The sequence below is a fragment of the Rhizobium aethiopicum genome, assembly GCF_900094625.1.
GTDB lineage: Bacteria > Pseudomonadota > Alphaproteobacteria > Rhizobiales > Rhizobiaceae > Rhizobium > Rhizobium aethiopicum.
The window spans coordinates 342,209-391,165 of sequence record NZ_FMAJ01000006.1 but is presented as its reverse complement, the minus strand read 5'-3'; the positions used below and the strand labels follow the sequence as shown (position 1 = coordinate 391,165).

The 48,957-nt window shown below is 61.3% G+C and carries 50 protein-coding genes and 2 pseudogenes (1 of these 52 running past the window's edge); 26 read left to right on the top strand and 26 right to left on the bottom strand.

Features of this window, described 5'->3' with window-relative positions:
* The 4 genes and pseudogenes from purU to minE all read left to right on the top strand — a co-directional run.
* Positions 1-201 (top strand): annotated as a pseudogene (gene purU / locus GA0061105_RS16070) (formyltetrahydrofolate deformylase); the annotation flags it as partial.
* Positions 202-456: 255 nt separating this feature from the next.
* Positions 457-1,179, top strand: coding sequence for a septum site-determining protein MinC (gene minC / locus GA0061105_RS16065; RefSeq protein ID WP_064695750.1), 723 nt, complete (start codon positions 457-459; stop codon positions 1,177-1,179).
* A 79-nt stretch (positions 1,180-1,258) separates the two neighbouring features.
* Positions 1,259-2,074, top strand: coding sequence for a septum site-determining protein MinD (gene minD, locus GA0061105_RS16060; RefSeq protein ID WP_064695674.1), 816 nt, complete (start codon positions 1,259-1,261; stop codon positions 2,072-2,074).
* Positions 2,071-2,331, top strand: coding sequence for a cell division topological specificity factor MinE (gene minE, locus GA0061105_RS16055; RefSeq protein WP_011428260.1), 261 nt, complete (start codon positions 2,071-2,073; stop codon positions 2,329-2,331). The genes minD and minE overlap by 4 nt, the downstream gene beginning before the upstream one ends.
* A gap of 98 nt (positions 2,332-2,429) precedes the next feature.
* On the opposite strand, the gene GA0061105_RS16050 is transcribed toward minE, so the two are convergent.
* Both GA0061105_RS16050 and GA0061105_RS16045 read right to left on the bottom strand, forming a co-directional pair.
* Entirely contained in the window at positions 2,430-3,461 is a 1,032-nt protein-coding gene (locus GA0061105_RS16050; RefSeq protein ID WP_092751416.1) for an aldo/keto reductase, read from the bottom strand.
* 228 nt (positions 3,462-3,689) lie between these two features.
* Positions 3,690-4,952, bottom strand: coding sequence for a flavin monoamine oxidase family protein (locus GA0061105_RS16045; protein ID WP_092751414.1), 1,263 nt, complete (start codon positions 4,950-4,952; stop codon positions 3,690-3,692).
* 153 nt (positions 4,953-5,105) lie between these two features.
* On the opposite strand from GA0061105_RS16045, the gene GA0061105_RS16040 reads away from it, so the two are divergent.
* From GA0061105_RS16040 to GA0061105_RS16005, 8 genes are all read left to right on the top strand, one after another.
* Positions 5,106-5,708 carry a class I SAM-dependent methyltransferase gene (locus GA0061105_RS16040; protein WP_092751464.1) on the top strand — a complete coding sequence of 201 codons (603 nt, stop codon included), beginning with the start codon at positions 5,106-5,108 and terminating at the stop codon, positions 5,706-5,708.
* 106 nt (positions 5,709-5,814) lie between these two features.
* Positions 5,815-6,489 (top strand): response regulator transcription factor, encoded by a 675-nt coding sequence (locus tag GA0061105_RS16035; RefSeq protein WP_064695677.1) that lies wholly within the window; start codon positions 5,815-5,817, stop codon positions 6,487-6,489.
* Positions 6,486-7,823, top strand: coding sequence for a sensor histidine kinase (locus GA0061105_RS16030; protein ID WP_064695678.1), 1,338 nt, complete (start codon positions 6,486-6,488; stop codon positions 7,821-7,823). The genes GA0061105_RS16035 and GA0061105_RS16030 overlap by 4 nt, the downstream gene beginning before the upstream one ends.
* A gap of 48 nt (positions 7,824-7,871) precedes the next feature.
* A complete protein-coding gene (locus GA0061105_RS16025) occupies positions 7,872-8,852 on the top strand; it encodes a 3'-5' exonuclease (RefSeq protein ID WP_092751463.1) in 981 nt (326 codons plus the stop codon).
* A 161-nt stretch (positions 8,853-9,013) separates the two neighbouring features.
* Positions 9,014-9,160 carry a DUF1127 domain-containing protein gene (locus GA0061105_RS16020; RefSeq protein ID WP_064695679.1) on the top strand — a complete coding sequence of 49 codons (147 nt, stop codon included), beginning with the start codon at positions 9,014-9,016 and terminating at the stop codon, positions 9,158-9,160.
* A 579-nt stretch (positions 9,161-9,739) separates the two neighbouring features.
* Entirely contained in the window at positions 9,740-10,576 is an 837-nt protein-coding gene (gene kduI / locus GA0061105_RS16015) for a 5-dehydro-4-deoxy-D-glucuronate isomerase (RefSeq protein WP_092751412.1), read from the top strand.
* Positions 10,573-11,337: a 2-dehydro-3-deoxy-D-gluconate 5-dehydrogenase KduD gene (gene kduD, locus GA0061105_RS16010; protein WP_280949926.1), complete on the top strand. Its 765-nt coding sequence runs from the start codon at positions 10,573-10,575 to the stop codon at positions 11,335-11,337. The genes kduI and kduD overlap by 4 nt, the downstream gene beginning before the upstream one ends.
* A gap of 124 nt (positions 11,338-11,461) precedes the next feature.
* Positions 11,462-12,205: a FadR/GntR family transcriptional regulator gene (locus tag GA0061105_RS16005; RefSeq protein WP_092751408.1), complete on the top strand. Its 744-nt coding sequence runs from the start codon at positions 11,462-11,464 to the stop codon at positions 12,203-12,205.
* 4 nt (positions 12,206-12,209) lie between these two features.
* Here GA0061105_RS16005 and GA0061105_RS16000 read toward each other — a convergent pair whose 3' ends face one another.
* Positions 12,210-15,497: a GH36-type glycosyl hydrolase domain-containing protein gene (locus tag GA0061105_RS16000; protein ID WP_092751406.1), complete on the bottom strand. Its 3,288-nt coding sequence runs from the start codon at positions 15,495-15,497 to the stop codon at positions 12,210-12,212.
* 326 nt (positions 15,498-15,823) lie between these two features.
* Between GA0061105_RS16000 and GA0061105_RS15995 the strand changes: the two genes are divergently transcribed.
* Entirely contained in the window at positions 15,824-17,845 is a 2,022-nt protein-coding gene (locus tag GA0061105_RS15995; RefSeq protein ID WP_092751405.1) for a beta-N-acetylhexosaminidase, read from the top strand.
* A gap of 85 nt (positions 17,846-17,930) precedes the next feature.
* On the opposite strand, the gene GA0061105_RS15990 is transcribed toward GA0061105_RS15995, so the two are convergent.
* Positions 17,931-18,407 carry a winged helix-turn-helix transcriptional regulator gene (locus tag GA0061105_RS15990; protein ID WP_064695684.1) on the bottom strand — a complete coding sequence of 159 codons (477 nt, stop codon included), beginning with the start codon at positions 18,405-18,407 and terminating at the stop codon, positions 17,931-17,933.
* 188 nt (positions 18,408-18,595) lie between these two features.
* Between GA0061105_RS15990 and GA0061105_RS15985 the strand changes: the two genes are divergently transcribed.
* Entirely contained in the window at positions 18,596-19,597 is a 1,002-nt protein-coding gene (locus tag GA0061105_RS15985; protein ID WP_064695685.1) for an NADP-dependent oxidoreductase, read from the top strand.
* Between the two features lie 12 nt (positions 19,598-19,609).
* Here the strand turns inward: GA0061105_RS15985 and GA0061105_RS15980 are convergent, their stop codons facing one another.
* Positions 19,610-20,473 (bottom strand): helix-turn-helix domain-containing protein, encoded by an 864-nt coding sequence (locus GA0061105_RS15980; RefSeq protein WP_483434103.1) that lies wholly within the window; start codon positions 20,471-20,473, stop codon positions 19,610-19,612.
* Positions 20,474-20,626: 153 nt separating this feature from the next.
* Between GA0061105_RS15980 and GA0061105_RS15975 the strand changes: the two genes are divergently transcribed.
* Complete coding sequence (locus tag GA0061105_RS15975; protein ID WP_092751401.1) at positions 20,627-21,541, top strand: DMT family transporter; 915 nt, start codon at positions 20,627-20,629, stop codon at positions 21,539-21,541.
* Positions 21,542-21,545: 4 nt separating this feature from the next.
* On the opposite strand, the gene GA0061105_RS15970 is transcribed toward GA0061105_RS15975, so the two are convergent.
* The 5 genes from GA0061105_RS15970 to GA0061105_RS15950 form a co-directional block, all read right to left on the bottom strand.
* Entirely contained in the window at positions 21,546-22,748 is a 1,203-nt protein-coding gene (locus GA0061105_RS15970) for an ROK family transcriptional regulator (protein ID WP_092751399.1), read from the bottom strand.
* A gap of 73 nt (positions 22,749-22,821) precedes the next feature.
* The gene (locus tag GA0061105_RS15965) at positions 22,822-24,045 is read right to left on the bottom strand and encodes an MFS transporter (protein WP_092751461.1); all 1,224 of its coding nucleotides are present in this window, start codon (positions 24,043-24,045) and stop codon (positions 22,822-22,824) included.
* 63 nt (positions 24,046-24,108) lie between these two features.
* On the bottom strand, positions 24,109-24,885 hold the full coding sequence (locus tag GA0061105_RS15960; RefSeq protein WP_092751397.1) for an SDR family oxidoreductase: 777 nt from the start codon (positions 24,883-24,885) through the stop codon (positions 24,109-24,111).
* A 25-nt stretch (positions 24,886-24,910) separates the two neighbouring features.
* Positions 24,911-25,774 carry a MurR/RpiR family transcriptional regulator gene (locus GA0061105_RS15955; RefSeq protein ID WP_064695690.1) on the bottom strand — a complete coding sequence of 288 codons (864 nt, stop codon included), beginning with the start codon at positions 25,772-25,774 and terminating at the stop codon, positions 24,911-24,913.
* 22 nt (positions 25,775-25,796) lie between these two features.
* Positions 25,797-26,183, bottom strand: coding sequence for a RidA family protein (locus GA0061105_RS15950; RefSeq protein ID WP_064695691.1), 387 nt, complete (start codon positions 26,181-26,183; stop codon positions 25,797-25,799).
* A 110-nt stretch (positions 26,184-26,293) separates the two neighbouring features.
* On the opposite strand from GA0061105_RS15950, the gene GA0061105_RS15945 reads away from it, so the two are divergent.
* From GA0061105_RS15945 to GA0061105_RS15935, 3 genes are read left to right on the top strand one after another with little or no spacing between them, the layout of a single operon-like run.
* The gene (locus tag GA0061105_RS15945; protein ID WP_092751395.1) at positions 26,294-26,776 is read left to right on the top strand and encodes a hypothetical protein; all 483 of its coding nucleotides are present in this window, start codon (positions 26,294-26,296) and stop codon (positions 26,774-26,776) included.
* A gap of 30 nt (positions 26,777-26,806) precedes the next feature.
* Positions 26,807-28,282: a M81 family metallopeptidase gene (locus GA0061105_RS15940; RefSeq protein ID WP_092751393.1), complete on the top strand. Its 1,476-nt coding sequence runs from the start codon at positions 26,807-26,809 to the stop codon at positions 28,280-28,282.
* On the top strand, positions 28,283-29,383 hold the full coding sequence (locus tag GA0061105_RS15935; RefSeq protein ID WP_092751391.1) for a D-TA family PLP-dependent enzyme: 1,101 nt from the start codon (positions 28,283-28,285) through the stop codon (positions 29,381-29,383).
* Between the two features lie 141 nt (positions 29,384-29,524).
* Here GA0061105_RS15935 and GA0061105_RS15930 read toward each other — a convergent pair whose 3' ends face one another.
* Positions 29,525-30,601 carry a class I SAM-dependent methyltransferase gene (locus GA0061105_RS15930; protein WP_092751389.1) on the bottom strand — a complete coding sequence of 359 codons (1,077 nt, stop codon included), beginning with the start codon at positions 30,599-30,601 and terminating at the stop codon, positions 29,525-29,527.
* A 182-nt stretch (positions 30,602-30,783) separates the two neighbouring features.
* Here GA0061105_RS15930 and GA0061105_RS15925 point away from each other — a divergent pair, with 182 nt between their 5' ends.
* Positions 30,784-31,848: a GlxA family transcriptional regulator gene (locus GA0061105_RS15925; protein ID WP_092751459.1), complete on the top strand. Its 1,065-nt coding sequence runs from the start codon at positions 30,784-30,786 to the stop codon at positions 31,846-31,848.
* A 221-nt stretch (positions 31,849-32,069) separates the two neighbouring features.
* Here the strand turns inward: GA0061105_RS15925 and GA0061105_RS32420 are convergent.
* The 5 genes and pseudogenes from GA0061105_RS32420 to GA0061105_RS15905 form a co-directional block, all read right to left on the bottom strand.
* Positions 32,070-32,199 (bottom strand): annotated as a pseudogene (locus GA0061105_RS32420) (ABC transporter ATP-binding protein); the annotation flags it as partial.
* 13 nt (positions 32,200-32,212) lie between these two features.
* Positions 32,213-32,722 (bottom strand): hypothetical protein, encoded by a 510-nt coding sequence (locus GA0061105_RS15920; protein WP_092751387.1) that lies wholly within the window; start codon positions 32,720-32,722, stop codon positions 32,213-32,215.
* Positions 32,719-33,207, bottom strand: coding sequence for a TspO/MBR family protein (locus GA0061105_RS15915; RefSeq protein ID WP_092751458.1), 489 nt, complete (start codon positions 33,205-33,207; stop codon positions 32,719-32,721). The genes GA0061105_RS15920 and GA0061105_RS15915 overlap by 4 nt, the downstream gene beginning before the upstream one ends.
* Positions 33,208-33,268: 61 nt before the next feature.
* The gene (locus GA0061105_RS15910; RefSeq protein WP_092751385.1) at positions 33,269-33,493 is read right to left on the bottom strand and encodes a DUF378 domain-containing protein; all 225 of its coding nucleotides are present in this window, start codon (positions 33,491-33,493) and stop codon (positions 33,269-33,271) included.
* A 26-nt stretch (positions 33,494-33,519) separates the two neighbouring features.
* Positions 33,520-34,005: a fasciclin domain-containing protein gene (locus GA0061105_RS15905; protein WP_092751383.1), complete on the bottom strand. Its 486-nt coding sequence runs from the start codon at positions 34,003-34,005 to the stop codon at positions 33,520-33,522.
* A gap of 160 nt (positions 34,006-34,165) precedes the next feature.
* Here GA0061105_RS15905 and GA0061105_RS15900 point away from each other — a divergent pair, with 160 nt between their 5' ends.
* The 3 genes from GA0061105_RS15900 (at position 34,166) to GA0061105_RS15890 (ending at position 35,667) form a co-directional block, all read left to right on the top strand.
* On the top strand, positions 34,166-34,750 hold the full coding sequence (locus GA0061105_RS15900; protein WP_092751381.1) for a helix-turn-helix domain-containing protein: 585 nt from the start codon (positions 34,166-34,168) through the stop codon (positions 34,748-34,750).
* 73 nt (positions 34,751-34,823) lie between these two features.
* Entirely contained in the window at positions 34,824-35,171 is a 348-nt protein-coding gene (locus GA0061105_RS15895; RefSeq protein ID WP_092751379.1) for an ArsR/SmtB family transcription factor, read from the top strand.
* Positions 35,164-35,667, top strand: a complete 504-nt coding sequence (locus GA0061105_RS15890) for an SRPBCC family protein (protein WP_092751377.1) — start codon at positions 35,164-35,166, stop codon at positions 35,665-35,667. Before GA0061105_RS15895 ends, GA0061105_RS15890 begins: the two co-directional genes overlap by 8 nt.
* A 43-nt stretch (positions 35,668-35,710) precedes the next feature.
* On the opposite strand, the gene GA0061105_RS15885 is transcribed toward GA0061105_RS15890, so the two are convergent.
* From GA0061105_RS15885 to GA0061105_RS15865, 5 genes are all read right to left on the bottom strand, one after another.
* Positions 35,711-36,844 (bottom strand): ABC transporter ATP-binding protein, encoded by a 1,134-nt coding sequence (locus GA0061105_RS15885; RefSeq protein WP_092751375.1) that lies wholly within the window; start codon positions 36,842-36,844, stop codon positions 35,711-35,713.
* Positions 36,845-36,938: 94 nt separating this feature from the next.
* Positions 36,939-38,144: an ABC transporter substrate-binding protein gene (locus GA0061105_RS15880; protein ID WP_092751373.1), complete on the bottom strand. Its 1,206-nt coding sequence runs from the start codon at positions 38,142-38,144 to the stop codon at positions 36,939-36,941.
* A gap of 72 nt (positions 38,145-38,216) precedes the next feature.
* Positions 38,217-39,074: a carbohydrate ABC transporter permease gene (locus tag GA0061105_RS15875; protein ID WP_064695703.1), complete on the bottom strand. Its 858-nt coding sequence runs from the start codon at positions 39,072-39,074 to the stop codon at positions 38,217-38,219.
* The gene (locus GA0061105_RS15870; RefSeq protein ID WP_092751371.1) at positions 39,071-39,955 is read right to left on the bottom strand and encodes a carbohydrate ABC transporter permease; all 885 of its coding nucleotides are present in this window, start codon (positions 39,953-39,955) and stop codon (positions 39,071-39,073) included. The genes GA0061105_RS15875 and GA0061105_RS15870 overlap by 4 nt, the downstream gene beginning before the upstream one ends.
* 13 nt (positions 39,956-39,968) lie before the next feature.
* Positions 39,969-41,126, bottom strand: coding sequence for a Gfo/Idh/MocA family protein (locus GA0061105_RS15865; RefSeq protein WP_092751456.1), 1,158 nt, complete (start codon positions 41,124-41,126; stop codon positions 39,969-39,971).
* Positions 41,127-41,445: 319 nt separating this feature from the next.
* On the opposite strand from GA0061105_RS15865, the gene yghX reads away from it, so the two are divergent.
* The gene (yghX, locus tag GA0061105_RS15860; protein WP_092751369.1) at positions 41,446-42,333 is read left to right on the top strand and encodes a YghX family hydrolase; all 888 of its coding nucleotides are present in this window, start codon (positions 41,446-41,448) and stop codon (positions 42,331-42,333) included.
* Positions 42,334-42,394: 61 nt separating this feature from the next.
* Here the strand turns inward: yghX and GA0061105_RS15855 are convergent, their stop codons facing one another.
* Both GA0061105_RS15855 and GA0061105_RS15850 read right to left on the bottom strand, forming a co-directional pair.
* Positions 42,395-42,835: a DMT family transporter gene (locus tag GA0061105_RS15855; protein ID WP_064695706.1), complete on the bottom strand. Its 441-nt coding sequence runs from the start codon at positions 42,833-42,835 to the stop codon at positions 42,395-42,397.
* Positions 42,832-43,317, bottom strand: a complete 486-nt coding sequence (locus GA0061105_RS15850) for a DMT family transporter (RefSeq protein ID WP_064695758.1) — start codon at positions 43,315-43,317, stop codon at positions 42,832-42,834. The genes GA0061105_RS15855 and GA0061105_RS15850 overlap by 4 nt, the downstream gene beginning before the upstream one ends.
* Before the next feature lie 118 nt (positions 43,318-43,435).
* On the opposite strand from GA0061105_RS15850, the gene GA0061105_RS15845 reads away from it, so the two are divergent.
* Both GA0061105_RS15845 and GA0061105_RS15835 read left to right on the top strand, forming a co-directional pair.
* Complete coding sequence (locus GA0061105_RS15845) at positions 43,436-44,248, top strand: pirin family protein (RefSeq protein WP_092751454.1); 813 nt, start codon at positions 43,436-43,438, stop codon at positions 44,246-44,248.
* Positions 44,249-44,850: 602 nt separating this feature from the next.
* Positions 44,851-45,075 (top strand): hypothetical protein, encoded by a 225-nt coding sequence (locus tag GA0061105_RS15835; protein ID WP_064695708.1) that lies wholly within the window; start codon positions 44,851-44,853, stop codon positions 45,073-45,075.
* A 472-nt stretch (positions 45,076-45,547) separates the two neighbouring features.
* On the opposite strand, the gene GA0061105_RS33910 is transcribed toward GA0061105_RS15835, so the two are convergent.
* Positions 45,548-45,748: a hypothetical protein gene (locus GA0061105_RS33910; protein WP_064695709.1), complete on the bottom strand. Its 201-nt coding sequence runs from the start codon at positions 45,746-45,748 to the stop codon at positions 45,548-45,550.
* Positions 45,749-46,356: 608 nt separating this feature from the next.
* Between GA0061105_RS33910 and GA0061105_RS15825 the strand changes: the two genes are divergently transcribed.
* A complete protein-coding gene (locus GA0061105_RS15825) occupies positions 46,357-47,499 on the top strand; it encodes a helix-turn-helix domain-containing protein (RefSeq protein WP_092751367.1) in 1,143 nt (380 codons plus the stop codon).
* A 311-nt stretch (positions 47,500-47,810) separates the two neighbouring features.
* Here GA0061105_RS15825 and GA0061105_RS15820 read toward each other — a convergent pair whose 3' ends face one another.
* Complete coding sequence (locus GA0061105_RS15820; RefSeq protein ID WP_064695711.1) at positions 47,811-48,143, bottom strand: GYD domain-containing protein; 333 nt, start codon at positions 48,141-48,143, stop codon at positions 47,811-47,813.
* Positions 48,144-48,864: 721 nt separating this feature from the next.
* Positions 48,865-48,957 carry the 3' end of a LacI family DNA-binding transcriptional regulator gene (locus tag GA0061105_RS15810; protein WP_092751364.1) on the bottom strand. The gene runs 933 nt beyond the window's last position, so the window shows 93 of its 1,026 coding nt (coding positions 934-1,026); the start codon falls outside the window, past its right edge; the stop codon is at positions 48,865-48,867.

The window sequence follows — 48,957 nt, the reverse complement described above, 5'->3', positions numbered from 1 at the left end:
CCGATCATCGAGCAGGATACGGCGCGCATCACCCATGCCCAGTCGCCCGACGACTATGTCTCGATCGGCCGCGACGTCGAAAGCCAGGTGCTGGCGCGGGCCATCCACGCCCATATCCATCACCGCACCTTCATCAACGGCAACAGAACCGTCGTCTTCCCGGCAAGCCCAGGAAGCTACGCCTCCGAACGCATGGGGTGAGTCGGCCGAGGGTCGGTCACGGGCGCCGGAAATCAATCGAATCTTAACCGATTCCGCCGCCACGATCGTGGCGACAGATCTTCGCTCCGATCTTATATGATGAATATTCACATTTCTGAAATCATGTTTATTTTCCGATATTTGGGTATAACCATCGGCTGAATTGATCGGCGTCTCGTTAGGGAATTTCCCGTCTGCGTTAACCATTTGTTAACCATGTCAGCGGTAGATATGGTCAACGATTTCTTCACACAGATGACCAAAGTGCTAACAGACGCTCGCTCTATCCGAATCAAGGGCCGCTCCTTCCTTGCGGTCATGCTGTCCCCGGACCTTCCTTTCGATGATTGGTTGGCGAGGCTCGACGATCTGGCCTCCCGTTCGGCCGGTTTCTTCCTGGGACGCCCCGTCGTCCTCGATCTGACGGATCTGCAGATCGACAAGCCGCAACTGAAAGAGCTCATCGCCGAACTTGCCAAGCGCAATGTCAGCATCATGGGCATCGAAGGGGCGCGGCCTTCCATTCTGGGTTCCGGCATGCCGCCGGCGCTGAAAGGCGGCCGCTCGGCCTCCGACATCGAGGTCCAAGCGAACGAGCCTGCCGATTCACCGAGCAAACCGGCAGCGACCGAGATCCGGCCGGCAACGACGCAATCCATCGTCATCCGGGAACCGGTGCGCTCGGGGCAATCGGTGATCTTCCCGGAAGGCGACGTCACCATCGTCGGCTCGGTCGCTTCGGGCGCCGAAGTCATCGCCGGCGGATCAGTCCACATCTACGGCGCGTTGCGCGGCCGCGCCATGGCCGGATCCATCGGAAACGCATCGGCGCGGATTTTCTGCCGCAAGCTCGAAGCCGAGCTGGTGGCAATCGACGGCATCTACAAAATGGCGGAAGACATGGCTCCCAATCTTCGCGGACAAGCTGTTCAGCTCTGGCTCGAAGAGGATGCGATCATGGCGGAAAAGCTGATCTGACGACAGCGTCGCGTCTTTAAGAGACGCGTGAAAGACGCTTAGCACTTTGAATTACTGCGGCACGGCAAAGGAGAGAGAAATGGGGAAAGTGATCGTCGTCACGTCAGGCAAGGGCGGGGTCGGAAAGACGACCTCGACCGCCGCATTGGGAGCGGCGCTGGCGCAACGCAATGAAAAAGTCGTGGTCGTCGATTTCGACGTCGGCCTGCGCAATCTCGACCTCGTCATGGGTGCCGAGCGCCGCGTCGTCTACGACCTGATCAACGTCATCCAGGGCGACGCCAAGCTCACCCAGGCGCTGATCCGCGACAAGCGCCTGGAAACGCTGTTCCTGCTGCCGGCCTCTCAGACGCGCGACAAGGACAATCTGACCGCCGAAGGGGTCGAGCGCGTCATCAACGACCTGAAGCGTTATTTCGACTGGATCATCTGCGACAGCCCTGCCGGCATCGAACGCGGCGCAACACTTGCCATGCGCCACGCCGACGTCGCCGTCGTCGTCACCAACCCGGAAGTCTCGTCGGTGCGCGATTCCGATCGCATCATCGGCCTGCTCGATGCCAAGACCGCCAAGGCCGAACGCGGCGAGCGGATGGAAAAGCACCTGCTGCTCACCCGATACGACGCCAACCGCGCCGAACGCGGCGACATGCTCAAGGTCGACGACGTGCTGGAAATCCTCTCCATCCCGCTGCTCGGCATCGTGCCCGAAAGCATGGACGTGCTGCGCGCCTCCAACGTCGGCGCGCCGGTCACCCTGGCCGAGAGCCGCAGCCCGGCCGCCATGGCCTATTTCGATGCCGCCCGCAGGCTCGCCGGCGAAACCCTGCCGATCACGATCCCGGAGGAAAAGCGGAATATTTTCGGCAAAATCTTCGGAAGGAGAGCGGCATGAACATTTTCCGTCTCTTCAACAAACAGCGCACAGCGCCGGCTGCCCGCGAACGCCTCCAGGTCCTCCTCGCGCATGAGCGTTCCTCGGCAGGATCGGACCTCGTCTCCCTGCTGCGCGAGGAAATCCTCGCGGTCATCGCCAAACATGTCGAGCTCGACCACGACAAGGTGCAAGTGACGATCGACCGCAACGAATTTGTCTCGACCCTGGAGATCGATGTCGAAATTCCGCTGAACGCCGCCGTGCAGGCCGCCTGACGAGCAGGACGAGTTTCCCGCCTTGTGGAAGTCGCCATCGAAACATGGCGACTTTTTCTATTGATGCAGACTGTTCTCGTCATACAGAAGCGGAAGCCTCAGCGGCCGCCCTCGATTTTGCGGTGGCGCTGGTTGGTGCCGCCCTTGCCATAGGGATAGTCCATGGGCTGAGGCGCACTGACTTCGTTCAGTCGCGCCATCTCCTCCTGAGAAAGCGCGAGCTTCATCGCACCTAGATTGTCGGCGAGCTGTTCGGACGTGCGAGCGCCGAGAATGACCGAAGTTACCGCCGGCTGGGCCGCCGTCCAGGCGAGCGCCACCTGCGCCATGCTCGCGCCGCGGGCTTTGGCGATTTCCTCGACAGCCGCGATGATCGCCCACGTGCGTTCCTGCGCGTTGCGCGGCGCATAGGATTCGCTGCCGCGATTGGGGTTCTCGCCGAGGCGGGTGGAGCCGGTCGGCATCTCGTCGCGCTTGTACTTGCCGGTCAGCCAGCCGCCGCCGAGCGGCGACCAGGGTAAGAGGCCCATGCCGGCGTCCTGGCAGGCCGCGACGATTTCGAGCTCGATGTCGCGCGCGAGCAGGCTGTATTGCGGCTGCAGCGTCACGGGACGCGTATAACCGCGCGCCTTGGCAATCTCCGACGCCTTGGCGATGTGCCAGCCGACATAGTTGGAGAAGCCGTAATAGCCGATCTTGCCGGATGAAACCGCATCGTCCAGGAAACGAAGCGTCTCTTCGATCGGCGTCAGCGCGTCCCAGGCATGCATCTGGTAGAGGTCGATCTGTTCGAGACCGAGGCGACGCAGCGAATCGTCAAGCGCCTGGCCGAGATGCCGGCGCGATAGGCCGATATCATTGGGGCCGTTGCCCATCGGAAACCGCCCCTTGGTGGCAACGATCGCTTGGCGGGCCTCGGTCGGCCGCGCCTTCAGCCAGCGTCCGATGATCTCTTCCGACTTGCCGGCGCTGTAGACGTCGGCGGTGTCGATGAAATTGCCGCCCCAGGCGAAATAGTCGTCGAGCAGCTTGTGGGAAGCCGCTTCGTCGGCCTCTGCGCCAAAGGTCATGGTGCCCAAGCAGTAGGCGGTAACGACGGTCCCGCTCGGACCGAGCTTGCGATAGTCCATGTCTTCCTCCTCATGCGGATACCCGCGGCCGACGCGCAAAATCGTCGGGGTAGAAGCCGGGGCTCCTGCAATCAATGACAATATCGTGCTTGAAGCGGCCTCTGCCGCTGGATGAGGTACGGCGCCCCAGGCTGGGGTAGCGCGGGGCGAGGGCAGAATAACCAATCCCGTCCGTGCGACAAGTGGGAAAAAATATTCCCGCCTGCCCCTCGCGACGGGCGGCCGTTATCAATTTTTCGGCCACGAGCCGGCGATCCGATCGGCTGCGGCCACACCGGTTTCGTAGGCGCCGTGCGCCGTCGAATAACGCGAGCGCGAACAGGCTTCGCCGGCAAAGAAAATCCGCCCGTCATGCGGTTCGGCGAGGACGCCGCGCAGATCGGAGGCGCCGGGTTCCGCATAGGAATAGGAACCGCCGATATGAGGCGTCGCGGCCCAGGCCGAGATCGCCGCCACCGACAGCTGCTTGCGGATGTCAGCGCCGAATTGTGCCGTCAGTTCATCGGCCGCGAAGGAAAAGACAGCCTTTGCTCCCGCTCGCTCCAGATCATGCGCGAGGTCGCCGGCAAAGTAGGCTTCGACCACCGGGGCACCGAGCGGCCGAAGCTGATAGGTGCCGGTCGCACCGCGACTGGTCGAGCCGAGCATATGGGTATCGGCCGGCAGGGCCTCCGGATCGGCGAGGCTGAGAAATAGCTTGTCGGCAAGCCCGAGCGGCAAACGGGCGGCCGCCTCCGTCTTTTGGGACAGAGGAGGGTCGAAGGCGATGTTGCCGGCGGCCAGCACGTTGGTCGAAACGGTCACAAGCACGGCGCGCGCACGGAGAACGCCGTGATCCGTCTCGACGCCAATATGCCCGGCATAACGGTGATCGATGCGTCTGACTTCAACGCCGAGCCTTGCCGGAACCGGACGGCCATAGAGGGATAACACGGTTCCGTAGCCTTCGCGCACCCGCCAGTCCGGGCCGGGTCCCGGGTCGTATCTATTGTAATCGACGACCGAAGACCGTTCCAATTCGGCGCCGGTGATGTAACTCCCAATCGCCCGGATCTGGCCGTTCCAGCGATTGCCGGGCTCGAGCTTTGCGGCCAAGTCGGTGTCGTTGCCTTCATGGCTTTCGAGGCGTTCGAAGTAAGCGCCGATCGCTTCCTGCGCCGCGTGAACGTCCGCGGCATCCCGCTGAAGCTGCCGCCCACCGTTCCAGGGAGCCGGGCTCCGGTCGAGCGTCAAACCGAGTTCACCGGCTATTTCAGTCCAGGCATTAGTCCGCGCGCCATGCAGCCAACCGCAGCCGAGGTCGAGTCCGAATTCGCCGCCTGGCAACCCGACGGTCCAGGCTCTGCCGCCGAGACGATCTGCGGCTTCGAGCAGGAGGATGGAAAGATCCGGACGGACTGCCTGCAGGCGATGGGCTGCGGCAATGCCCGCGGCACCGGCGCCGATGATGACGACATCTTCCTCGGCGTTCTTGCTGGTGTCACCGGGCATGCATTCTCCTTCGGCCGCTCATCGTGCATGGGGCTTTGATCGACAAAGAGCCTGGGAGGAAAGCTGGAGGTCTCGCCTCATTCAGCAGCGTGACAGACTGTTGCAATGTTGGACCGCTTCATAGGCGAGATCAACAATCAATGTGAAGGTTCCATGTCACGTTTCGACCGACGCCGCTTTCTTCTCGCCTGGCTTCGCGCGCCTCTGCGCATCGCCTCGATCACGCCGTCAGGCTCCCGTCTTGCGGGCCTGATGACTAAGGAAATCTCCGCCACCACCGGACCAGTTCTCGAACTCGGCCCCGGCACCGGCGTTTTCACCGGAGCGCTTCTCAAACGAGGAATTGCCGAAAGCGATCTGACGCTCGTCGAATATGAACCGGATTTCGCTGCCCTGCTCGAGGGTCGCTTCCCCGGCGCCAAGGTCCTGCAGCTCGATGTCCGGGAGATGTGGAGGGGAGGGTTGTCAGGAAGCTTTTTCGGTGGCGTTGTCAGCGGGCTTCCGCTTTTAGCTATGCGGCCGGACGAGGTGCATGCGCTGCTTGAAGGCTGTTTTTCCAAACTCCGGCCATACGGTGCCTTTTATCAGTTCACCTATGGGCCGAAGTGCCCGGTCCCCGCGGAAATCCTCGAGGCCCTCGGGCTCGTCGCCACGAGAATCGGCCGGACATTGCGCAACATTCCACCCGCCGCGGTCTATCGTATCAGCCGCAGGTATCAGCCTCTGCTCCAGATCGAGCAGCAGCGCGCATCATGACGGGCGGGATCTTGCTTCGAGGCAGCGAACCGGCATTCGATGCGTCACAGACTCGCCTGAAGTGCTATGCTTCCGCTTAGGGATCGACGGCCAATAGGAATGTGAAATGCGCATATTGCTGATCGAGGATGAACCTCGCATGGCCGCGGCGCTCAGGGGTGCCCTGACGAGACACGACATGATAATCGACCACGTCTCGACGTTATCCGACGCCGAGCTGGTGATCGGCGACGGTGCTTATGACGCCATTCTTCTGGATCGGCAACTGCCTGATGGCGATGGCCTGGATCTCGTCCCGAAGATCCGCAGGAAGGGGCTGATCCTTCCGATCATCGTCATCACCGCGAAGGGTGAGGTGCCGGACAGGATCAGCGGGCTTGAAATCGGCGCGGACGACTATCTCGCCAAGCCCTTTGTCTTCGACGAGCTCCTGGCGCGGCTGCGCGCCGTCATGCGCCGATCGGAGACCCTGCGTCCGGCACTGATTTCGATCGGCCGGCTCTCCTTCGATCCGACCTATTGCGACGTCAGCGTTTCCGGCAAGCGGCTGAATATTCCGCGCCGGGAGGCACTGGTGCTCGAATGCCTCGTGCGCCGGGCCGGCCGGATGGTGCCGCGGCCGGCCTTGATGGAAGCAGTTTTCGGCTTCGACGACGAGATCCAGTCCAACGCGCTCGATTCCCACATTTCGCGGCTGCGGCGCAAACTGGCTGCGTCGGAAGCAGGCGTGGTCATCAACGTCATCAGGGGCGTAGGTTACCTGCTGCGGGAAGCGTCATGAACAAGCGATGTTCCTATTCGCTGCACAAACGTCTGTTCTGGCGACTTCTTGCGGTGCAATCTATCGTGCTGATCCTGGTCGTGATCGTCCTGATCTCGGTGGGGAAGATATTCTATTTCCGATCGACGGAGGGCACGATCGAAATCCTGCGCCGCGCCGTCTTCCGCCAGCCATCGGGAGAATTGAGCCTAAGAGAGACACCGGAGCTGCGGCAGCTTCGAAAGGACGCGCCCGATCTCTGGTTCACCATTCGCGATCGGCAGGGACATGGTTTGAATGAGGGCCGAATCCCGGGAGAATATGCCGGCATCGGCAATAGGCTCGATCATATCGGTGAGGCCGAGTTTGGCTGGGATCTCAGCGACCACGACCCTCCAGCCGCGCGGATGAAATGGGTCGCCATGGAATGGGGCGAGGTGCAGTTCCTGACCGGCACCAACGGTCCTATTCCCCTTGCGTTCATCCTGTTCCGCGCTTCGCTCATTCTTGCAAAAGTCGTCATTCCCATCGTTGCCGTGATGGCGTTGGGCGCGCTGATCGCATCGCCGATCGTGGTACGAAGGTCTCTGGTCGGCATCAACCGTGCCGCGCTCGAGGCCGATATGATCGATGTCGGCCAGCGCGGCGGGCGGCTTTCGGCAGACGAAATTCCGGACGAGATCGCGCCGCTGGTGCGCGCCGTCAACCGCGCGCTTGGCCGCCTCGACGAAGGTTATGAGCGGCAGGAACGGTTTCTGGCCGACGCCGCCCACGAATTGCGCACACCGATCGCCATTCTCAATACGAGACTTGGATCCCTGCCGCACGGTCCGGTCAAGACCGACCTGCTGGAAGATGCCGCCAGGCTTGCCGTACTCACCGAACAGATGCTCGATCTTCAGCGGCTGAAACAGGGCAAGACTCCATTCACCAAAGTCGATCTCGGTCAACTGGCGCGGAAGGTGATCATCGAAATGGCGCCGCTCGCCTTTGCCGCCGGATATACGGTGCAATTCGATGTCGACCAAGCCGGGGAGATCGAAGGCGACCCGCTGGCGCTGCAGCGCGCCCTGATGAATATCCTGCAGAACGCGATCAACCACGGCGGCAGGAAAGGCGTCATCTCGCTGACTGCCGGCCGCAACTGGATCGAGGTGAGCGACGAGGGACCGGGCATTCCCGCCGATCTGCAGGAGCGCATATTCGAGCCGTTCTTCAAGCGCCATCACGACGGACGCGGGGCCGGCCTCGGCCTCAACCTGGTTCGCGATATCATGTATATGCACCAAGGCGAGGTGACGATCGGCAATCGCAATCCCGGTGCGGTCTGTCGCCTGAGTTTCCCCTCGGGATAAGCTGCACGCCCGATGGATTAAGCTGCCTCTCCGTGACATATGAATCCCATGAGCGTGCACAGAGATTCGCAACTCGACATGTTTGCCAAGGCATCGCCCGCAATGGCCGAAGCACGCGACCCATCGCGGCGGCGGCCGTCACAGCCGGTGGGCCGCTCCCCAGAAGACATGGCCCGGGCGCTTGAGGAGAGCGGCAACTATCGCATCCTGAGGAAACTCGTCGCCAGGCCGGTCGCGGCAGTGAGACGGCAGGGGTTTCCGCGGCTCGCGGTCATCCTCGATACTGAGACGACAGGCCTCAACCACCGCAGCGACGAGATCATCGAAATCGGCGCCGTCGCCTTCACCTTCAATGATGACGGCGCGGTCGGCGACGTTGTCGGCATCTATGGCGGCCTGCAGCAGCCGTCCCGACCGATCCCGCCCGAGATCACCAGGCTGACCGGAATTACCGACGTCATGGTCGAAGGACAGGTCATCGACATCCGCTCCCTGAGCGCTCTGATCGAACCGGCGGACCTCATCATTGCCCACAATGCCGGTTTCGACCGGCCGTTCTGCGAGTCCTTCTCGCCGATTTTCGCCGGCAAGGCCTGGGCGTGCTCGGTCTCGGAGATCGACTGGAGCGCCCGCGGTTTCGAGGGCACGAAGCTCGGTTATCTCGTCGGCCAGGCCGGCTATTTCCACGAAGGCCACCGCGCGGTGGACGACTGCCACGCGCTGCTGGAGATCCTAGACCGACAGCAGGGCGACGGTGAAAGCCCTTTCGCCGAGCTTTTCCACGCCAGCCAGCGCTGCCGCATCCGCATCTTTGCCGAACACAGCCCATTCGAGATGAAGGACCACCTGAAGGCGAGGGGCTACCGCTGGTCGGACGGAAGCGACGGCCGTCTGAAATCCTGGTGGATCGAAGTCGGCGAAGGCGATCTCGGGGACGAGCTTTTCTATCTGCGCTCGGAAATCTACCGGTGGCCCGAGGCCGATCCGCCGATCGTACGGCTGACGGCCTTTGATCGCTTCAAAGCCTGAGGAACGCGCTCTCATCGCGACCCATGCAAACATCGCATAGGTGCAGTGATGCATTGGCGCTGCAACAATCGGAGGTCCCGTATTATATACGGCTCATCGAAGCAAACGAAGCGCCAAGGACTGGCAGCTAGGCTTCGAAAGCCCACGGAAAGGGGATCATCATGAACGTAGCACGCTCTTTCAACAATTGGCGCAAGTACCGTCAGACGGTCGCTGAACTGGGCCGTATGTCCACGCGCGAACTGGACGACCTCGGCATCGGCCGCGGCGAAATCCGGACCATCGCCCGTGCGGCCATCGCCCGCTAACGGCCAGACAGACCATCATTTTTCGACAGTTGCCCAGCGCCTGCTTTCCCGAGCGGGCGCTTTGCTTTTGATGCTGCTGCGAGCCATGAGCCTTTCGCATAGCGCATAGCTGCCCTGCAAAGAAATGCCTATGATCTGAGCAGGAAATAAGTATGATTATTTCTATCGAAGCGATGCACCTCCTCCCGCATCCCTTCGATATGCAGGCGCCCCATCCTCCTCCCAGGGACGTCTGCGGGAACGACGGCACTCCTCCTCCCAGCTGTCGTTCGGTTTTTTCGAGAGCCTGCCGCCTCCCGCGGCAGGCTTTTTTCGTTTTGGCCGCGTGAAACCGGGCGACCGCCGGCCACGACGATCTCGTCATCATCCCGGGCAATTTCTCCCGATTATAACTTGAATTTGGTTCGTGCTCTTGCGGCCATGGGTCTCACAACATGGAATGGACAAACCTGTTGACACCGAACTTGTCGTACAACTATGTAACCGGACAGATACCACCGCAGCGGACGACGCCGGACCTGACCAGCTTTCCGCGATAGCGACAAAGCGTGACGACAATGAAGCTGAAGGGAAATTGACATGCAGATCGACGTGAGGCACGCCTCCCATCCTGAAGCCGTACGCGCATACGACACCGAAACGCTGCGGCGTCACTTTCTGGTGGAGACGGTTTTTGCGGGCGGCGAGATCCGGCTGACCTATTCCCATTACGACCGGATGGTCATCGGCGGCGCCACGCCGCTCGGCTCCGCGCTGACGCTGACGGCACCGACGGCGATCGGACAGGAAACCTTCCTCGCCGAGCGTGAACTCGGCGCGCTGAACATCGGCGGCGCCGGCCGCATCATCGTCGACGGCACGAGCTACGACCTTGCCAAATATGATTGCCTCTATGTCGGCAAGGGCGCCAAGGACGTCAGCTTCGAGAGTGCTGATGCCGCCCATCCGGCAAAATTCTATCTGGTCTCGACGCCGGCGCACCAAACGCACCCGACCGTGCTGCTCACCCGCGAAAAGGCGCGTCACCTGACGCCCGGCGAAGCCGCGACGGCCAACAAGCGATCGATCTACCAGTTCATCCACCCGGAAGTCTGCCAGTCCTGCCAGCTCACCCTGGGCTTTACGATGATCGAGCCGGGCAGCGTCTGGAACACCATGCCGGCCCATACGCATGACCGGCGCATGGAAGCCTATCTCTATTTCGATCTCGAAGCCGACCAGCGTGTCTTCCACTTCATGGGCGAGCCGCAGCAGACCCGGCATATGCTCGTCGCCAACGAGCAGGCAGTCATCTCGCCGCCCTGGTCGATCCATTCGGGCGCCGGCACCAAGAATTACAGCTTCATCTGGGCGATGGCCGGCGACAACAAGAGCTTCACCGACATGGATCATATCGCCATCGCGGATCTGAGGTGAGCACCGTGGCAAATCCCTTCGACCTCGCCGGCCGGACCGCCGTCGTCACTGGCGCCAATACCGGAATCGGCCAGGCGATCGCGGCCGCTCTGGCCGAGGCCGGTGCGGCGATCGTCGCCGTCGGGCGCTCCTCGATGGACGAAACCGAGGCGCTGGTGAAGCAGGCGGGCAGCCGCTTCCATGTCATCAAGGCCGATCTCGGCACCATCGAGCCGGTCAAAGGGATCGTCGCCGAGACCATCCAGACTTTCGGCGGTCTTGATATCCTCGTCAACAATGCCGGCATCATCCGTCGTGCCGATGCGCTCGACTTCACCGAGGAAGACTGGGACGCGGTGATCGACGTCAACCTGAAGACAGCCTTCTTCCTGTCGCAGGCGGCCGGCCGCCACATGGTCGAAAAGGGCAGGGGCAAGATCATCAACATCGCCTCACTGCTCTCCTTCCAGGGCGGCATCCGCATCCCGTCCTATACCGCCTCGAAAAGCGGCCTGGCCGGACTGACCAAGCTGCTTGCCTGCGAATGGGCCGGCAAGGGTGTCAACGTCAACGCCATTGCGCCGGGTTATTTCGTCACCAACAACACCACGGCGCTGCGCGAGGATGCCGAGCGCAACGCCGCCATTCTTTCGCGCATTCCGGCCGGACGCTGGGGAACGCCGGCCGAACTCGGCGGCGCAGCCGTGTTCCTGGCATCGCCGGCATCCGACTACGTGCACGGTACGGTGCTGCCCGTCGATGGCGGCTGGTTGGCGCGGTGATCGCCTCGCCAGCTCGCGGTTCACAGCTGTCGTAACGCACGTCGTTTTTGCCTTTCCTGCTGGCATGCGCTAGCAAAAGCAAGCGGCCGGCGCAGCCGCCACGACAGGCAGGATTTGGCAAGGGATGACGGACAAGGACAACGCGCTCTTCACCACGATTCGCCAGCCGCAGAACTTGCGCAGCGGCCTTGCCGATACGCTGATGGCGCAGATCGAGTCCGGTGACCTCAAGCCGGGCCAGCGCCTGCCGACCGAACAGGCGATCATGGCGGCGACCGGAGTCAGCCGCACGATCGTGCGCGAGGCGCTCGCCACGCTGCGCGCCAAAGGACTGATCACCACGCACCAGGGCCTCGGGGCTTTCGTCTCGGACGACCCCACGCCAAGATCCTTCTCCATCATTCCAACTGACCTGCAGTCGATCGACGAGGTCCTGCGGGTGCTGGAGCTGCGCATGGGGGTCGAATATGAGGCGGCCGGTCTGGCCGCGCTGCGACGCACGCAGGAAGATATCGACCGCATGCAGGACCGGCTCGATGCCCTCGACAGGGCGCTCGAAGAGGGCGGATACGGCGCTGAGGAGGATTACGCCTTCCATAGGTCGATCCTGGTCGCGACGCAGAATTCCTATTACGGCCGCCTCTTCGACACGTTCGGCAACATCATGGTGCCGCGGCAATGGGCGCGTTTGGACAGGATGACGACCTCCGAGCGCAAGCGCCATGCCGCTCGCATGCGCAGGGAACACCGTGCCATATTCACCGCGATCCGCGACGGCAACGAATCCGCCGCGCGCCGTGCCGTCCGCAGCCACCTGTCAAAGAGTGCCGCACGCTTCGAAGAGCTGCGCGGCTCCAGCCTGTCTTGAACATTCATATCTTCGGTTTGAGCTTCATCAGCCGCCGCCAGGCGATGTGATCCGTCTGCAGATCGACCGCGGCGTGCGCCGCGGGCAGAAGCGGTTTTCGCCTGCGCCGGCCGAAGCGGCGTTTGAAGCCCAGGATATTTTCGACGAAACTCCTGGTGTAGAGGCCAGGTCCGCTCGAATAGATACGCCACCCGCCATCGACGGCGATCTTTCCGGTCTTGGTGCGCCCCCATTGCGCCTCCGCCTCATAGCGGTCATGGAAAGCCGCGTCGCTGCTGCTGAAATAGGTATTGCGCTGGCGGAGTGAAGCATGCGGCAGGACGGTGGCGACGGCGATCGGATTGACGACGGCGATCGCCTTCCACAGCTCCTCCGCCGAAGCGTCGAGCGCCAGCGTTTCGCAATAGCGCAGATGCGCATGCACATACATCAGCCCGATCTCGCGGCCGAAGAAGGACGAGGATTCGGCGCGGCGAAACAGCGTTTCGAGCCCGCCGGCGTAGGTCGCCGGCTTTTCCATCAGCCGCACGCCGTCGGGGAAGAGCAGATGCTCCTCGATCAGCCGCATATGATGCCGCCGCTGCGCAGGCGTGAACAGCTCGCCGAGCATGGCCTGCGTCATCGAGATCAGTGAGAAGGAGAGGCCGGTGCGTTTGTCGCTCGGATGCAGCAGCAATTCGACGCCGTCATGGGCGGGATCGAAGATACCATAGCCGGCGACGACGCCGTCGCGCACGAGATGACGGTTGAAATCCCGGCGCATCGCGGTTGCGATCTTCCTCAGCGCCTTGGCCCTGTCGTCTTGTCCTAGGCGGCGCAGGATGGCGGAATAACGGACGATCTGCTCATAGAGCAGGGCGACGGTCCAGCTGCTGACCATCCAGTCGCGCAGATGCGGATCGGCCGGCTGTAGCGAATCGTTCCAGTCTCCCTCGCCATAGCGGATCAGATGCGTTCCCGGAATGAACTGTTCGCCGACGGTGTCGAGCAATTTCTCGACATGGATCGCGATGCTGTCGCTACGGGACGCATTCTGCATGGTCTTTTCGTCGCGCCAGGAGACCTTCTCGTCGAGAATGGCGAGATCGTCCGTCGCTTCGATATAATCGCATAGCGCCTTCAACGGCCAGACGATGATGTCGCCGTGACTGTCGCCCGCCCGGATGTTGGCATAGGGCTCCAGCATGAACCACTGCGGCCAGTCGCCTTTTTCCAGATATTGTTCGCTGAAGACGGTCTTCAGCACCTCCCTGGCTTCGCGGTCGTGCTCGTAGGCAAGCAGGAATTCGATCGGCCCCTGGCAGGCGTCGCGCGTACCCCAGGCGGCACCGGTATATTGCTCAAGACCGTGCGGCACGCTCAGATGGACGATGGCGTCATGCGCAAGCCAGGGCAGGAGGGTCGCCTGGGCAGCGAGATCGGACGAAGAGCTGTCGATCCTCATGCCTCGCACTGTGTTGCGCCAGAATGTCGATGCCGGCGCAAGCATGGCCTCGTCGGTGACGCCGCCCTCATAACGGCGCGCCAGCCGTTCGGCGTCTTCAGCGTCGGTCATCGAGCCGACGACGGCAAAAGAGAGCGCCTGCGTTGGCCGGGACTTGAGCGCGACGAAAGCGCCGTTGCGCGCAACGCCATCGGCATAGAGCAGCTCGTCGCCGCCGATCTCCTCGATGGCATCGGGGGTCGAACTCACCAGCCAGTAGACGGCGTCCGGATAACGCTCGCCCCAGAGCCAGGCCGGGTCCGGCCGGAAAGAAATGCGTTTGCGGCCGGGATCGAAATCGATCTGCCCGCCGGCGTCATATTCGCGCTCGCCGAGCACGACATGACCAAACACCAGGAAGCGGCACGGCTCGCCCTCCACGGACACGCTCCACTGCATCGCCGCATCCTCGCCGGAGGCGACCGCCGTCACGATGATCCTGTGCTCCGGGCACTCGTAGATCCAGCGGCAGTCGCTCAGCCCCATCTCGAAAGCCGAGGGCACTGCCAGAAGCTGCCAGCCCGCGCCGAGATCGGCCAAGATGCGCAGCCCGCTGGCGCGCGTCAGATTGTAAGGATCGCGGGACACCGAAAAGAGTTTGTGGAAGGAGGTATTGCCGATCGTCAGTTGCGCGGCGAAAATCCCTTGCATCCAGCAGGTTGCGGCAAGGGTGGTCTCGTCGAGCAGCACGTTTTGGCCGCTTCGCACGATCGCGCCATGGCGTCGTGCGACCATGAGCTCCTTGTCACGCAGGACGACGTGGCGGTTGAGAACGCCGTCCGGCACGAAAAACGAAAGAAGCTTTCCGTGCGCACGCTCTTCCAGGCTGCGCTCCGGATAGAGCTGGCCGATCGCCTTCTTGTTCAGCGTCTCGGCCTGCAGCAGTTGAGCATCCTGGAGCAGGCTGCGAACCGGCGCCAGGACCTCTGTACCAGCGGTCCCATTGTTCGGCGCCTCGATCCCGTCGAGCCGCGAAAGGTCGGCATCGCCTGACGCCTCGGGATGATCGGCGGCGAACAGCGCAAAGAAGGTCGCCGTCGCTCCACTTGCCGGCACGGAAAAGGATTTCGACTGAATGGCGGGACAGGCGGTCTCCTGCTGCCGCCGTTCGCTCGGCAGGCTGGTGCCGAAGGGGCCGACCAGCAGGTCGCCCTGGCGGTGCTTCGCCTGCACCAGCTGGATCGCATCCGTGGCATAGGCGGCAGCGCCATCGAAGCAGCCCTGGACGAGCCAGGGATTACGGACGCCCGACTGCTTGAGATTTTGCCGGTTCATCAGGACAGGACCGTATACCTTATGGTCGGCAATGTGATGATCGACATATTGGGAGGCATAGGCTTCGCTGTTCATCAGGAAACCGCGATCACCGAGGCCGACATCCTGGACAAGCACGAGATCCACCGGCAGCGTTCCTCGCTTCAGGTGCCGCAGCGAGGCACGCCAGAACCATGCCGTTTCCGAGGGATGAAGCTCAAGGCGGAGGTCGTAGGCGATATCGCCTGCCTCGCCGCTCCAGGAGAAACTCGTCGCATGCCAGCCGAAACTGCCACCGGCATGAGGTCCGACGATCTCGACGACATCGGGCCTGGCGCCTCCAATGCGCAGATAAAGGCGGCCGATGCCGCCGATGAGCGGCGAGCCCTGGATTTGGTTGATCTGCACCGCCCCCTTGTCGTCGACATATTCGATGGCAAACAGCGTACCGTTCGGCAGGGCCGATATAGATAGGCCGGAACCATTGCTGATCGTGAAGAGGCCCAGCTCCTCGCGTCGGGGCATTTGCAGACTGCGCGTAACGTCCGGGGACATCGGGATCTCATCGATTGGCATCAGAGGGAATCGAAGGATGACGCAAAAAGATTGAGAGAAATCTTACCGGCGATCGGAAGACAGGCAACCCGTCGCAAATGGATCGGACGATCATGCTGGCTTCATAAGACGCACCCCGGCGTTTGTTCACCCGTATAATTTAGCCTGATGCCGGGCAGCAGAAATTCCGTATGGCCGATTGACCGCCCGGCGGGAAACTGGCTATCAATATTAAATCAATTTGATTGACTTTAACCGCCATTTTTGATCCCGGCGCCCGTGCCGGATCGCTCGAAAGCCTCGCTTTCCTCAAAGGAAGAGTGACCATGTCGACACCGCGACCGAACGCCCTGCGGCTTGAAACCCTTTGGAACCCACCTGCCGACGGCAAGGAATTCTCCTATGTCCTGCGCCTCAAGAACCTCGGCAGCGAGCCGCTTTCCAATTTTTCCCTCTGCGTCAGCGGTCCGGGCCGCGTCGATCCTGCCGGGCGCGTCGAAGGCGCCACGGTTTCGAAACGGCTTTCGAATTTCACCGAATTCCAACCGCCGGCCAATTTCGTTCTCGGCGCCGGCGAGACCTGGACGATATCGGTCTATGCGCTGAGCTGGCAGTTCCGCCACTGGACGGACGGCGCGACGAGCGCCTATCTCGCCCTGTCCGATGGCAGCACCATCGTACTCGCTGTCGAGCCGACACGCTCTTCCGTCAGCAATGCGCCGCTGAAGCGCGGCGCCGAGATCTATCCGGTTCCCGCAAATGCCCCGGTTGCGGTGTCGATCATTCCCTGGCCGAACCGCGTCGCCGTCACCTCGCGCCGCCCGCTGCCGGCGGGTTTTGCGCTGCAGGCGCAGAGCCCCGAAGGGGAGGCAGCGGCGAAAGGTTTCGCGGCGCTGGTGGACCATCTCTTCGCGGTCGAAGGCATCGTGCGAACCGAGGCGGAAGGCGCGGTTCGTGTCGGCCTGAAGCACACGGCCGGCTTCGGGCCGGAGGCCTATCGGCTGAGCTTCGAAGAAGAGGCGATCACGATCGAGGCAAGCAGCCGGACCGGCTTCCTTTACGGTCTCGTGACACTCGGCCAGATCTGGCGCGGCGCCAGGCTGCATCCCGGCGTCTTCCAGTTTCCCGCATCCGGCGAGATCGTCGACGAGCCATCGATGGGCTGGCGCGGCCTGCATCTCGATGTCGCCCGCCAATTCTACAGCGCGGCCGAAGTCAAGAAGCTGTTGGCGGTTCTTGCCTGGAACAAGCTCAACCGCTTCCACTGGCACCTTTCCGACGACGAGGCCTGGCGTGTGGAGATAGATGCCTACCCGGCCCTGACCGAGGTCGGCGCCTGGCGCGGCCACGGTCTCGCCGTGCCGCCGCTTCTGGGTTCAGGCCCGGCCCGGACGGGCGGCTATTATAGCAAGCCTGTCATCCGCGAGATCGTCGCCCTCGCAAAGAGCTTCGGTATCGAAATCGTGCCGGAGATTGATATGCCTGGCCATTGTTACGCCATGCAGCAGGCGATACCGGAGCTGCGCGATCCGGCCGAGAAAGGCAGCTATCACTCGGTTCAGGGTTTTCCCGACAACTGCATCAACCCGGCGCGCGAAAAGACCTACGAGATCGTCGAGACCATTCTCTCTGAACTTATCGAACTCTTTCCCTTCAAGACGATCCACCTCGGTGCCGACGAGGTTCCGCTCGGCGCATGGTCCGGCTCGCCGGAAGCGCTGGCGCGCCTGCGCTCCGTCGCCGGCGGCGAGGTTGCCGATGCGCATGCCAAGCGGCTGAACGTCGTCACCAATACGCATGGCGCCGACGACATTCACGGCTCGGGCGCCGCCATCCTGCAGGCGGAATTTCTGGAGCGTGTCCAGCGCTTCCTGGCGAGCAAGGGCTGCGTTACCGGCGGCTGGGAGGAAGCGGCGCACGGCGACGTCATCGACAAGTCGAAAAGCTATCTCTGTAGCTGGCGCAATGTCGAGGTTTCGGCCGAGCTCGCCGAGCGCGGCTATCAAATGGTCGTCTGCCCCGGTCAGGTCTATTACCTCGACATGGCGCTGAGGACGGACTGGGATGAGCCCGGCGCCAGCTGGGCAGGAAATTCGGACGCGGAAAAGCTCTACAATTTCGATCCGGTCGGCGGTTGGACAGCGAGCCAGAAACAGCAGCTGCTCGGCATCCAGGCCTGCATCTGGTCCGAACCGATGACCGATCGCGCCGTCTTCGACCGTCTCGTCTTCCCGCGCCTTTCGGCACTTGCCGAAACCGGATGGACGAAACCCTCGTCAAAATCATGGGAACGCTTCAAGGCGCTCGCGGGGCTGATGCCGCTGCTCTATGGACTGCAGGAGTCATAGCGCTCGGGTTGGGCGACGCGGCTATGGATCGGGGATCATACTTTCTATCACTGGACGCGGTGGTGGTAAGGATACCGGCATCGTTTCAAGGGGAGTTGTCAGAACCAGCGTCATCCGCCCCGGTCGGCTCACAGTCAGGCGCCGCAATACGGATAGGACGGGTTCCAACAGGAGCGCCAGTCGCGCGGTCGATGGTGACTGGATCGATCTCGGTTCCGGTCTCGGCATCGAAGAAACGGGTGACTGCGCCGCCGCCGCGGTGCTTGCGGCCCCAGGCGCCGATCGCAAACAGCACCGGCAGAAAGTCGCGACCGGCTTCCGTCAGCACATATTCGTCGCGCGGCGGACGCTCGGAATAGCGGCGTTTTTGCAGCAGCCCTTCCTCGGTCAACGATGACAGCCGCCCCGTCAGCATGGTCGGGGCGATGCCGAGGCTTTTTCGAAAATCATCGAAGCGGGTTAGCCCCGCATGGGCGTCGCGCATGATCAGCATGCTCCACGCATCCCCGACGAGCGCCAGGCTGCGGGCGATCAGGCATGGCTGCTCCGAAAGATTCTTCATGTCGATATCTTTTTAGTAGTGACTTGCTATCGATTTGATAGTAACAGATCGTGCATGGATGTTCCACGACAAAACAAGGCGCGTCGATGAGCAGGAGAGGACGCGGCATTGCCTGGTTTCAATCGGCATTCCGGTTGAACCTACATTGCCGCGCCGCCGGCTCCATCACAGCAACGAAAGTTCGTCCCATGAAGGCATTCCTGACCGATCGCTACAAGAAAGGCGGTGCCCTCAGGCTCGGCCAGAGCCCTGAACCGCAGCTGCGTGACAATGACGTCATGGTCGAGATCCATGCCGCCAGCGTCAACCCGCTGGATGCCAAGATTCGGGACGGGGAGTTCAAACTGATCCTGCCTTACCGGCTTCCGTTGGTGCTCGGCAATGATGTCGCCGGCGTCGTGGTGCGGGTGGGCGCCAATGTCCGGCAGTTCAAACCCGGCGATGAGATCTATGCACGGCCCGGCAAGGATCGCATCGGCACGTTTGCCGAGTATATCGCCATTGACTCGGCCGATATCGCGCTGAAGCCCGCCAATCTCAGCATGGAAGAGGCCGCATCCATTCCGCTTGTGGCACTGACCGCATGGCAGGCGCTGGTCGAGCGCGCCAACCTGCAGAAGGGGCAGCGGGTGCTGATCCATGCGGGCTCCGGCGGCGTCGGCACCATCGCGGTCCAGCTTGCCAAACATTTCGGCGCCCATGTGGCGACGACGGCGAGTACGGCAAACGTCGCTCTGGTGAAAAGCCTCGGCGCCGACGTGGTGGTCGATTACAAGAAGGACGACTTCGAAAAGCTGCTGAAGGGCTATGACGTCGTGCTGAACAGCCTCGGCAAGGAGACGCTGGAGAAATCGCTCGCCGTCCTCAAGCCCGGCGGCAAGCTGATCTCGATATCGGGTCCGCCCGATCCCGATTTCGCTAGGGAAAATGGCTTCGGCTGGCTGCTGCAGCAGGTGATGCGCTTCTTGAGCTTCGGTATCCGGCGGAAATCGAAACGCCGGGGGATCGGCTACTCCTTCCTTTTCATGAAGGCGAACGGCGCGCAGCTCGCCAAGATCACCGCGCTGATCGAGGCGGGCGCCATCCGCCCCGTCATCGACCGGACCTTCCAATTCGACAAGACCAACGAGGCGCTGGACTATGTGGAAACAGGACGCGCGAAAGGCAAGGTCGTCATCGCGGTGAAGTGAGGTGAAGGCGCGTCACCGTCGCTGCCGGTAGGCGGAGGGTGTGACACCTGTGCCGGACTTGAACGCCCGTGTCATGTGGCTCTGGCTGCTGAAGCCGCAGGCCGAAGCGATCTGCGCGATCGGGTCCGGCCCGCGCAACATCGATTTGGCGCGCTCGACACGCCGGTGGGCTACCCAGCCATGCGGGGACACACCGTAGCTTGCCCGGAACATTCGCTGAAAGTGAAAGGCGCTGAGCTGCCCGGTCGCCGCCAGATCCTGCAAGCGGATTGCCTCGCCGAGATGGGCCTCGATATGCTCGAGGATCCGCCGCCGCACATGGGGAGCGAGCCCGCCGCTGATCGGGCAGGGACGCATGCCTCCGTAACGCGGATCAACGAAGAAATCGTTGATCGCCTGCGTCATCGCTTCTTCAGCCAGCAGATGATCACCCGCCAACATCGCTTCCGTCAGCTGCCGAAGAATGCGCGCCAAGGCGGGTGCATCGGCGAAGGTCGCTTCGGAAAGAACCATGAGCCTGGAATCGCGGTCGAACGTCTCGGCGAACATCCGGCGCATCTGATCGTCCGGAACATAGAGATGGACGAATTCGAAGGGATCGGTGATTTCCCATTCGGACGAGTGCCCCTGTGGCATGACGCACAGGGCGCCGGGCCGGCCTCTCGCGGCGGGGCTGCCATCCAGACGGCGCGTTCCGGCGCCGCCGTTGAGATAAAGGCTGAACGTATGCCCGTCCGGCCGCTCATAGCTCATCCTGTCGTTGCCATTGCTCCAGAGGGCCGCTGATCGCCCGAACCCGAGGTCAATCGACTGCGACATGCGCGCAGAGGGAGATGCGGACAAAAACCTGAAAACCGAGAGGCGGCTATCTTTCACCAATTCTTCCCCACACGTGCAATCTCCTGCGAACAATACCGGTGGACGGCCCAGGTGGCGAGCGGGAAGTCCGCGGCGAAAAATTTCGTAGCAAGAATCTGCAAGAAAGCGGCTGACGGTTGGCATATTCGTGGAGAAAACGAGGATCACTCCATGGCAAATGCCGCTCTCTTCATCTCGACCGTGCTCATATGGGGCACGACCTGGATCGCCATCGCGATGCAGGTCGGTCCCGTGCCGGTCCTGGTCTCGGTCTTTTACCGATTTGCGCTAGCCGCCATGATCTTCGTCGCCGTCCTCGCTGTCATGTGGCGGCTCAAGCTCCCTGCCTTGCGCGATCAACCTTTCATCCTTGCGCAAGCGCTCTGCCTGTTCAGCCTCAATTTCATCTGTTTCTATACTGCGGCCGGCTACATCCCGTCCGGGCTGATCTCGGTCATCTTCTCGCTGGCGACGATCTACAATGCCGTCAATGCGCGCCTGTTCTTCGGCGACCGTATTACAGGCCGAACGCTCCTGGCCGCGGCACTCGGAGCGACCGGCCTTCTCCTGCTTTTCGGAGAGGAGGTTGTCGTCGATTTCAATATGGGCACGTTGAAAGGGATCGGGCTCGCAGCGCTCGGCACGCTGTTTTTCTCGCTCGGCAATATGGCGTCGCGTCGAAACAGCGCGGCCGGAATCTCGCCGCTCACCGCCAATGCATGGGGCATGACCTATGGCGCGATCGTCCTCCTCTTGCTGATAGCCGTGACGCAAACGCCGATCGTGGCGCCACCTGACATCACCTATCTCACCGCCCTGCTTTATCTCGCGGCAATCGGATCGGTGATCGGCTTCACCACCTATCTCATGCTGGTCTCCCGTATCGGCTCCTCGCGCGCTGCCTATGCCACCGTCCTCTTCCCGATCGTCGCCCTGTCATTGTCGACAGTCTTCGAGGGCTACCACTGGAGCGGTCTCGGCCTGATCGGCCTAGGGCTGACGCTACTTGGCAACGTCGTCATCTTTGCGCGACCTCCAGCCCGGCGCCCAATTCAAGCAGATGCGCGGCTGCCGGCAGGCGGGTGAGGTGTCAGCCGACCGGCTTTTGCAGGACATCGAAGCGCGGATTGGTTTCCGAAAAGATCGGCAGGGCGGCTGCGCCGAGGATCGCCGTATCCTTTCCGGTCATGCCGATCATGATCCGGGGCAGCGTCCGCTTCCGGCCGGGATCGAGCGGATCGTGCAGCGGTTCCAGCCGTTCGGCCACCCGGCGCATCAGTGACGTCGGGATGCTGCCGCCGAGCACGATGGTCTGCGGATCGAAGGCGAGCTCGAGAAAGTCGACTGTCTGCCGCAGCGGCTGGACGGCCTGATCGAGCCAGGCATCCAGACCGTCGCCGCCCCTGGCGATCAAGGCGTCGAGATCGTCGGGCGAAAGCTCCTCCGGCTTGACGATACCCATGAATTGGTAAGCGACCGAGGGCGAGATGTAGCGATCCAGGCAGCCGCGCTTGCCGCAGCTGCAGAGCCTGCCATGCGGCTCGACGATGATATGGCCGATCTCGCCGGCATTGTTGCGGCTGCCCTTGTAGAGGTGGCCGTCGAGAAACATCCCGGCGCCGATGCCGCCGCCGCCGGCCAGAAACAGATAGACGAAGCTGGCCAGACCGCGGGCGACACCGTGAAGCCGCTCGCCGATCGCGGCCGCCGTCGCGTCGTTCTCGACCAGGACCGGCACTCCGACCCGTTGTTCCAGTGCATGCCCGACCGGGAAATCCTGCCAGCCCGGCAGGCTGTGCGGGCTAAGGGACGTGGTGCCACCATCGGCGTAGCGGCCGGGCAGGGCGATGCCGACGCCGAGCAGCCTGTTTCGATCGAATGCGAAGGCCCGCTGGAGTTCCTCGACGATGGCTTGGAGAGCCGGCATCGCCCTTTGCGGATCCGCGTGTTCGACCTGGTGCTCGACGCGAGCGCAGACGGCGCCTGCGAGATCCGTCAGCACACCGCTGGCGCGCCGGCGGCCAAGCTCCAGGCCGATCGAATAGGCGCCGTGCGGATTTATGCTGTAGGGAATGATCGGCTGGCCTCGCGCCAGCTTCTGCGCCTCGGCCGCAACGAGAAGGTGCGACCGCTCCAGCTCCTCGACGATATTCGAGACGGTCTGCGGCGTCAGCGCCGTCATCCGGGCGATCGCAGCCCGCGACAGCGAACCGTGGGTGCGGATAGCCTCGATCACCACGCGCCGGTTGTGAGACTTGGCCTGCTCGAGATTCGTGCCGGAGATCGCCTTCATGTCGCCTTCAAGGGAAGTGAAGCATCACCCTTGTCACAAGACGGACGCCGATGAAAGCCAGATTCTTTGGCCTTTATCGAACCTCGGCGTCGACAGGCGCAACGGCATTTCGTCGCTGTAGCAGGCCGAGGATCGTAATCCCCGATAGGCCGGTGAAGGCGCTGAGGACGGCAGTGCCGGAATAGCCGGCCATTGCCGTGCCGGCGGCAAAGACCAATGCGCCGATCCCGGCGCTGGCAAAGATGTTGACGGAGATCAGCGCGCTGCCGAGCCCCGGTCGATCGGCGATCAGATCCTGCAGATAGGTGATCGGAATGCTGATGATCGCCGCCGCGCCGATGCCGGCGAGCAAGGTCAGCGCATAGAGGTGCCAGGGCTCGGAGGCAAGGCCGAGAAGGCCGAGGAACACGGCATAGACGATGGTGCCGGCGGCAAGCGCCGGCATCTGGCCGGTCTTGCGGGCAATCCGCGACCAGACGATGATGAAGACGACCTCCAGCAATGCGACGATCCCGACGAGAATGCCGACATCGCTGAGCGCGCCATGCGCCGCGCCGGTGGCGATCAGCGGCAGAAGGGCGTCGTTGAGATGCAAGGTGCTGGTGATGAGCGCCACCCCGAGGACATGCGCCGAAATCCGCGGCGAAACCACCTGGCGAAGCGCGCCGAGGTAGGTGAGATGATGGGTCGCTGCCATCTCCGTTCCCGCCCGTTTCGGAAGAGCGAAGACGATGATGCCCTGGCATATCAGGCACGAGATGGCGGCGAAGAGATAGGCCGGCAGCATGCTCGATGCACCCGAGAGCACAAGGCCTGTTATACCGGGGATCAGCACCCAGGAGAGCGAGATCATGGCGCGCACGCCTGAATTGGCCGTCACCATGTCGCTTCGGTTCATGCCCTGCATCGCCGCACGCGCATTGGCGAACAGCAGCGAATTCAGCGCCCCGTAGATCGGCAGCGGCAGCAATCCGCTGATGATGAAGATTGCCGCTGTGGGAAAGGCGTAGACAATGCCGTAACCGACGATGCCGAAGATGCAGGCGCCGATCATCGCCGAACGGTATTCGCCGAGCCGATCGGCGAGATTGCCGAGCAGGACACTGACGACGACATTCACCGCCGCCGATGCAAAAGTGAGGACGGAATAGAGACCGTCGCTCAGCCCCAGTTCGCGAATGCCGACGACCGAACGATAGGGCGCCGTCATCGCTCCAGCCATTCCGAAAGTGAAAATGGCGATCATGCTGGCGCGGATCGCCGGGTGACGGAAGACGTCGGGAAAGAGGCGGCTCATGCGGTCGATCAATCGTAAGGGAAAGAGGCAAGAGCGGCCGGCGGGCAAATCCTGCGGAGGTTTTCAGTAATGTTCCGATTGCGAGAAGGTCCGCGCAAGCTCGGCCTGGCCGGCCGTGAGGCCGCAGTCGACCGGCAGGCAGACGCCTGTGATGGCCGCGGCCAGCGGGCCGGCAAGGAAGGCCACGGCATTGGCGACGTCCTTTGGATCGACGACGCGCTGTAGCGGATACCAGCGGCGCGCTTCTTCGAACACGTTGGGATTGGCGCTCGCGCGCGCCTCCCAGGCCTGTGTCTTCACGGTGCCGGGGGCGACGGCGTTGGAGCGGATGCCGAACTTGCCGTATTCCACGGCGACCAATCGGGTGAGATGCAGCAGGCCGGCCTTGGCGGCGCTGTAGGCGGGATGGCCGAAGACATGCATGCCGTTGACCGAGGCGATGTTGACGACCGAACCCTTCGAGGCCTTCAGCATCGGTTCGAAGGCGCGGAAACATAAGAACGCCGCCTCGAGATTGAGCGCATTATCGGCCCGCCAGATTTCGGGCGTCGTATCGTGCAGGCTGGTGGCGCGGGCGGCGCCGGCATTGTTGACGAGGGTTCGAACAACGCCGATGCCGGCAGCGCGTTCTGCCAGTTCGGCAATGCTCGCCTCGCTGGTCACATCGCAGCCGACGGCAACGAAACGCTCCGCCGCGCCGAGCTTCGAAGCCACCGCGGTGGCGGCAGCCGCATCGATATCAGCAAGCAGGACGACATCATGGTCCTCGGCGAGCCGCGCGGCAATCGCCGCGCCGATGTCGCCTGCAGCGCCCGTCACGACGGCGATCGATTGGCTCATTTGTTGTCGCTCCCGTTCATATGCTTCAGTCTCCAAGCAATTGCCGGTCATCGCCGTCGCGGTGAAGGACAAGCTGCTGCTTGATGCGCCGCAGCGTCACCGTCGCCTTCGGCTGAACGGCGTAGGCCACCAGGCTCGCCAGGATGTCGACCATGGCGATGTAGGCGATGCGCGTCGAGGTCGGACGATAGATATTGTTGCCCTCGGGAAGATCGATCGGCACGACGATCTCGGCCGCCTTGGCGACCGGGCTCTCCGCCTGGGTCAAGGCGATCGTCTTCACCTTGGTGTCGCGGGCAAGGTCGAAGGCCCGCACCAGCTCCATATTGCGCCCGGAGAAGGACGAGCCGATCAGCACGTCGCCCGGTTTGGCGGCCGCCGCCATCATCAGCTGCATGCTGTGGTCGGAACTTGCGGTGATGCGTAGCCCGAGACGGAAGAGGCGGTTCTGCAGCTCATCGGCGATCATCGACGAATTGCCGCCGGAACCGAAGGCATAGATCATATCGGCCTTGGCGATATGCGAGACGGCGGCTTCAATCGCGGCAAGGTCGAGTGAGCGGTGCAGCAGGAAGAGTGCGTTCTGTGCCTTGGTGATGATGTCCTGGGCGACATCGGCCGGATCGGTGCTTTTCGATTCCGGCTTCAGATAGCGCACGCCGATATGGGCCGTCCGGGCAAGCTGGACCTTGAAATCGGAAAAGCTTTCGCAGCCGAGCCGCCGGCAAAAGCGCGTGACGGTCGGCGGCGATACCTCGGCCCGTTCCGCGAGTTCGATGATCGAGGCGTTCACGGCAAACTCGAAGTCGTTGACGATGATCTCCGCGATGCGGCTTTCGGAGGGGGAGAGCCGGCCTTTGTCTTCCTGCAATGTCGAAAAAATATCCAAACCCGTACCCCCGATCGCTCCGTCAATCCTTCTTCTTATAGGCCACGCAGTCGATCTCAACCTTGCAATCGACCATCATCGACGATTGCACACAGGCGCGCGCCGGCGGATGCTCGCCGAAATACTCCTGATAGATCTTGTTGAAGGTCCAAAAGTCACGCGGATCGTCGAGCCAGACGCCGACGCGCACGACGTCCTCGACCCCGTAACCTGCTTCCTCCAGGATCGCCAGAACATTGGCGATCGTCTTGTGGGTCTGGGCGATGATGTTGCCGTCGATGATCTCGCCATCCTCCATCGCAACCTGTCCGGAAACATAGAGCCATCCGTCAGCTTCGACGGCGCGCGCGAAAGGCAGCGCCTTGCCGCCGGCGCCGGTTTGAACAGTGCCATAGCGCTTGATGGGCATTCAAAGTCCTTGCAAATTATTTTCTTGATAAGTTGACAAATGACCATAGAAAGCGGAATTTGACCAGTGAAAAACGCATTTTATGAAAAGAATTTCAATGCGGGGCCAGCATGCGCGATCCTTTCCAGAATCCTTTCCCGTCCGACAGCGCCCGCCACGCCATCTGGGAAATGCTCGTTTCCCGCGATATCGATGCCTTCCTGGCCGCCGACTGGTCGATGGTGGAGCATGACTTCGTGGAAGAAGGCTTCATCGGCATCGACGGCCGGAAGGAAACCAACCCCGACAAATGGCGGCTCGCTTTCCCGACGCTCAAAGCCTACCGCGACGAGTGGCTGCGGCAGGCGAAGGATTTCGCCGAACAGAGTTTCGCCGAAGATGCGCGCACGGCGATCTTCACCACGACGACGCTCGAAGATATCGAGATCGAAGGCGACACGGCGCTCGTGCGCAAGAAATTCGACGGCGGCATTACCAAGTCCGACGGCACCCGCGACGTGCTGCAATGGCAGACGCTCTATTATTGCCGGTTTCACCAGGGACGCTGGAAGATCTCAGGTTTCACCGGCTACCTGCCGAACCCGATGGGTTGAAGCGGAGCCGACAACACGAAGGCCACTTTCTTGCGCATATTCACGGCAGCACTGGCGACCGAAACCAATACCTTCTCCCCGATCTGCGTGGATCGCCGCGCATTCGAAGCCTCGCTTTATGCCCCGCCCGGCCAGCATCCCGAAACCCCGACGCTCTGCACCGCGCCGATCACCGTCGGAAGGCGCGTGACCAAAGAGAAGGGCTGGAAACTGATCGAGGGAACCGCCACCTGGGCCGATCCGGCGGGCCTCGTCAACCGGGCGACCTATGAGGAACTTCGTGACGAAATCCTCGGCCAGCTCCGCGCGGCGATGCCTGTCGATGCCGTCGTCATGGGTCTGCATGGCGCCATGGTGGCGGCCGGATATGAGGATACCGAAGGCGATCTTCTCCAGCGCATGCGCGAGATCGTCGGACCTGACGTGCTCATCTCAGCCGAACTCGATCCGCATAGCCATTTGACCGCAAAGCGGGTCGCAGCGCTCGATTTCGCCGTCTATTTCAAAGAATTTCCGCACACGGATTTCGTCGACCGCGCTGAGGATCTCTGGCGCATCGCGGTCGACACGCTCGAGGGCCGGGTCAAGCCTGTCATGTCGGTATTCGACTGCCGCATGATCGATGTCTTCCCGACATCGCGCGAGCCGATGCGTTCCTTCGTCGACAAGATCATGCAGATCGAAAGGGATGACCCCGAGATTCTGTCGATCTCAGTGATCCACGGTTTCATGGTCGGGGACGTTCCCGAAATGGGAACGAAGCTGCTCGTCGTCACCGACAACAAGCCGGAAAAAGGCGCGGCTCTGGCGCGCGATCTCGGCCTCGAACTGTTTTCCAAGCGCGGCACCTTCATGGTTCCGCAGATCGACGAGAGGCAAGCCGTCGCGCGCGCAATGGCCGCGAGCGCATGGCCCGTCGTCATCGCCGACGTCTGGGACAATCCGGGAGGCGGCACGGCAGGGGATGCGACAGTTATTCTCGCAGAGCTTATGGCCCGTGGCGTCACCAGTGCGGCGATCGGCACCATCTGGGATCCGATGGCCGTGCAGATCTGTTTTGCGGCAGGCGAGGGGGCGGAAATTCCGCTGCGCTTCGGCGCCAAGTCGGCGCCCGGCACCGGCAATCCCATCGACGGCACCATAAAGGTCGTCAAGCTGGTCAGGAACGCCGAAATGCAGTTCGGCGAAAGCCTCGCACCCTTCGGCGATGCCGCCCATATCGTCCTCAATGGCATCGACATCATCCTCAATTCGACGCGCGCCCAGAGCTTCGATCCAAGCCTGTTTTCGGTGATGGGCATCGATCCGACGAAGCAGAAGATCCTGGTGATCAAATCCACCAACCACTTCTTCGCGTCCTTCTCGAAGATCGCCGCGGAAATCCTTTACTGCTCCGCCGGAACGCCTTATCCCAATAATCCGGCGACGACGCCGTACCGGCGGGCGCCGAAAACCATCTGGCCGATCGTCGCCGATCCACACGGGACAGAACGCGGAGCCGCCTAAATGCATGACAACAGGTTCGCCGTCGTCGCCAAGGCCGGTGACAAGATCGCCGATCTCTCGACGCCGCGCCCTGTCATCGACGAGGACCGGCTGGCTGCAAACATAACCCGCGTTCAATCCTATATGGACGAGCACGGTCTGAACTTCCGCCCGCATATCAAGACGCACAAGATCCCGGCGCTCGCCGTCGCCCAGGTCGCGGCCGGCGCCAAGGGCATCAACTGCCAGAAGGTCACGGAAGCCGAGGTCTTTGCCGAAGCAGGTTTCGGCGACATCCTGATCACCTTCAACATTCTCGGCCAGCAGAAGCTCGAGCGCCTGGCGAGATTGAACGAGAAAATCCCGGCCCTGAAAGTCGTCGCCGATAGCGAAGTGACGGTCGACGGGCTCGCCGCACATTTTTCCGGCCATAAGCCGCTCACCGTGCTGGTGGAATGCGACACCGGCGCCGGCCGCTGCGGCGTGCAGACGCCGGAGGAGGCGGCCTCGCTCGCCAGGCGCATCGCCGCAGCCGACGGCCTCACCTTCGGCGGCATCGTCACCTACCCGAAACCGCAATCGGCCGCCGCCGTGGAAGCCTTCATCGCCGAAACGGTGCAGCGCCTGACATCGGACGGCATAAGCTGCGCCATCGTCAGCAATGGCGGAACGCCGAGCTTGTTCGAGGCGCATCTCGTCACGTCAGCGACGGAACACCGCGCCGGCACCTATATCTACAACGACCGCCAGATGGTGCGCATGGGCCATTGCACCGAGGACGACTGCGCCATGCATGTGCTGGCAACCGTCGTGTCGCGACCGAACGCCGACCGCGCCGTTATCGATGCCGGCTCGAAGGCGCTGACCTCGGATCTTCAGGGCTTCAGCGATTACGGCCTGATCGTCGGTTACCCCGAAGCACGCATTACCAGCCTCTCGGAAGAACACGGCGTGATCGACCTTTCGAACTGCACCGGTCCCCGGCCGCAGATCGGCGAGAAGCTCCTCATCATCCCGAACCACACCTGCGTGGTGTCCAACTTGTTCGATACGATGGTCTTTCATCGAGGCGGCGTCGTGACTCGCGTGGAGAAGGTCGCGGCCCGCGGCTTCGTCTGGTAGGGCTGGGTTCCGGTTGGGGGCGAAATGGCCCGACCGGCGCACTATGCTCTGATCGTGACTAAAGGCTACAATGCAGGCTCCGTCCTAACATAGAGCCTGCATTGGTCCTGCGAATTCCGGCGCCCTCAGTCGCCAGCCTTGTCAGAGGCGGGCTTCGAGGATCAGGTTGAACGGCGTCTGCATCGCCTTGCGGAAGCGGGTGAAGCCCGCCTTGCGGAAGATCTCCTTGAGCCTTGCCTCGCCGGCCTGAGCGCCCAGCACAATGTGACCTCCATCAGAAATCGCATGGGCGCAGCAAATCGTCGTAGAAGCGGCATAGTAGAGCCGGCCAACAGGCGAGATATTGTCTTCAACCCGATCGTTGGCGAAAGGCTCGACCAGCATTACCGTGCCGTCCTTGGCAAGAGCCTTGGCCGCATGCGTGGCGGCTGCCACCGGATTGCCGATGTCGTGCAGGCAGTCGAAGAAGCAGACGAGGTCATAGCCCGTCCCCGGATAATTCTCCGCCCGCGCGGTCGAAAAAGTAGCGCGACTAGAAACGCCCGCCTCGCTCGCCACCTTGCGTGCTTCGTCGACGGACTTCTCGTGCGTGTCGAAGCCGTGGAATTTCGACTTTGGGAAAGCCTCTGCCATGAGCACCGTCGAATGGCCGTGGCCGCAGCCGACATCGGCAGCCAGTGCGCCTGCCTTCAACTTCTCAACCACCCCGTCGAGCGCCGGGAGCCATTCCGACACAAGGCTGGCGCGGTAGGCGTTTCGGTAGAAGGAAGCGACGCCGCAGAAGAGCCGGCCGTCATGGTCGCCCCAAGGGATACCGGCGCCGGTGCGAAAGGCTTCGACCGCCTTTTCCTCGTCGGCCCACATGGAAGCGGGCGTTGCCCAGGCATTCGGGATGAAGACGGGGCTGTCCTCGTTCGCCAGCACGAAAGCCTGTTCCGGCGTCAGCTCATAGGTGCCGCTGACGGCATGATAGGTGACATAGGCACCGGCCACCTGCGAATTCAGCCATTCTCGCACATATCGTTCGGCGCAGCGGGCGCGGCTGGCGATCTCGCGAGACGTGAGCGGCCCGCGATCGGCCATTGCCTTGTAGAGGCCGAGGCGGTGGCCGAGGCTGACCATGACCCCGCCATAGCCGGCGGAAAGATCGCTGACGACGCGGCCGACCAGCGTGTCGAGCTTCGCACGGTCGATGGTTTTGTTTTGCATGGTGTCCATGATGTTTCTCCCTGGTTGGAACCCTCCGTTCGAGGTGAGGGGAGGATCGCAGACGGGGAGGGTAAGCGGCAGAGCGGTGCCGGCCATGATCGGGCCATTTGCGCCACGCAAAGCCGGAAGCTACCGCTTCCGAACTGGCCGCCGCTGCGCTCCGCGGTTATTATTGCTCCAAGGGGGAAGCGATGATGACGAGAACGCAGCAGGAGGCGGAGCGGGCGCCAAGGCCGCAGCAGCTCCATGTCAGTCTGGTGGCGCTGCCGGAGGCGGCAGTCTCGACGTTGAGCGGCATCTTTGATGTAATGAACGCCTTTTCCATCGTACCTTCGGACGACGGAACTACGAAAACTCCGCCTTTCCACGTCGAGATAGTCGGCGAACGGGCCGGCCCGCTCACGCTCGCCAGCCGCGTGCCGCTGGTGGTGCAGCGACCGATCGCCGAAATCGAGCGGACCGACATCGTCATCGTGCCGTCGGTCGTGCTCGGGCCGGAAGGCTGGGTAAAGCGCCGATATCCTGCGCTGGTGGAATGGTGCCAGGGAATGCACGAAAAGGGGGCGCTGATCTGTTCGGCCTGTTCGGGAATCTTCCTGCTTGCCGAGACCGGCGTCTTCGATGGCGCAGATGCCACCGTCCATTTCGGCTATGCCCAGACGTTCCGTGATGCCTATCCACAGGTCCCGATCCATCCGGAACAGGTGCTGGTGGTCGCTGGCCAGCGGGACGAGTTGATTACATCAGGCGCCTCGATGACATGGCACGACCTCGTGCTTTACCTGATCGCCCGCCATGCGGGGGCGACGGCGGCGCAGACGGTGGCTCGCTATTTTGCGCTGCAATGGCACCAGGACGGGCTGGCTCCCTATATGGTGTTCGAGGGGCGGCGCGACCACGGCGACCAGGCGATCCAAACCACACAGGACTGGCTTGCCGTCCATTTTTCAGTCGCCAATCCGCTGGACGAGATGGTCAAGCAGGCGGGGCTGACGGAACGGACCTTCAAGCGGCGGTTCACCCGGGCGACCGGCATGAGCCCGATCGCCTATGTCCAACGGCTGCGGATCGAGGAGGCGAAGCGGCGGCTAGAGCGAACGGAGGCTTCCGTCGACGAGATAAGTTGGCAGGTAGGGTATGAGGAACCGGCCTTCTTTCGACGCTTGTTTAGGAGGATAACCGGCTTGGCCCCTGGGAACTATCGCCGCCGGTTTCAGGTGCCGACCTATGCTAAGCGACCTTCTGCTGGCAAATGAAATTCTGGCAATCACTTCCCGTATTGAGCATGACATATGGTCAAGGGATAGGCGGCAATCAGCCTTCTGCGCCTGCTCAACAAGGGGCCGCCACGGTGCAGAGGAGCCGAAGCTTCGGAGCGGACCTCAGCGATAATCCGCCGTAATCTGTCTTCTGTGGATGAATTCGATTTATAAATAGACGAGTTCATCAGCGTCGACGAACTAACGCAGGAAGAACCGCTGAACTTGCCGGCGTCGAGCACGACAATACGGTCCATCGTCATGGCCTCGACCTTATTCGTGAGTCACATAGATCATCGTCGCCTTAGACGCCCTGTGCAGCTTGGCAAGCGCGATGCGCATATCGGCGCAGCAGCGGCCGTTAGATCGAACGGCTGTCATATGCCCAATGCAGCAGCGCCTGGCGCTGGCGCGGCCGGCACCAGCAATCTCCAGGCTCGCAGGCTCGGCGAAGCTGAGCGACATGGCGGCGAATGGCTTTCCAGCGGGCGATCTGTCGCTCGTCCTCGCCGGGCATGCGGCGACCTTGATAATAGCGGCAGTACCACTGGAACCAGCCACGCGGATCGTCGGGATGTATCCATCCCTTGGCTCGCCAGACGCTAAGGGGTTGGCTGGCGTCGACACCGAAGCAATTCAGTGACGGATCCTTTCGCAGCGGCGACAGACGGGCCTCTGCAAACCAGCTTTCCGGGAATTCGTCACGACAATCGGTCATGTATTTGCCGCCGAACACGCCGAGCGCAAGCATCTCGGCGGGGGTCAGCTCTGGCCGGAAGTCGGGATGGAAGTTGCGGCCACTTGGTGCAGCGAGAACGTATCCGTAGCCTTGCTGCATCCGATCATTCACGACGATCCATCGGGGTTTCATCGGGCGCTCTCCGACAGCGGTCTCGGGCGGTTGCGCCGCCAGATGGACACGTTAAGTGCCGCCGCGAAACTCACCCAGGCGAGGTAAGGAACAAGGAGCAGGGCAGCAGCCGAATTCGCGGGATAAAACAGGATGATCGTCGCCAGGATCGCAGCCCAAAGCAGCATGATCTCCACCGCGGCCAGCCCGGGTCGGTGAAGCGCAAAAAAGATCGGCGACCACGCAGAATTGAGCAGAAGCTGGACTGCATAGACACTGAGGGGGAATGCTGCGCCGGCAATGCCTGCCCCCAGCCATAGGAGCCAGCCCGACAGTCCGATCGAGGCATAGAGAACCGTCCAGACCGGGGCGAACAGCCAATCGGGCGGGCGCCATGCTGGCTTGTCGAGCTGCTTGTACCAGTCGCCTGGCCGAAAAATCACGCCGGTGGCCGACGCAGCAAAGCTCGCGGCCTGAAAGGCGACCAGCACAAGAAGGGAATGCATGTCCATGCGACGAAGGTTGGAGGGAGCCGCCCGACGTGGCAAGCGGGTCCCTCCAAAGGCCCTATTGGTTCTGGCGAGCAGCGAACTCGCCGGAACCCATTGCAGACAACAGCGGGATGACCTGCCAGGCGGCCGACAACCCCACCAGGACGTAAACGATCCGGGCGAGGCCCGAACCGGCCCCGAATATGGCGGCCACGAGGTCAAAGCCGAATAGCCCGACCAGCCCCCAGTTCAGCCCGCCTACAATGACGAGGATGAGCGTCAGTATGTTGATAAACTTCATGGTTCTTCTCCAGTTGAGGGACGGGGTCAGCCTTCCGGCGGCACGATCACCTTGTCGATGACATGGATGACACCATTGGAGGCAGCAATGTCGGCGGCAGTGACAGCGGCGTCGTTGACCTTGACGGTAGAGCCCTCGACGTCGACGTCGATCATTTTGCCATTGACCGACTTCGCCTCATCGATACCCGCCACGTCCTTAGCCATGACTCTGCCCGCGACCACATGGTAGGTGAGGATCGCGGTGAGCTTTTGCTTGTTCTCCGGCTTCAGAAGGTTTTCGACGGTACCGGCCGGCAACTTGGCGAAGGCTTCATCGGTCGGAGCAAAGACCGTGAACGGACCCGTTCCCTTGAGAGTGGCGACCAGGCCTGCCGCTTCGAGCGCGGTCGCCAGCGTCTTGAATTTACCCGCCTCCACGGCAGTGTCGACGACATCCTTCTCCGCGGCGACGCCGCTGAAACTGCTGCCGAGCGTGATTGCCGCAGCGACTAAAAGGCTTCTCAACTTCATGTCATTCTCCTCTCGATGACAGGTGCGCGTTGCACCTCACACCTTTCATTTGGAGAACATCGATTTTATTGCCACTCAAATTTTCGTGAGCAGAAACAGAATTATCTTGTCATGAAAATTGTCACTGTGATAGTTTCCCGAAACGAAAAGGAGTTTACGAGTGCTCTCCGATACGCTGTCCAATGAACTTCAGCGCTACGCGATCGGCCCGCGTATCAAGACACTGCGACTGAGAAAGAAGCTGGGGCTGGTGCAGTTGGCGGGGCATACAGGGCTTTCGCCTGCGATGCTTTCGAAGATCGAGCGCGGGCAGATGTTTCCGACGCTGCCCACGCTGCTTCGGATCGCCATGGTCTTCGGGGTCGGCCTCGACCACTTCTTCAAATCCGACAAGGAGGAGCCGCTCATTGCGGTCGTCCGAAAGCACGAGCGTCTCAAACTTCCAAGCCCGCCGGGCGAAAAGCACCCAGCCTTCATGTTCGAAAGCCTCGATTATCCCGCTTCCGACCGCCGTATGGAGGCGTATTACGCCGAGTTCCCGATCGATTCACCGCCCTCGGAGCCGCATCAACATGGCAGCGCCGAGTTCATCTACGTGCTCAGCGGTCGGCTTGTCGTCATTGTGGACAACAAGGAGACAGGGCTGGATGCGGGCGATGCCATGTATTTTGACTCAAGCGTTCCGCACAGTTACCGCCGGGAGGGCGAGGGAATCTCGACGGCTTTTGTTGTGATTTCTCCCTAGCCGGCCATTGGGCCTCGGGTCGTCAACGGGAACGCTTGCGCTTCCTGCGCGAGCGGGTTATAAACTGAACCAGATGGTTCAGTATTTAAATCCTCCCCTCGATCTCTCGTTTGCGGCGCTGTCAGATGCGACGCGCCGGGGGATCATCGATCAGCTTGGGCGAGGGGACGCGTCGATCACCAGTCTCGCGGATCAGTTCCAGATGACGCTGACTGGCATGAAGAAGCACGTCCAGGTTCTCGAGCGGGCCGGGCTCGTCGTCACGCAGAAGGTCGGACGGGTGAGAACCTGCAAGCTCGGGAAACGCGGCCTCAAGGCGGAGGCCGAATGGATCGAGGCGCATCGCAAGCTCTTCGAGGCCCGCTTCGAAGCATTGGACGAAATCATCAGTGAAATGAAACGGGAGGGAAGCGATGACTGAGCAAGTTGACGGTGCAGGTGGTGCGCAGAACCGCACGTCGGTCGAGCGCAAAGGGGATCGCGAACTCGTCGTAACGCGGACATTCGATGCGCCGCCGAGCACGGTTTACAGAGCGTGGAGCCAGCCCGAGCTGTTCCGGCGCTGGTGGGTGCCGAAATCAGTACCCGGAATTTCGCTCGTATCGTGCGATATGGACGTCCGTACCGGCGGCAAATATCGGCTGGAATTCGGCGCCGGCGGTTCGGACACGATGGCCTTCTATGGCAAGTACCTCGAGGTGGTGCCGAACGAGCGCATCGTCTGGACCAATGACGAGGGCGAAGAGGGCGCGGTCACGACCGTGACCTTCGAGGACCAGGGCGGCAGGACACTTCTGGTTTTCCACGAGGTCTACGCGTCCAAGGAGGCGCTTGAGGAAGCACTGCAGGGCTCAGCGGCCGCATTGCCGGAGCAGTTGAAACAGCTCGACGACTTGCTATCCGGCAAGGGCGAGTAGACCGATCGGGCAAGGACCCGATCCCTAGCACGAGCCAGTCGGTTCAAGCCGCCGTCGGGTTGATCACGTTCAAATCGATTTCGGTCAGTTCCACCCGCCGCTCGAAGGCAACACCTGCCTCGTCGAAGAGGTGGCAATCGGCGGCATTGATGCCGGTCGATACAGGTGCGTCCGCACGAATGCCGACGCTGCCGGGCAGCATGGCGCAGAAATTTTCGGCCTCGCCATTGAGCGAGGCGTAAGCGACCGTGTTGGCCCCGAGGCGCTCGATGACCGTCGGCGTCACGGTAAAGACGATATCGCCGCCGTTCAGCTGAATATGCTCCGGGCGGATGCCGAGCGTCAGCGTGTTGCCTGATATGCCGTCGCGCGGCGTCACCGGCAGGAGGGCTGTCTGGCCTTGATAATCCACCTCGACGCCGGCGGCGCTGACGCCCTTGCAGGTTACCGGCAGGAAATTCATCTTGGGATTGCCGATGAAGCCGGCGACGAACTTGTTTGCCGGTTTGTGGTAGAGCTCCAGTGGCGCGCCGGTCTGCGAGATGTTGCCGGCGTCGAGCACGACGATGCGATCGGCCATCGTCATGGCCTCGACCTGGTCGTGCGTCACATAGATCATGGTCGCCTTCAACGCCCTGTGCAGCTTGGCAAGCTCGATCCGCATGTCGGCACGCAGCGCCGCGTCGAGGTTGGACAGCGGTTCGTCGAACAGGAATATCTTCGGTTCGCGCACGATGGCGCGGCCGATCGCGACGCGCTGGCGCTGACCGCCGGAAAGCATGCCGGGTTTCTGCTGCAGCCGCTGCTCGAGATGCAGGATGCGGGCGGCATTTTCGACCTTGGCCTTGAGCTTTGCCTCCTCCATCTTCTCGACGCGAAGCGGGAAGGCGATGTTCTCGAAAACCGTCATATGCGGATAGAGCGCGTAGGACTGGAACACCATGGCGATGCCGCGCTTGACCGGCGGCAGGTCGTTGACCCTGATGCCGTCGATGACGATATCGCCCGCGGTCGTTGCGTCGAGACCGGCGATCATGCGCAGGAGCGTGGACTTGCCGCAGCCGGACGGGCCGACGAAGACGACGAACTCGCCATTCCCCACCTCGAGCTGCACGCCCTTCAGAACTTCGTAGTCGCCATAGAACTTCTGGACTTTGTTGAGAAGAAGCTGTCCCAAAAATCTGTCTCCGCGGCGGCCTTCGTCGCACGTTCATCATAAGGAGAGGGATCGCGGATTGTCGCTCCGCGATCCCAAGGCGGTTGAAGCAGGCTTACTTGAAGGCCTCGATTTCGCCGGCAGCCTTCTTCAGCGCGGCTTCCGGCTCGGCCTTGCCCGTCACGACGGACTGGATCATCTCGATCATCGAGTTCTGGAAGCCCTTGTAGTCGGTGAAGAGTGGCTCAGGACCGCCGTAGTTGATGCCTTCGATCAAAGGCTTCCAATGCGGATCCTTGGCGACGAACTCATCGACCTTGGGGGAGGGACGCAGCGGCGTGAGGCCGGCGCCGCCCTGCAGTTCATATTCCGACTGAACCTCCGGCGAGGTGATGAACTTGGCGAACTCAGTCGCCTTGTCCTCGACCCCCGACCCCTTGAAGATCGCCAGGCTGTCGGTGATTAGCAGCGTGCCGGGGCCTTTGGCGTCGGGACCGAGCGGCAGCGTCGTGATGCCCCAGCTGATCTTCGTAGCCTTCAGACGGTCGGCCGCACCCGAGCCGGCCTGAATCATGGCGACCTTGCCGTCCAGGAAGATGGCGCGGACTTCGTTCTGCTCATAGGCCGTCGGGCCTTCCTCGGAGTAGGGGACGATATCCTTGTAGGCCTTGAGCGCGGCGAGAATCTGCGGGCTGTCGAGCGTGACGTTGCCTTCGGCATCGATCACCTTGCCGTTGTTGGTGTAAACCCAATGCATGAACTGGTGCATCGTGTTGTCGAAAGTCTTGGCGACGAGACCGAAGCCGGGAATGCCGGTCTTTTCCTTGATGGTCTTGGCCATCTCGATCTCTTCGGCCCAGGTCTTCGGCGGCTTCTCGGGATCGAGGCCGGCCTGCTTGAAGAGGTCCTTGTTCCAGTAGAGCGCCTTGGTGGAGAAGGCGATCGGCACGCCCCACTGGTTACCCTCGAAGGTTACCGTGTCGACGATATTAGGATAGTAGCTCTTCTTTTCATCGTCCGTCATCGGTACCGGAACGATGAGGTCGTTCTGCGCGAATTCCTTGAGCGTGCGCGAGCCGACATAGGCCATTGCAACAGGCGTGCCGGCGGCGGCGAGCGTCGTTGCTTTGTCCTGGCACTGCGCCCAGCCGACGACTTCGGGCGTGATCTTCCAGCCCGCGTTCTTTTCTTCCCACTGCTTGATGTATTTGGTGTGGATCGGGTCGATCGTGTCGCCGCAATAGATCCAGCTGATTTCCTTGTCGGCCGCATGGGCAGTGACCGCGGTCAATGCCGTCGAACCGAGCAGGGCGAGCGCCATAAGGCCTGTCTTGATTGTTATGCTCACGTCGTGACTCCCATTGTGGTTGTTAGCTGTTCACTCGTTTTGCTCTTATTGTTTCACCGCACCGGCGGTCAGACCGCCGACGAGATAACGCTGAAGGAAAAAGATGACGACCATTGCCGGCGCGATGCCGACGAAGGAGGCCGCCATCAGTTCGTTCCAGATGACCTCCTGCTTGCCGAAGTAAGCAAAGAGCCCGACCGGCAGGGGCATGTATTCGGTCTTCGAGTTGAAGGTCAGCGCGAAGATGAATTGCTGGGCGTAAGCGCCGATGAAGGTGGTGATGGCGACGACGATAATTCCCGGCATCGCAATGGGCAGGATGACGCGGCGAAGCGTGTAGAAATGGCTGGCGCCATCCATATAGGCCGCTTCGTTCAGTTCCTGCGGAATACGGATCATATAGGTCCGCAGCAGCCAGATCGCCGACGGGATCAGGAAGGCGACGCCGGGCACGATCATGGCGAGATAGGTGTTGAGGACGCCCATGCTGCGCATCAAGCGGAAGAGCGGAATCAAGAGCACCGCGCCGGAAAACATGTTCACCGTCAGGAAGGCGCCGAGCAGAATGCCCATGCCCTTGAATTCGAACTTCGCGAAAGCGTAAGCCGCCGGAATGACGAGGCAGAGCACGATCAGCGTGACGACGGTCGAGATGAAGAACGAGTTGAAGATATAGCGGGCAAAACCCGGCACACTGATCCACATCGTCCGGTAGGCTTCGAGCGAGCCGTTCTCCGGCCAGAAACGGTAGGGCGAGGAGAAGAGCTGGCTGAGCGGTTTCAGCGACACCAGGAAACCTTCGAAGAACGGCGCCAGCACGAAGAAGAGAAACACGGCGATGCCGCAATAGATCAAGATGATCTCCCACCAGCGGTAACGGTCGATCATGGCGGGGCTGCTCATGCGCGCTTCTCCGGATTGAGGCGGCGGGTGACACGGAAATAGAGGAAGCAAAACAGCGACAGGAAGATGCAGATCAAGACGGCGCGCGCCGCACCTTCCCCGTATTTCTTCGAACCGATCGCGGTCTGATAGGTGTCGATGATCATCGTCGTCGTCTCGCCGCTCGGCCCGCCCTGCGTCAGGATCCAGATAATGTCGAACGAATTGAAGGTGGCGATCAGTGACAGCATCGACATGGTGATGATGGCGGGCACCATCAGCGGCAGGGTGATGCGGCGGAAACGATACCAGCGGCCGGCGCCGTCGGTCCAGGCGGCTTCGTAGAGATCCTTCGGAATGGACTGGATCGCCGCCAGGAAATAGATCGTCACCAGCGGCACGCCGATCCACACGTCGGTGATGATCGTCGCCCAGAAGGCGGTACTTCCATAGGCGAGGAATGCAACCGGGCCGTCGACGAGGCCGAAGCGTTGCAACAGGCCCGATATCATCCCGAACTGGCCATTATACATCCAGCCCCACATGAAAATGCCGATCGCCATCGGCACGATCCATGGCGGCATGGTCAAAAGCCGGAACAGCGAGCGACCGGGCACGGCGGCATTCAGCATGCATGCGCCGAAGGTGCCGATCAGCATTTTCAGGGCGACGGAGAAGAAGGTCCAGACGAAGGTGCGAATGATGACTTCGGCAAAGCGCTCATTGAAGATCTTGTCGTAATTGACCCAGCCGACCCAATTGGTGGTCTTTCTCAGCGACGCATCGGTGAAGGAGAGAATGAACGTATCGACCAGCGGATAGGCGACGATTGCGAGAACATACAGAACGGCCGGAAGGAGGAGGATCCAGGCGAAGATGAAGGCGCTTCTTTGGACACTCATCTTGCCGCCTTCCTCAAGCCGCTCTGGCGTGAAGGGCCTCGTCGAAGCGGTCCCAGACGGGACGCAGGTCGACGACTGATTTCTTCATCCTTGCTTCGTCCATTGCCAGCGCCAGAATGCCGGCTTCCAGCGCATTCAGGGTGGAAACGGGAAGCTCGAGCCCGGTGCGCACGCTTTCGAGCAGATCGCTCGCCATCTGTTCGTCGGCGCCGTAATGCTGGGAGAGTTCGGTGGCGGCATATGTGTTCTCGACCACTTTTTGGCCGGTCAGCTGTTCGTGGACGTTGAGATAGCCGCGAACGAAATCGCCTTCGGCCATGCCGCGCGAACCCATGATGGCAAAACGGCGGAACTGGTCGGGTACGTTCAGATTGGTGTGGAAGTTCATGCCGACGCCATTGGCATATTCGACGATCGCCACCTGATAGTCGATGATGTCGGCATCGCTGTCGAAGACCTTGTCCGATCCCATCCAGCCGCTCGGCTTGCGATGGAAAAGCTCGAGATCGTTGATGCCCTCGCGCGCTGGATCGTTGGCCGGAGTAAAGCTCTTGCGGCCGCCGAAACTGGCGACGCGCTCGGGCCGCGCGCCGACGACGCCATTATAAAGGTCGAGATCGTGGCAGCATTTCTCCAGCATGAAGCTGCCCGAATAGCGCTCGTAGCGGCGCCAGTCGCGCATGAAGAAGGCGCCGTGATAGGGCTCGATATGTTCGGAAGCTTCGATCGACACGATCTGGCCGAGCTTGCCCTCGGCCTGGATGGCGCGCAGATCTTTATAAAGAGGAGAATAGCGCAGCACGAGGCCGACCATCAGCCGCTCATGGCCGAACTTCGCCATCAGATGCGCAAGCTCGATGCTCTCTGCGATGGTCGTGACGATCGGCTTTTCGCAGAAGACCTTGAGACCAGCCTGGAGCCCGAGCCGGATATGATCGAGATGCAGGTGATTGGGGGAGCCGATCATCAGCAGATCGAGCTTTTCGGAGGCGAGGAGCTCTTCCGGCGAACCATAGGCCTTGCCGACAGAAATTCCCTTTTCCGTCAATCCGGGAAGCCCGGCCGGTTCCGGATCCACATAGCCTACGATGTCGAAGCTGTCGTCGATCGCCTTGAAGACATAGCCGAGATAACCCAGCCGGAATCCGAGCCCGATGATTCCTACTTTCATGCCGATCATGTTCCCAATTAAGTAATTTATTTTCTTTAAGTTGGGACAAAAATCGAGAGGCGTCAATAGAAAACGGGCCGCAACACGCCAGTATGAAATTGATTTTCATAAGCCAGCGGGGAACGCCGATTGAGCGCTGCAACCGGAACTAGCACCCGATGCAAAGCCCGCACCCGCGAAGCAGGAACGCGAAGACGGACTTGATTCGCTGCCGACGGCAGTCGCGCAGGAAAGCTCACGCAAAACTCGCGAAATGTTGAAAATGGGGGCGAGCTTGGGTGTGTAGGATGGAGGAAACCCGAGGCAAGGAGGAGCAATCATGACCCGTATGACAGCCAAGGATTTCCCGCAGGAACTTCTCGAGCTTTACGATTATTATGCGCATGGGAAAATCACCAAGCGCGAGTTTCTCGACCGCGCCGCCAAATTTGCGGTCGGTGGCATCACGGCAGCCGCCATTCTTGCGTCGCTCAGCCCCGATTATGCGCTGGCCACCCAGGTCGAGTCCACCGATCCCGATATATCAGCCGAATACATCACCTATCCCTCTCCCAACGGAAACGGAGATGTCCGCGGCTATCTCGTGCGCCCCGCAAAGGCCGCCGGCAAGGTCGCGGGCGTGGTCGTCGTTCACGAGAATAGAGGCCTCAACCCCTATATCGAGGATGTGGCGCGGCGTGTGGCGAAGGCCGGTTTCATCGCTTTGGCGCCGGATGGCCTGACGTCGGTCGGCGGCTACCCCGGCAATGACGAAAAGGCGCGGGAGCTCCAGCAGAAGGTCGATCCGGCAAAGCTGATGAACGACTTCTTCGCGGCTGTCGAGTTCCTGATGAAGAGTGATCTCACCACCGGCAAGGTCGGCATCATCGGCTTCTGCTACGGCGGCGGCGTCGCCAACGCTGCGGCGGTCGCCTATCCCGAACTGGCCGCAGCCGTGTCGTTCTACGGCAGACAGCCGCGCGCCGAAGACGTGCCGAAGATCAAGGCGCCGTTGCTTCTCCAATATGCCGGGCTGGACAAGGGCGTCAACGAAGGCTGGCCAGCCTATGAAGCCGCGCTGAAATCGGCGGGAAAAACCTACGAGGCCTATATCTACCCCGACGTCAATCACGGCTTTCACAATGACACCACGCCGCGCTACGACCAGGCGGCAGCGAAGCTCGCCTGGCAGCGAACAGTCGACTGGTTTACGAAATATCTTGGCTGAAAATGCCGTGGCTTGAGGCGGCGGGGAGCCATCCCCGCCTGCTGGCAAATGTCGTGCCCGGCTATTGCGAACGGTCGACCTTACGCCGTCCACGACTGATCATCATGCCGCCGACGATGAGAACAATTCCGCTGGCGTTCGCCCAGAAAGACGCCGGGACTGCGCTGAGATAATCAAACGCCACCCCCGTTACCATCTGCCCGCCGATGATCAGGAGAGCCGAGTTGACCGCACCGATTCGCGCAATTGCCCAACTGCCGGCGGCCACAAAGATAACGCCGATGGGGCCGCCCAGATAGGCATACCAGGGCGCGTCGGCGGCGCCTTGAGGAAGCAGACCTCCGACGAAGAGGCCGAGGCAGGTGAGTGCGGCGAACCCTACGGCGTGATTCCAGAAGGATGCGGTCAGCGGCGTCGTGGAGATGCTCAGACGCCCATTGAGCTGACGGCTGAGGCCGACGAGCACGCCGCCAAGGCAGGCGAGGAGAACGAACACCGTCACGCCGCACCTCGCCCGAAGAGTATGATGAGCGCCGCGCCGGCGACGACCAGGCCGAGCGCAACGATGTCTCGCGTATCGGGACGCCGCTTTGGCAGGCCGAACAGTCCCCAACTATCGGCCGCGACGCTGAAGACAACCTGGCCGGCCAAACCCAGGGCCAAGGTGCCGGAGAGGCCGAGCGGCGAATTGACCGCAGTCGAGGTCAAAATGACTGTTGCCGCACCGGATATTCCGCCGAAATAGGCCCATAAGGGCGCCTTGGGGGTGTTGCCCCGCGTTGGCGTGTCTCGCCGGTGGATCACCAGGAGAAGAATGACGGCTGCGATGATGCCGGTACCGTGAGCGGCCCAAGAGGAGAACAGCGGATTGCCATAACGTGCCAGCTCGCCATTGAGGTGCACCATGAAAGTCAGGAGCCCACCCGTGGCAAAGGCGCCGGCAAAATAGATCGGATGCGGATTTCGTGCGGCGTCGATGGTCATTGGAGATCCCGTCGGCGAATCGATTGCGGCGGATGTTTTCGAATTGCCAGTAAGGCCATTCATCGGCATCTTCAGCAAGACGTGGTGTCGTCACAGCCTGGCAGGCATGGAGGACGCGATGCTGCTCAAAGGCGAACGAACATTCGTGGTGCGGGATGCTGGAGGTTTTGTCGCGCACGTCAATATGCCCGGATGGTTGAAGCCGAAACCGACCGATCACGGCCACGGCCCTCTCGCGATGGTCGTCGAATCCCTTCTCGATCCCGGCCGGCTGATCGCGATGCACGAGCACAGAAACGACGAGATCGTCTCCTGGGTGCCCGAAGGCGTGATGCGTCACGACGACAAGGCCACCGGCCGACTGCTGATCGACCGCGACCATCTGATGGTGATGAATGCCGGAACAGGCTTCTGGCACTCCGAGGAGACGCTCGCCTCCGATGCGCCGCTGCGCATGCTGCAGATCCTTGTTCGCCCTCGCACCGCCGGTCTCGAGCCGAAGATCCAATACGGCCTGATCCCTGCGGCCACGGCAAATTTCTGGCGACATCTGGTCGGCCCGGAAGGGGAGGGCGCGCGGTTTTATATCCGTAGCGCCGTCGACATCTTCGACATCCGGCTGGAGGCGGGCGCGCGGGCGGAATTCCCACGTAAACAAGGCAGAGATCTCTACTTCTATGTCTTCAGTGGCTCGATCGCCGTTGATGGCCGAAGTTTCATGGAAGGCGAGCAGGGACTGCACCTGTCGGATGACCGGCTCGACCTTGAGGCCCAGGATCCAGCCACGTTAATCGCGTTTCTCATCGATGCAGACGCGCCGGTCGCCAGGCAGGGGACCGTTGGCGACCACAGGAAGATACCGCCGGCCATCGTCGTTCGTGCCTTTCTGAAATGGAGGAAATTTCGCCGGATGTGGCGGCATTCTTCTTAGAGCTTTTCCGGGTCAGATTGAATCATTCTGTTGGCTCAAACAGGCCGGATGGTCGACCGGCCGGCGCGCGTCGTAGCCAAGCTCTACGGCCAAGCCGGCCGGTCGATCAGCCGGCCTGTTTCAGCCAACCCTCCCGCAGATTTGCCAGGCAAATCTGCAGGACTTCAGAAGCGCCGGACGCAATTGTCGCTTCGCCACGGCGAAGCGGTGCGGCCGGTGGGCCGGGCAGGTTTCCGCCAGGATCAAAGGCGGTCGGCTCGGACGTACCTGGGGGTATGCCCGTCGCCAATCGCCTTTGCCCTGACGAAAACCTGCTCCGGCAGAATGCTTCAATCTAACCCGGAAAAGCTCTAGCGGCACCGCTCAACGATTACCGCAAGTCGCTTCCGCTTTCGGCAGTTGTGCGGTAGCCTGTCGGTTCGTTCACACTCCAGCGAAGCTTTCGCTGCGAGCCCAGAGATGCCGAGGACGGGCGAGGTTACGACCGTCCAGAGTTTCAAAACAGTTTCCGTCAGCCGTGATACGGCTAAAAATGCGATGTGAACGGAACAAGCATGCCTGTAATTGGGTTTCGAACCTTAGCGTTTAAAAGGAGGAGCATTATGCCGACGGTTGCTGCGACGCCCATCACTCCGCCCGATCAGCACGTTGTCACCGCACGCGAAGCCATCGAGCCGCTTTATGAGAAGCTCGAACTTCAAACGGAATCGCTGGTTCTTTCTGCAGCGCTCGAAGCAGGATGGTCTCCGGACGAGGCAACGGAAGCGCTGGCGGCGCTCAGACTGCAGGACGCGCTGTCCATCCTCGACGAACGATCTGGCCAGTAAGCCCGAGAAGAGTGACGGCTCACATCGTGGCTCCATATCTGCTTATCTCCGCTTCTGGGTTCCCGCCAGCAGGTGGGATAGAAGCTCTCATGCGGCCCTTTATGCCACGCAAGTATCAAAATGCGGCGGCGCCTAAAGTCCATCGCCAGGAGACTGACAGTTGCTGCTCCGACCGACTTGCCGGGCAGCTCGCGGTGCTGATCACCGGCGCTGTTGTCAGCATGCAGGCCCGAACCCGACGAGGCGACGGGGTTGCTCCGCCATGCCGCTCACGCCCTGATCGCCGCTGGCCGCAGTTGACGAACGTGCCCCTCTGCAGCGCAATGCCGCGATTTCATGACACAGAAACAGCCTTACTCCATGCAGCCTTTTTCTAGAGCGATTCAGCTTTTCACAGAAGCGCCGAACCGCTCAAGCTTTTGTATTTACGCAATTCCGGCGGAAAGCCGCTTTCCACTTTCCCAAAATTGCTCTAGTTCGGTCGAAGCTTTTTGGTCGCAATCAGCATGACGAGATCTTCCGACGCGTCTGCGAGTGACAATGCCAATTCCGCAGCCGACCATCCCCGTTTCTGCAGACTCGCGAGCATTTCCACCATTGCGACTTCGACTTCCCGTCTGCAGCTCGAAATCGGCTTCAATTGGATAACGTTCTCATCACATGCGGTAGTCATCTTAGCCTCCGTTCTGCGATTGAAAGGGCAGCGTAAAGAAATTCGACGATGGGTGGATATGGTAGGGGGGTTGCGTACAGACCTCGAGCCATTACGCATCGACATGTACAGCCTCGGCTGCGCGCAACCCCTCGCGCGCCATTATTTGCCGATGTCGGCCTCAGGAGCGTCTCGCATCAGTCTGCACGACGGGCGGTAGGATTTTCCTGACTCACCCTCGGATTGTTTTCTGCTGAAAGCCGTTTCTTGCGCAAGGCGCGCACGACTGCTTCTCCGATAGTTCACAACCTATCCTCCCGTGTTTGTATCTTTTGTTTTGAACAAGTGTCGTTTTACGTTGTCGGCGCTTCGACACTACATTGCACCGGCATTAAGTGTTGGAATCTCTGTCTTTTTTTGGAATTAACCATTGCTTATTTAGATACATGAACGGGACGCGCTTGTCGTTATCGCCGCATCCAGAAAATTATCGGTCCGTCCATTTCTGCTCGCAGAGGAATATGATAAGTAGCTTATGCACGTAGAGCTTTAGCCGATTTGGCTGTCGGATGGCTGTTGTTTGCTTCGGTTTCAACAGCCCGGCTCGGCTAATGCGCTGGAGGAATTGAATGGTTACGGAGTCTGGAGATGACCCCGCTGCGGGACGGGAGTGGCCGGCGCACCTGGAGCGGCGGCGCTGGCCGCGCGAACCGTCCCCCCAGAAAGAACACCGGGTGGACGCTCCATCGGCGCTGGTGCCCTTGCGATTTTCGACGCACGACCTGCCACCCAAAGAACAGTTCCAGTCCTGGCGATCGCATATGGCGCCGCTTGTGGATGTTCATCTGCCGGACGGCAAATCGGAGGACGACGGTTTTCTTGCCGAACAGACCGGCTGGCACCTCGGCGATATCCTCGTCGTTCAGCAGCGCGCGCAGGCATGCAGCTATATTCGCGACCAGGCGATGCTGCGATCGAGCCCAATCGATCATTGGAATGTCGGCGTACTGCGCAGCGGCCGGGCGTGGACCGAGGCCGATCGGCATGTAACGGAGACCGGCCCGGGTGAGATTTTTTTCAGGTCTCTTGGTTATCCGTACCGCGGGCGGATGACCGATTCAGTCGCTGTGCTCGTCTTCCTGCCCTATGAACTGTTGGCCCGCGATGCGCCTCTTCTGCAGCACGCCAACAACATCGCTCTCGCCGGCAGCTTGGCTGAATTGCTCGTCAGCTATATCAACGGCCTGGAAGCGAATCTGAGCAATCTGACGGTGGAGGAAGTGCCGCGGATCATACGGACGATCGGCGAGATGGTCGTTGCATGCGCTGCATCGTCCGCAAGCTGGGATCGCGGTCAGGAACAGCCCCATATGGGGCTGATGGAGCGGGCCCATCGCTATATCCGCCTCAATCTTCATTCAGATAGCTTGACGCCTGACGTCATGTGCCGTGAGCTGGGCATCTCGCGGACGCGGCTCTACCAATTGTTCGAAACAAGTGGGGGCGTCTTCAATTACATTCGCAAACGTCGATTGCTGCAGGCCTATGCGGATCTTACTAACCCGACCGACACCAGGCCGATCTCGGAGATTGCCGAGGCCGCCGGCTTCGACGTTGCAGCCAATTTCACCCGCGCGTTCAGCCACGAATTCGGGCTCAGCCCGCGTGAAGTCCGAAAGACCATAGCAACTGAGCGCCCGGCCATCCCTGCGACACGATCCATGCGACGGGGTGGGGCAACGATCGGCAATTGGCTGACGCTTGCACGTTGATTTGGCCAAAAGTACTTTTTCTCCGTACTTTCAAATAATTATGCAGCAGCGGCAACACGCGCCTTAAAGTTCCATAAAGTTCCATAAGATAGATTACGCCACACGATTCCACCACCACCCCCCACCGTTCAGTGAGTGTAGCCAGATAATTTTGGAGTTCGGTCACGCACTCTTGGACTGTGCACCCACACTTTTGGATTTACGAACTCTCCTGCCCGAATGCCTAACCTCTCCGCCTGTCACGCGATGCGGGAACGAACCGGCAGCGGATCAAACATCCGCTGCCGAAGGTAATTCAACGAATGGGCTGCTTATTTTGCCGGGGCTTTGTAGGCAGATGCGATTTTGCCCGCCTTTTCTTGGGCGGCCTTGAATTCCGCACCCGTGTACGCTCGCACGGTTTTGATATTCGATACTGCTCCCGATGCGCCGACGACAAGAAGCGCGGGGATCAGGTCAACACCGTCGGGGAATTCTGCGATTACCATCCAGTCGGTTTCGCCGGTCGTGACGTAAAAAGAATGCTGTTTCCCGCCTGCTGCTTCCATGATGGCACGGGCCGCCGCTTCCCGGTCCGATGGATCGGCGATCATTCCCTTCGCTGCCGCGGCTGAATAGCACCCTGTGATTATGAACAGTGGCATAGGACATCCTCCTCATCAATCGGGCAGATCGGGTGATCTGCCGCATATTCAGTATCTCACATGCAGGCGTTCACCGCGATTAGGTAAACCGGAGTAAACCCCGGTGTAGGGCGCCCTGTCGTGCAAGAAGCCCCATGCCGCCCTCTCCTCCGTCGAACCTCGAAGCCGACGACAAGGATGTGGGCGAAACTACCGACGGTCGGGCGCGCCAGCTTCTCGTCCGGTGGCGCCATGCGGATAACCCTTGCGCTCCTAGTCCGCTGCTCCGCCCGTTCGATCGCCGCGATGGCAAGCTCGGTGCCAACAAACCTCTGCGGTCGCTCCAATGCGATCCTGCCCCGATGCTAATATCAAGAACACATATTCCTTTCTCCGGCGGCTTCGAAGAAAGCGTCGCGTCAAACGTCATCAGAGCAAATGCGGGCGCGCCCTGCGCCCCTGAGCCGAATGCCACTTCCCCGGCACCATTACATCGTTCCCGGCCCGCTTTCTCATCGAGCTGAGCGCTGTGATGGCGACCATTCTACTCCTGAAATTCAGTCGAATATTGTGGGTGAAGGCTGTCGCTCGATCCAGGATTATGCGTCTCAGCAGCCAAAATCGTCCTTCGAGATCTCTGATTTCCATAGCTAAAACGGGATTATCTGGCGGAGCTTATTCAGCTGTGGCAACGCTCAACCAGACGTGGTCATTCGAGGCAGGCAGCAGAGATTCTCGACGCCTAATGAGGGCGAAAGGCGGCAGAGCTACGTTCAACCAGCTTGCAAGAGACAACCCGACCGCCCGGATAAATCTTCTCGCCTGCGATCAAATC

Coding starts and splice junctions, on each gene's coding strand:
- minC (WP_064695750.1), top strand. CDS start 457: ATGACCAAAGTGCTAACAGACGCTCGCTCTATCCGAATCAAGGGCCGC.
- minD (WP_064695674.1), top strand. CDS start 1,259: ATGGGGAAAGTGATCGTCGTCACGTCAGGCAAGGGCGGGGTCGGAAAG.
- minE (WP_011428260.1), top strand. CDS start 2,071: ATGAACATTTTCCGTCTCTTCAACAAACAGCGCACAGCGCCGGCTGCC.
- GA0061105_RS16050 (WP_092751416.1), bottom strand. CDS start 3,461: ATGGACTATCGCAAGCTCGGTCCGAGCGGGACCGTCGTTACCGCCTAC.
- GA0061105_RS16045 (WP_092751414.1), bottom strand. CDS start 4,952: ATGCCCGGTGACACCAGCAAGAACGCCGAGGAAGATGTCGTCATCATC.
- GA0061105_RS16040 (WP_092751464.1), top strand. CDS start 5,106: ATGTCACGTTTCGACCGACGCCGCTTTCTTCTCGCCTGGCTTCGCGCG.
- GA0061105_RS16035 (WP_064695677.1), top strand. CDS start 5,815: ATGCGCATATTGCTGATCGAGGATGAACCTCGCATGGCCGCGGCGCTC.
- GA0061105_RS16030 (WP_064695678.1), top strand. CDS start 6,486: ATGAACAAGCGATGTTCCTATTCGCTGCACAAACGTCTGTTCTGGCGA.
- GA0061105_RS16025 (WP_092751463.1), top strand. CDS start 7,872: ATGAGCGTGCACAGAGATTCGCAACTCGACATGTTTGCCAAGGCATCG.
- GA0061105_RS16020 (WP_064695679.1), top strand. CDS start 9,014: ATGAACGTAGCACGCTCTTTCAACAATTGGCGCAAGTACCGTCAGACG.
- kduI (WP_092751412.1), top strand. CDS start 9,740: ATGCAGATCGACGTGAGGCACGCCTCCCATCCTGAAGCCGTACGCGCA.
- GA0061105_RS16005 (WP_092751408.1), top strand. CDS start 11,462: ATGACGGACAAGGACAACGCGCTCTTCACCACGATTCGCCAGCCGCAG.
- GA0061105_RS16000 (WP_092751406.1), bottom strand. CDS start 15,497: ATGTCCCCGGACGTTACGCGCAGTCTGCAAATGCCCCGACGCGAGGAG.
- GA0061105_RS15995 (WP_092751405.1), top strand. CDS start 15,824: ATGTCGACACCGCGACCGAACGCCCTGCGGCTTGAAACCCTTTGGAAC.
- GA0061105_RS15990 (WP_064695684.1), bottom strand. CDS start 18,407: ATGAAGAATCTTTCGGAGCAGCCATGCCTGATCGCCCGCAGCCTGGCG.
- GA0061105_RS15985 (WP_064695685.1), top strand. CDS start 18,596: ATGAAGGCATTCCTGACCGATCGCTACAAGAAAGGCGGTGCCCTCAGG.
- GA0061105_RS15975 (WP_092751401.1), top strand. CDS start 20,627: ATGGCAAATGCCGCTCTCTTCATCTCGACCGTGCTCATATGGGGCACG.
- GA0061105_RS15970 (WP_092751399.1), bottom strand. CDS start 22,748: ATGAAGGCGATCTCCGGCACGAATCTCGAGCAGGCCAAGTCTCACAAC.
- GA0061105_RS15965 (WP_092751461.1), bottom strand. CDS start 24,045: ATGAGCCGCCTCTTTCCCGACGTCTTCCGTCACCCGGCGATCCGCGCC.
- GA0061105_RS15960 (WP_092751397.1), bottom strand. CDS start 24,885: ATGAGCCAATCGATCGCCGTCGTGACGGGCGCTGCAGGCGACATCGGC.
- GA0061105_RS15950 (WP_064695691.1), bottom strand. CDS start 26,183: ATGCCCATCAAGCGCTATGGCACTGTTCAAACCGGCGCCGGCGGCAAG.
- GA0061105_RS15945 (WP_092751395.1), top strand. CDS start 26,294: ATGCGCGATCCTTTCCAGAATCCTTTCCCGTCCGACAGCGCCCGCCAC.
- GA0061105_RS15935 (WP_092751391.1), top strand. CDS start 28,283: ATGCATGACAACAGGTTCGCCGTCGTCGCCAAGGCCGGTGACAAGATC.
- GA0061105_RS15930 (WP_092751389.1), bottom strand. CDS start 30,601: ATGGACACCATGCAAAACAAAACCATCGACCGTGCGAAGCTCGACACG.
- GA0061105_RS15925 (WP_092751459.1), top strand. CDS start 30,784: ATGATGACGAGAACGCAGCAGGAGGCGGAGCGGGCGCCAAGGCCGCAG.
- GA0061105_RS15920 (WP_092751387.1), bottom strand. CDS start 32,722: ATGAAACCCCGATGGATCGTCGTGAATGATCGGATGCAGCAAGGCTAC.
- GA0061105_RS15915 (WP_092751458.1), bottom strand. CDS start 33,207: ATGCATTCCCTTCTTGTGCTGGTCGCCTTTCAGGCCGCGAGCTTTGCT.
- GA0061105_RS15910 (WP_092751385.1), bottom strand. CDS start 33,493: ATGAAGTTTATCAACATACTGACGCTCATCCTCGTCATTGTAGGCGGG.
- GA0061105_RS15905 (WP_092751383.1), bottom strand. CDS start 34,005: ATGAAGTTGAGAAGCCTTTTAGTCGCTGCGGCAATCACGCTCGGCAGC.
- GA0061105_RS15895 (WP_092751379.1), top strand. CDS start 34,824: ATGGTTCAGTATTTAAATCCTCCCCTCGATCTCTCGTTTGCGGCGCTG.
- GA0061105_RS15890 (WP_092751377.1), top strand. CDS start 35,164: ATGACTGAGCAAGTTGACGGTGCAGGTGGTGCGCAGAACCGCACGTCG.
- GA0061105_RS15880 (WP_092751373.1), bottom strand. CDS start 38,144: ATGGCGCTCGCCCTGCTCGGTTCGACGGCATTGACCGCGGTCACTGCC.
- GA0061105_RS15875 (WP_064695703.1), bottom strand. CDS start 39,074: ATGAGCAGCCCCGCCATGATCGACCGTTACCGCTGGTGGGAGATCATC.
- GA0061105_RS15870 (WP_092751371.1), bottom strand. CDS start 39,955: ATGAGTGTCCAAAGAAGCGCCTTCATCTTCGCCTGGATCCTCCTCCTT.
- GA0061105_RS15865 (WP_092751456.1), bottom strand. CDS start 41,126: ATGAAAGTAGGAATCATCGGGCTCGGATTCCGGCTGGGTTATCTCGGC.
- yghX (WP_092751369.1), top strand. CDS start 41,446: ATGACCCGTATGACAGCCAAGGATTTCCCGCAGGAACTTCTCGAGCTT.
- GA0061105_RS15850 (WP_064695758.1), bottom strand. CDS start 43,317: ATGACCATCGACGCCGCACGAAATCCGCATCCGATCTATTTTGCCGGC.
- GA0061105_RS15845 (WP_092751454.1), top strand. CDS start 43,436: ATGCTGCTCAAAGGCGAACGAACATTCGTGGTGCGGGATGCTGGAGGT.
- GA0061105_RS15835 (WP_064695708.1), top strand. CDS start 44,851: ATGCCGACGGTTGCTGCGACGCCCATCACTCCGCCCGATCAGCACGTT.
- GA0061105_RS33910 (WP_064695709.1), bottom strand. CDS start 45,748: ATGACTACCGCATGTGATGAGAACGTTATCCAATTGAAGCCGATTTCG.
- GA0061105_RS15825 (WP_092751367.1), top strand. CDS start 46,357: ATGGTTACGGAGTCTGGAGATGACCCCGCTGCGGGACGGGAGTGGCCG.
- GA0061105_RS15820 (WP_064695711.1), bottom strand. CDS start 48,143: ATGCCACTGTTCATAATCACAGGGTGCTATTCAGCCGCGGCAGCGAAG.